The organism is Nocardia sp. NPDC004604 (assembly GCF_040609795.1).
GTDB lineage: Bacteria > Actinomycetota > Actinomycetes > Mycobacteriales > Mycobacteriaceae > Nocardia.
Genome location: NZ_JBEXLC010000072.1, coordinates 1 through 44,235, shown reverse-complemented (window position 1 = coordinate 44,235; position 44,235 = coordinate 1). Strand labels below are relative to the sequence as shown.

43 protein-coding genes and 1 pseudogene are annotated in these 44,235 nt (G+C 65.5%); 25 read left to right on the top strand and 19 right to left on the bottom strand.

The window, feature by feature from the left end:
• Window positions 1-99: 99 nt before the first annotated feature.
• The 6 genes and pseudogenes from sufB to ABZW16_RS25040 all read left to right on the top strand — a co-directional run.
• Window positions 100-831: pseudogene (sufB, locus tag ABZW16_RS25065) on the top strand (Fe-S cluster assembly protein SufB); the annotation flags it as partial.
• Window positions 831-2,012: a Fe-S cluster assembly protein SufD gene (sufD, locus tag ABZW16_RS25060; protein WP_354958439.1), complete on the top strand. Its 1,182-nt coding sequence runs from the start codon at window positions 831-833 to the stop codon at window positions 2,010-2,012. The pseudogene sufB and the gene sufD, both read left to right, overlap by 1 nt.
• A gap of 37 nt (window positions 2,013-2,049) precedes the next feature.
• The gene (gene sufC, locus ABZW16_RS25055; RefSeq protein WP_354958438.1) at window positions 2,050-2,868 is read left to right on the top strand and encodes a Fe-S cluster assembly ATPase SufC; all 819 of its coding nucleotides are present in this window, start codon (window positions 2,050-2,052) and stop codon (window positions 2,866-2,868) included.
• A gap of 1 nt (window position 2,869) precedes the next feature.
• A complete protein-coding gene (locus ABZW16_RS25050; protein ID WP_354958437.1) occupies window positions 2,870-4,123 on the top strand; it encodes a cysteine desulfurase in 1,254 nt (417 codons plus the stop codon).
• Between the two features lie 3 nt (window positions 4,124-4,126).
• Window positions 4,127-4,621, top strand: a complete 495-nt coding sequence (sufU, locus tag ABZW16_RS25045) for a Fe-S cluster assembly sulfur transfer protein SufU (protein ID WP_354958436.1) — start codon at window positions 4,127-4,129, stop codon at window positions 4,619-4,621.
• On the top strand, window positions 4,618-4,989 hold the full coding sequence (locus ABZW16_RS25040) for a metal-sulfur cluster assembly factor (RefSeq protein ID WP_354958435.1): 372 nt from the start codon (window positions 4,618-4,620) through the stop codon (window positions 4,987-4,989). Before sufU ends, ABZW16_RS25040 begins: the two co-directional genes overlap by 4 nt.
• Before the next feature lie 72 nt (window positions 4,990-5,061).
• On the opposite strand, the gene ABZW16_RS25035 is transcribed toward ABZW16_RS25040, so the two are convergent.
• A complete protein-coding gene (locus ABZW16_RS25035) occupies window positions 5,062-6,612 on the bottom strand; it encodes an NERD domain-containing protein (RefSeq protein ID WP_354958432.1) in 1,551 nt (516 codons plus the stop codon).
• A gap of 411 nt (window positions 6,613-7,023) precedes the next feature.
• Here ABZW16_RS25035 and ABZW16_RS25030 point away from each other — a divergent pair, with 411 nt between their 5' ends.
• Complete coding sequence (locus ABZW16_RS25030; protein WP_354958431.1) at window positions 7,024-7,467, top strand: DUF4189 domain-containing protein; 444 nt, start codon at window positions 7,024-7,026, stop codon at window positions 7,465-7,467.
• A gap of 78 nt (window positions 7,468-7,545) precedes the next feature.
• Here ABZW16_RS25030 and ABZW16_RS25025 read toward each other — a convergent pair whose 3' ends face one another.
• Genes ABZW16_RS25025 through ABZW16_RS25015 form a run of 3 tightly spaced genes read right to left on the bottom strand, consistent with a single transcriptional unit; the run spans window position 7,546 to window position 10,085 of the window.
• Window positions 7,546-8,208, bottom strand: a complete 663-nt coding sequence (locus tag ABZW16_RS25025) for an ABC transporter permease subunit (protein WP_354958430.1) — start codon at window positions 8,206-8,208, stop codon at window positions 7,546-7,548.
• 51 nt (window positions 8,209-8,259) lie between these two features.
• Window positions 8,260-9,270 (bottom strand): methionine ABC transporter ATP-binding protein, encoded by a 1,011-nt coding sequence (locus tag ABZW16_RS25020; RefSeq protein ID WP_354958429.1) that lies wholly within the window; start codon window positions 9,268-9,270, stop codon window positions 8,260-8,262.
• Entirely contained in the window at window positions 9,267-10,085 is an 819-nt protein-coding gene (locus ABZW16_RS25015; RefSeq protein WP_354958441.1) for a MetQ/NlpA family ABC transporter substrate-binding protein, read from the bottom strand. Before ABZW16_RS25015 ends, ABZW16_RS25020 begins: the two co-directional genes overlap by 4 nt.
• Before the next feature lie 189 nt (window positions 10,086-10,274).
• On the opposite strand from ABZW16_RS25015, the gene ABZW16_RS25010 reads away from it, so the two are divergent.
• Window positions 10,275-11,141 (top strand): MetQ/NlpA family ABC transporter substrate-binding protein, encoded by an 867-nt coding sequence (locus ABZW16_RS25010; RefSeq protein ID WP_354958428.1) that lies wholly within the window; start codon window positions 10,275-10,277, stop codon window positions 11,139-11,141.
• A 4-nt stretch (window positions 11,142-11,145) separates the two neighbouring features.
• On the opposite strand, the gene ABZW16_RS25005 is transcribed toward ABZW16_RS25010, so the two are convergent.
• The 3 genes from ABZW16_RS25005 to ABZW16_RS24995 form a co-directional block, all read right to left on the bottom strand.
• On the bottom strand, window positions 11,146-11,673 hold the full coding sequence (locus ABZW16_RS25005) for an SRPBCC family protein (RefSeq protein WP_354958427.1): 528 nt from the start codon (window positions 11,671-11,673) through the stop codon (window positions 11,146-11,148).
• Entirely contained in the window at window positions 11,670-12,002 is a 333-nt protein-coding gene (locus tag ABZW16_RS25000; protein ID WP_354958426.1) for a metalloregulator ArsR/SmtB family transcription factor, read from the bottom strand. Before ABZW16_RS25000 ends, ABZW16_RS25005 begins: the two co-directional genes overlap by 4 nt.
• 69 nt (window positions 12,003-12,071) lie before the next feature.
• Entirely contained in the window at window positions 12,072-13,127 is a 1,056-nt protein-coding gene (locus tag ABZW16_RS24995; RefSeq protein ID WP_354958425.1) for a 2-oxoglutarate and iron-dependent oxygenase domain-containing protein, read from the bottom strand.
• A gap of 138 nt (window positions 13,128-13,265) precedes the next feature.
• Between ABZW16_RS24995 and ABZW16_RS24990 the strand changes: the two genes are divergently transcribed.
• Window positions 13,266-13,886, top strand: a complete 621-nt coding sequence (locus tag ABZW16_RS24990) for a hypothetical protein (protein WP_354958424.1) — start codon at window positions 13,266-13,268, stop codon at window positions 13,884-13,886.
• 11 nt (window positions 13,887-13,897) lie between these two features.
• Here ABZW16_RS24990 and ABZW16_RS24985 read toward each other — a convergent pair whose 3' ends face one another.
• The gene (locus ABZW16_RS24985; protein WP_354958423.1) at window positions 13,898-14,713 is read right to left on the bottom strand and encodes a helix-turn-helix transcriptional regulator; all 816 of its coding nucleotides are present in this window, start codon (window positions 14,711-14,713) and stop codon (window positions 13,898-13,900) included.
• A 51-nt stretch (window positions 14,714-14,764) separates the two neighbouring features.
• On the opposite strand from ABZW16_RS24985, the gene ABZW16_RS24980 reads away from it, so the two are divergent.
• On the top strand, window positions 14,765-15,142 hold the full coding sequence (locus ABZW16_RS24980) for a nuclear transport factor 2 family protein (protein WP_354958421.1): 378 nt from the start codon (window positions 14,765-14,767) through the stop codon (window positions 15,140-15,142).
• A gap of 16 nt (window positions 15,143-15,158) precedes the next feature.
• Window positions 15,159-15,305 carry a hypothetical protein gene (locus tag ABZW16_RS24975; protein ID WP_354958420.1) on the top strand — a complete coding sequence of 49 codons (147 nt, stop codon included), beginning with the start codon at window positions 15,159-15,161 and terminating at the stop codon, window positions 15,303-15,305.
• 3 nt (window positions 15,306-15,308) lie between these two features.
• On the opposite strand, the gene ABZW16_RS24970 is transcribed toward ABZW16_RS24975, so the two are convergent.
• The 3 genes from ABZW16_RS24970 to ABZW16_RS24960 are packed head-to-tail and all read right to left on the bottom strand — an operon-like array spanning window position 15,309 to window position 17,943.
• The gene (locus ABZW16_RS24970) at window positions 15,309-15,866 is read right to left on the bottom strand and encodes a GNAT family N-acetyltransferase (RefSeq protein ID WP_354958419.1); all 558 of its coding nucleotides are present in this window, start codon (window positions 15,864-15,866) and stop codon (window positions 15,309-15,311) included.
• A gap of 35 nt (window positions 15,867-15,901) precedes the next feature.
• Complete coding sequence (locus ABZW16_RS24965; RefSeq protein ID WP_354958418.1) at window positions 15,902-16,837, bottom strand: Ku protein; 936 nt, start codon at window positions 16,835-16,837, stop codon at window positions 15,902-15,904.
• Window positions 16,837-17,943 (bottom strand): lycopene cyclase family protein, encoded by a 1,107-nt coding sequence (locus ABZW16_RS24960; protein ID WP_354958417.1) that lies wholly within the window; start codon window positions 17,941-17,943, stop codon window positions 16,837-16,839. The genes ABZW16_RS24965 and ABZW16_RS24960 overlap by 1 nt, the downstream gene beginning before the upstream one ends.
• A gap of 457 nt (window positions 17,944-18,400) precedes the next feature.
• On the opposite strand from ABZW16_RS24960, the gene ABZW16_RS24955 reads away from it, so the two are divergent.
• Genes ABZW16_RS24955 through ABZW16_RS24930 form a run of 6 tightly spaced genes read left to right on the top strand, consistent with a single transcriptional unit; the run spans window position 18,401 to window position 26,761 of the window.
• Window positions 18,401-19,438 (top strand): 3-oxoacyl-[acyl-carrier-protein] synthase III C-terminal domain-containing protein, encoded by a 1,038-nt coding sequence (locus tag ABZW16_RS24955; RefSeq protein WP_354958416.1) that lies wholly within the window; start codon window positions 18,401-18,403, stop codon window positions 19,436-19,438.
• A gap of 1 nt (window position 19,439) precedes the next feature.
• A complete protein-coding gene (locus ABZW16_RS24950) occupies window positions 19,440-20,348 on the top strand; it encodes a hypothetical protein (RefSeq protein WP_354958415.1) in 909 nt (302 codons plus the stop codon).
• The gene (locus tag ABZW16_RS24945; protein ID WP_354958414.1) at window positions 20,345-22,036 is read left to right on the top strand and encodes a fatty acid CoA ligase family protein; all 1,692 of its coding nucleotides are present in this window, start codon (window positions 20,345-20,347) and stop codon (window positions 22,034-22,036) included. Before ABZW16_RS24950 ends, ABZW16_RS24945 begins: the two co-directional genes overlap by 4 nt.
• On the top strand, window positions 22,009-23,061 hold the full coding sequence (locus ABZW16_RS24940; RefSeq protein ID WP_354958413.1) for an NAD-dependent epimerase/dehydratase family protein: 1,053 nt from the start codon (window positions 22,009-22,011) through the stop codon (window positions 23,059-23,061). The genes ABZW16_RS24945 and ABZW16_RS24940 overlap by 28 nt, the downstream gene beginning before the upstream one ends.
• Before the next feature lie 56 nt (window positions 23,062-23,117).
• Window positions 23,118-24,536 (top strand): cytochrome P450, encoded by a 1,419-nt coding sequence (locus tag ABZW16_RS24935; protein ID WP_354958412.1) that lies wholly within the window; start codon window positions 23,118-23,120, stop codon window positions 24,534-24,536.
• 20 nt (window positions 24,537-24,556) lie between these two features.
• Window positions 24,557-26,761: an MMPL family transporter gene (locus tag ABZW16_RS24930; RefSeq protein WP_354958411.1), complete on the top strand. Its 2,205-nt coding sequence runs from the start codon at window positions 24,557-24,559 to the stop codon at window positions 26,759-26,761.
• Between the two features lie 127 nt (window positions 26,762-26,888).
• Here the strand turns inward: ABZW16_RS24930 and ABZW16_RS24925 are convergent, their stop codons facing one another.
• The gene (locus ABZW16_RS24925; RefSeq protein WP_354958410.1) at window positions 26,889-27,653 is read right to left on the bottom strand and encodes an SDR family oxidoreductase; all 765 of its coding nucleotides are present in this window, start codon (window positions 27,651-27,653) and stop codon (window positions 26,889-26,891) included.
• Between the two features lie 161 nt (window positions 27,654-27,814).
• Here ABZW16_RS24925 and ABZW16_RS24920 point away from each other — a divergent pair, with 161 nt between their 5' ends.
• The 3 genes from ABZW16_RS24920 (at window position 27,815) to ABZW16_RS24910 (ending at window position 31,054) form a co-directional block, all read left to right on the top strand.
• Window positions 27,815-28,891 carry a phage tail tip lysozyme gene (locus tag ABZW16_RS24920; protein WP_354958408.1) on the top strand — a complete coding sequence of 359 codons (1,077 nt, stop codon included), beginning with the start codon at window positions 27,815-27,817 and terminating at the stop codon, window positions 28,889-28,891.
• Window positions 28,892-29,037: 146 nt separating this feature from the next.
• Entirely contained in the window at window positions 29,038-30,669 is a 1,632-nt protein-coding gene (locus ABZW16_RS24915; RefSeq protein WP_354958407.1) for an ABC-F family ATP-binding cassette domain-containing protein, read from the top strand.
• A 151-nt stretch (window positions 30,670-30,820) separates the two neighbouring features.
• Entirely contained in the window at window positions 30,821-31,054 is a 234-nt protein-coding gene (locus ABZW16_RS24910) for a helix-turn-helix domain-containing protein (protein ID WP_062991895.1), read from the top strand.
• Window positions 31,055-31,119: 65 nt separating this feature from the next.
• On the opposite strand, the gene ABZW16_RS24905 is transcribed toward ABZW16_RS24910, so the two are convergent.
• From ABZW16_RS24905 to ABZW16_RS24895, 3 genes are all read right to left on the bottom strand, one after another.
• Window positions 31,120-32,082 carry a hypothetical protein gene (locus tag ABZW16_RS24905; RefSeq protein ID WP_354958405.1) on the bottom strand — a complete coding sequence of 321 codons (963 nt, stop codon included), beginning with the start codon at window positions 32,080-32,082 and terminating at the stop codon, window positions 31,120-31,122.
• Window positions 32,083-32,094: 12 nt separating this feature from the next.
• Window positions 32,095-32,553, bottom strand: a complete 459-nt coding sequence (locus ABZW16_RS24900; protein ID WP_354958404.1) for a hypothetical protein — start codon at window positions 32,551-32,553, stop codon at window positions 32,095-32,097.
• Between the two features lie 324 nt (window positions 32,554-32,877).
• On the bottom strand, window positions 32,878-33,303 hold the full coding sequence (locus tag ABZW16_RS24895) for a cupin domain-containing protein (protein ID WP_354958440.1): 426 nt from the start codon (window positions 33,301-33,303) through the stop codon (window positions 32,878-32,880).
• Window positions 33,304-33,452: 149 nt separating this feature from the next.
• Between ABZW16_RS24895 and ABZW16_RS24890 the strand changes: the two genes are divergently transcribed.
• Window positions 33,453-33,962, top strand: a complete 510-nt coding sequence (locus ABZW16_RS24890; RefSeq protein ID WP_354958403.1) for a MarR family transcriptional regulator — start codon at window positions 33,453-33,455, stop codon at window positions 33,960-33,962.
• A gap of 85 nt (window positions 33,963-34,047) precedes the next feature.
• On the top strand, window positions 34,048-34,839 hold the full coding sequence (locus tag ABZW16_RS24885) for a hypothetical protein (protein WP_354958402.1): 792 nt from the start codon (window positions 34,048-34,050) through the stop codon (window positions 34,837-34,839).
• 368 nt (window positions 34,840-35,207) lie between these two features.
• Here ABZW16_RS24885 and ABZW16_RS24880 read toward each other — a convergent pair whose 3' ends face one another.
• Both ABZW16_RS24880 and ABZW16_RS24875 read right to left on the bottom strand, forming a co-directional pair.
• Window positions 35,208-36,026: an SDR family oxidoreductase gene (locus ABZW16_RS24880; RefSeq protein WP_354958401.1), complete on the bottom strand. Its 819-nt coding sequence runs from the start codon at window positions 36,024-36,026 to the stop codon at window positions 35,208-35,210.
• Between the two features lie 43 nt (window positions 36,027-36,069).
• A complete protein-coding gene (locus ABZW16_RS24875) occupies window positions 36,070-38,655 on the bottom strand; it encodes a cytochrome P450 (RefSeq protein ID WP_354958400.1) in 2,586 nt (861 codons plus the stop codon).
• 79 nt (window positions 38,656-38,734) lie between these two features.
• Between ABZW16_RS24875 and ABZW16_RS24870 the strand changes: the two genes are divergently transcribed.
• Together ABZW16_RS24870 and ABZW16_RS24865 are read left to right on the top strand one after the other, a co-directional pair.
• Window positions 38,735-40,012, top strand: a complete 1,278-nt coding sequence (locus ABZW16_RS24870) for a glycosyltransferase (protein ID WP_354958399.1) — start codon at window positions 38,735-38,737, stop codon at window positions 40,010-40,012.
• The gene (locus ABZW16_RS24865) at window positions 40,009-40,770 is read left to right on the top strand and encodes an ABC transporter permease (protein ID WP_354958398.1); all 762 of its coding nucleotides are present in this window, start codon (window positions 40,009-40,011) and stop codon (window positions 40,768-40,770) included. The genes ABZW16_RS24870 and ABZW16_RS24865 overlap by 4 nt, the downstream gene beginning before the upstream one ends.
• A gap of 161 nt (window positions 40,771-40,931) precedes the next feature.
• On the opposite strand, the gene ABZW16_RS24860 is transcribed toward ABZW16_RS24865, so the two are convergent.
• A complete protein-coding gene (locus ABZW16_RS24860; protein WP_354958397.1) occupies window positions 40,932-41,723 on the bottom strand; it encodes an SDR family NAD(P)-dependent oxidoreductase in 792 nt (263 codons plus the stop codon).
• 318 nt (window positions 41,724-42,041) lie between these two features.
• Between ABZW16_RS24860 and ABZW16_RS24855 the strand changes: the two genes are divergently transcribed.
• On the top strand, window positions 42,042-43,529 hold the full coding sequence (locus ABZW16_RS24855) for an amidohydrolase family protein (protein ID WP_354958396.1): 1,488 nt from the start codon (window positions 42,042-42,044) through the stop codon (window positions 43,527-43,529).
• Between the two features lies 1 nt (window position 43,530).
• Here ABZW16_RS24855 and ABZW16_RS24850 read toward each other — a convergent pair whose 3' ends face one another.
• Complete coding sequence (locus ABZW16_RS24850) at window positions 43,531-44,097, bottom strand: helix-turn-helix domain-containing protein (protein WP_354958395.1); 567 nt, start codon at window positions 44,095-44,097, stop codon at window positions 43,531-43,533.
• Window positions 44,098-44,235 lie beyond the last annotated feature (138 nt).

Genomic DNA, 44,235 nt, shown 5'->3' with positions numbered 1-44,235 from the left:
CCAAATTTCCAAATAAGTGTAGAAATAAGCCATGTAATTAAGAATAAAGATACCAAGATGTAGCCTAAATAATCAAATTGAATCGACTGAATCATGGGCGCGTACGTGCACTACGTCGAGGGCTGCACCGCACCGATCTACAAGTCGGATTCGCTGCACTCCGCGGTGGTCGAGATCATCGTGAAGAAGGGCGGCCGCTGCCGCTACACCACCATTCAGAACTGGTCGAACAACGTCTACAACCTGGTCACCAAGCGGGCCAAGGCGGAGGCGGGCGCGACCATGGAGTGGATCGACGGCAATATCGGCTCCAAGGTCACCATGAAGTACCCGTCCGTGTGGATGATGGGTGAGTACGCCAAGGGCGAGGTGCTCTCGGTCGCATTCGCTGGCGAGGGCCAGCACCAGGACACCGGCGCGAAGATGCTGCACCTGGCGCCGCACACCTCGTCGACCATCGTGTCCAAGTCGGTGGCGCGCGGCGGCGGCCGGGCCTCCTACCGCGGCCTGGTCCAGGTCAACAAGGGGGCGCACGGTTCCAAGTCGACCGTGAAATGTGATGCGCTGCTTGTCGATACGATCAGCCGCTCCGACACCTACCCCTACGTCGATATCCGCGAGGACGACGTGACGATGGGCCATGAGGCCACCGTCTCGAAGGTGTCCGAGGATCAGCTGTTCTACCTGATGAGCCGCGGCCTCACCGAGGACGAGGCGATGGCGATGGTCGTGCGCGGCTTCGTCGAGCCGATCGCCAAGGAACTCCCGATGGAGTACGCGCTCGAGCTGAACCGCCTGATCGAACTGCAGATGGAAGGAGCCGTCGGCTGATGGCAGCCCTGGACAACGTTGCCGCGGCCGCTGAGGCTCGCATCCCGGCAGTCAACAAGGGGGAGGTATTCACTTCCTTCGACGTCAACGCCTTCGAAGTGCCCTCGGCCAAGGATGAGGCGTGGCGGTTCACCCCGCTGCGCCGCCTGCGCGGCCTGCAGGACGGCACCGCCGTCCGGGACGGCGCGGTCACCGTCGAGGTGGCTCCGGTCGCCGGTGTGACGGTGGAAACGGTGGCGCGCACCGACTCTCGTCTCGGTGCGGCCGGTGTGCCGTCGGATCGGGTTGCGGCCCAGGCGTATTCGGGTTTCGAGCAGGCGACCGTGATCTCGGTCGGCGCGGAAGTCGAAGTCGCCGAACCGGTTACCGTTACCGTCACCGGTCCGGGCGAGGGTAAGACCGCATACGGCCACCTGCAGGTCCGGCTCGGCAACTTCGCGGTCGCCACCGTGGTCATCGACCAGCGGGGCAGCGGAACCTACGCCGAGAATATCGAATTCGTGCTGGGCGACAGCGCCAAGCTGATCGTGGTCGCGATCCAGGACTGGGCCGACGACGCCGTGCACGCCACCGCGCACCACGCCCAGCTCGGACGCGACGCCACTCTGCGGCACACCTCGGTCACCCTCGGCGGTGATCTGGTGCGCCTCACCGGCAATGTCCGCTACGCGGGTCCCGGCGGCGATGCCGAACTGCTCGGCCTCTACTTCGCCGACGCCGGTCAGCATTTCGAGCAGCGCCTGCTCGTCGACCACGCGGTCCCGCACTGCAAGTCCAATGTGCTGTACAAGGGTGCGCTGCAAGGTGATCCGCATTCCCCCAAGGGCGATGCCCGCACGGTATGGGTCGGCGACGTGCTCATCCGCGCGGCCGCCGAGGGCACCGACACCTTCGAGGTGAACCGCAACCTGGTGCTCACCGATGGCGCGCGCGCCGATTCGGTGCCGAATCTGGAAATCGAGACCGGCGAGATCGTCGGCGCCGGCCATGCGAGCGCCACCGGTCGTTTCGATGACGAGCAGCTGTTCTACCTGCGCGCCCGCGGTATCCCGGAGGACGCCGCTCGCCGTCTGGTGGTGCGCGGTTTCTTCCACGAGATCATCCAGAAGATCGCGGTCCCCGAGGTCCGGGAGCGGCTGGAGTCGGCCATCGAGGCCGAACTCGCCGCAATCGGCGCATGACCAACCAACCCCTTTGTCAGTAAGGAATCCGAATTCGATGACCACCCTGGAAATCAAGGACCTGCACGTCGAGGTCGCCAACCCGGACGAGACCGCCGAGCCCATCAAGATCCTCAAGGGCGTGAACCTCACCATCAAATCCGGTGAGACACACGCGATCATGGGCCCCAACGGTTCCGGCAAGTCGACGCTGTCCTACGCGATCGCCGGACACCCGAAGTACACGGTGACCTCCGGTTCGATCACCCTCGACGGCGAGGACGTCCTGGCGATGTCCGTCGACGAGCGTGCGCGTGCGGGTCTGTTCCTGGCCATGCAGTACCCGGTCGAGGTTCCCGGTGTCTCGATGTCGAACTTCCTGCGCACTGCCGCCACCGCGGTCCGCGGCGAGGCCCCCAAGCTGCGCACCTGGGTCAAGGAGGTGAAGGAGTCGATGAACGAACTGGAGATCGACGCGGCCTTCGCCGAGCGCAGCGTGAACGAGGGCTTCTCCGGCGGTGAGAAGAAGCGCCACGAGATTCTGCAGCTGGGTCTGCTCAAGCCCAAGATCGCAATCCTGGACGAGACCGACTCCGGCCTGGACGTCGATGCGCTGCGCATCGTTTCCGAGGGCGTGAACCGGTACATGGACCGCGAGCACGGTGGCGTGCTGCTGATCACGCACTACACCCGCATCCTGCGCTACATCCAGCCCGAATTCGTGCACGTATTCGTCGGCGGCCGCATCGTCGCCGAGGGCGGCGCCGAGCTCGCCGAAGAACTCGATGCGAACGGCTACGTCCGTTTCACTCAGGGCTCACCCACCCCGTCGGCTTCGCCGACTGCCATCCCCCAGTCCGCTACCGCTGGAGCCTGATATGACCGCCACGGTCCGTACCCTCGACGTCGCCCGGATCCGGGCCGACTTCCCGATCCTGAGCCGCACGGTTCGGGACGGGAAACCGTTGGTGTACCTGGACTCCGGCGCGACCTCGCAGCGTCCCCTCGCGGTGCTCGACGCCGAACGCGAATTCCTCACCGAGCGCAATTCGGCCGTGCACCGTGGTGCGCACCAACTGGCCGAGGAGGCCACCGACGCCTATGAGGGCGCGCGGGCCGATATCGCTCGGTTCGTCGGTGTGGACGCCGATGAGATCGTGTTCACCAAGAATGCGACCGAATCGCTGAATCTGGTGACCTACGCGTTCTCCGACAACCGCTTCCCGTACCACGTGGGTCCGGGCGACGAGATCGTCATCACCGAGCTCGAACATCACGCGAATCTCGTGCCGTGGCAGGAACTCGCCCGCCGTACCGGTGCGACCCTGAAGTGGTACGGCATCACCGATGATGGCCGCATCGATCTCGATTCGCTCGAATTGTCGCCCGCCACCAAGGTTGTCGCGTTCACGCACCAGTCGAATGTGACCGGCGCGGTCACCGATGTCGCCGAAATGGTCCGCCGGGCAAAGGAAGTCGGCGCGCTGACGGTGCTCGACGCCTGCCAGTCGGTGCCGCATATGCCGGTGAACTTCCGTGAACTCGGTGTCGACTTCGCCGCGTTCTCCGGGCACAAGATGCTCGGACCGTCCGGTGTCGGCGTGCTCTACGGGCGGCGGGCCGTGCTCGCGGAGACTCCGCCGTTCATCACCGGCGGTTCGATGATCGAGACCGTCACCATGGAGGGCAGCACCTACGCGCCGCCACCGCAGCGTTTCGAGGCCGGTGTGCCGATGACCTCGCAGGTGGTCGGATTGGGCGCGGCCGTGCGGTATCTCGAAGCGATCGACATGGAAGCCGTTGCGGCACACGAACATGTGCTCACCGGTGCGGCGCTGGACGGACTCGCCGCGATCGCGGGCGTGCAAATCATCGGCCCGGTCGAGAATATCGACCGCGGCGGCGCGGTGTCGTTCGTGGTCGAGGGCATTCACGCCCATGACGTCGGGCAGATCCTGGACGACGAGGGCGTCGCGGTGCGCGTGGGCCACCACTGCGCGTGGCCGCTGATGCGCCGCCTCGGCGTGCCGGCGACGGCCCGTGCCTCGTTCGCGGTTTACAACACCCTGGACGAGGTGGACCAGCTGGTAGCCGCCGTGCGGAAGGCCCAGAGCTTCTTCGGAGTTGCATAAGACATGCGCATGGAGCAGATGTACCAGGAAGTGATCCTGGATCACTACAAGCACCCGCATCACCGCGGGCTGCGGGAGCCGTTCGGGGCCGAGGTGCACCACGTCAACCCGACCTGTGGTGACGAGGTGACCTTGCGCGTCCAGCTCGACGACAACGGTGATGTCGCCGATGTGTCCTACGACGGGCAGGGCTGCTCGATCAGTCAGGCCGCCACCTCGATCCTCACCGACCAGGTCATCGGACTGCCGGTGCAGCAGGCGCTGAAGGTCGTCGACTCCTACAACGCGATGATCTCCAGCCGCGGCACCGTCGAGGGCGATGAGGACATGATCGGCGACGGCATCGCGCTCGGTGGAGTGTCGAAGTATCCAGCGCGGGTCAAGTGCGCGCTGCTGGGTTGGCTGGCGTTCAAGGATGCGGTGATTCGGATAACCTCCGCCGAAGAGGCCAAGCGGACTATGGGCAGCGATATCTCCACGAATGGAAAGCCGGCATGAGTGAGACACCAGTGACCGAAACGACCGAGCAGATAGAACTTTCGGCCGAGGCCATCAAGCAGCTCGAGGATATCGAGGAGGCGATGCGCGACGTCGTCGACCCCGAACTCGGCATCAATGTCGTCGACCTCGGACTGGTCTACGGTATGAGTGTCGACCAGGACAATATCGTCACCCTCGACATGACCCTCACTTCGGCGGCCTGCCCGCTGACCGATGTCATCGAGGATCAGTCCCGCAATGCCCTCGTGCGCTCCGGACTGGCCGAAGATCTCAAGATCAACTGGGTCTGGATGCCCCCGTGGGGCCCGGACAAGATCACCGAAGACGGCCGCGAACAACTGCGCGCCTTGGGTTTCACGGTCTAGACCGCGAATACGCTGCCGCGACGAACCCGCGGCGCGGACCGTGACGAGACGGCCCTGAGAGCAGCGCGCGGGTCAGCACTGCTGTTGGAATGGGAAGCACGGTGCCGCAGGTGGCGCGGATGGGGGTGCGGGTTCCGGCGGCCCAGTCGGCTCGGTGCTCGATCCCGGGCGTTGCTCGACGACGGTGGTAGGGGTCGGGTCCATACCTTCGGAAATAAGCAACCAGGTCGTGCCGGCTATTGCCCCGACCACCACCACCGTCGCGAGCAGTTGCGGCAGGCCCGAGATGAGCTTCATCCCTTTGGCGCACACAGTGGCGACACCGATGCGCACCGCGGAAGCCAGCCGAGGAGTCGAAACCCGGTGCGTTGGTTCGGCGGCGGGTGCGCTATCCGGCCACACCAATGGCATAGGTTGCGGCTCGGCCCTTGTCGGCTGCGGTTCCAACGCAACCGCCGATGAAGGCAGTGGCTCCGAAATAGGCTGCGCCCCAACCATTGCCGAAGGGTGGGCCGGTGCTGTCGCCAATGTCTGCGGCTGAATCTCCGACAGCGACTCCGCCGCGTCCTCGGTCCACCGCTGGCGCGTTTCCACCGATGGACTTCGATGGTCGAGGTCACGGCGGAACGGAAGCTCTTCCGACGACCTATCGGGCTCGATCCACGACGACCATTGGCCAGTGAATGCCGACGACAACTGCGGAGCCGACCGAGTCGACTGCGGCCGTAGCGCATCCGGACGGTCCACCGGCTGCGGCTCCGGCGTCGCCGCGGATACCTGGGTATGCACCCCCGTATCGGCACCGACTTCGGACCGCGAGTGTGCCACGCCTGTCAACGGCTCCTCGTCGATGTCGGTCGGGAGCCATGGCGGGTGTGGAGTACTGGAATGTGACAGCTCCGACGACAGGCGACCGTCGTCGGGAAGTTCGATGGTGCCGAGCGCGGCCGACGCATGCGCTTGCACCAGCACCTTCGATGCGGGGCGCGCGGGTCGTCTGGTTTGCGACGGAAATCCCTCGGCCACAAGCTCTTCGATCGTGACCACATGTGCAAGGCTGAGCTCGCCGAGCAGTTCGTAGGCCTGCTCCGCGGTCCAGATCAGCTTCCGGTTCGCCGTTCGAAGGAACCAGGCCCGCAACCCCGCCGACGAGTCGAGGACCACGGTGCCGCCGGGCTTTCGCGATTCGGTGTCCAGTGTGATGGTCGCTTCTCGGGGCGGTACGACCACGATCAACCTGTCCACGTGTGCGTCCGGTTGTCGCCTGCGCACCATCTGGCTCAGGAGGTTCGCATTGCTCGCCACCTTGCCGAATGGGTCACTGTCGTGGAGGGGAACCGGCTCCCCATCGATTCCGGAAAGCTGCCAGCGCCCGTCGGCCCCCATCGACAGCACCCCGCCGGTCATCTCGGCAGCGATCTCCTGCACTTCGATCACGACCACAGCGCGCGGAGTAATGACCACCAGGTCCATCTGCCGCGTCGCACCACCTGGGTCGCTGTCGGGGATGGGATACCCCGAAACAGCAAGCCCCACAATGACATATTGGCCGTGCCAAGTCCGTAGCCAATCGAGCACACACTGTTCGGATCGTTGCGCCGACCCTTCATAGACAACCAGCATCGAGTCACTCTTCCGTCTCGCCCGCACAGTCGACTCCACAACGGTATTCATCGCAGACGCCCTGTGAGAATGCGAAAGGCATACAAAGAGCAGGGTTTTGGCGACAAAAGGTGTGACTACATCGGTGCGTCGGCAGATGGGAGTGTCACGGCGGCCAGCGTACCGATCCCGCCATGAGGTGAGCACGGCGGCGTGTGAGAAGATGACCCTGCGCTCATCGCCCACCTGCGAGATCAATGAAGGCCCCCGCGGCGGCGCCACAGGGTCGCATCCGAGACGGGACGCGCTGTGGCGCTGCGGGATCGCTGATTCCCGTTATGTCGGATCGCGGTGCTAGAAAGATTTGGACAATTCGGATCGGACCGGTCCGGATCTCGATCCGAAGCGACTTTCAGAACGGGGAGATATCACATGTCACTGTCGTCCAAGGCTGCGATGGGTCTGGTGGCCGCATCTGCTGGTGCCTGCATCGCCGCCGGTGTCGGTGTTGGTGCCGCACAGGCGGATGAGAGCCTCTACGGCTCGCTGGCGATCTCGACCTCGTCGCGGGGCGATGCGACCCTCGGCTGGGCGTACAACTACTCGAACCGGGCCGATTCGGATCGCGCCGCGGTGCAGCAGTGCGGCCTGTCCAGCTGTCATGTCATCGTGCAGTTCGCCAATGCGTGCGCGGCCGTGGCCCGCAACGGCGATGACCACCTGGGCTGGGCCTGGGCGCCGACCCGGGCCGAGGCCGAACAGCAGGCGATTGCCAATGCCGGGCCGACCGCACCGCCGCCGCTGCTGAACTTCGGCAGCTCGGCGCCGCGCGGACCGCGCATCGTCGATTCGCAGTGCACTGCGAACGCGGGCTGACGTCCTGACCGACCGAGTGCGCTCTCGACGCAATTCGCGTCGAGAGCGCACTCGGTCGCGAAGCCAAAGGCCGAACACTCAGCGGCGCAGCACCTTTCGTGCAACGAAATTGCCGAGGAACTGAATCCCCTGCACCCCGACGATAATGATCAGCGTGGCCACCAGCGTCACCTGCCAGTCGAAGCGCTGATATCCGTAGACCAGCGCGAAATCGCCGAGCCCGCCGCCGCCGACCGTGCCCGCCATGGCGGACATATCGACAATGGCGATCACCACGAAGGTATAGCCGAGGACCAAGGGCCCCAACGCTTCCGGGATCAACAGCGTCAGAATGATCCGCAGCGGACCGGCCCCGACGGCCCGGGCCGCCTCGATAACGCCCGGATCCACCGTGACCAGATTCTGTTCCACAATGCGGGCGATGCCGAAGGATGCCGCCACGATCATGACGAAGGCCGCGGCCTCCGTGCCGATCGTCGTCCCGACCACTTCGAGGGTGACCGGACCGAGTGCCGCGAGCAGGATGATGAACGGGATCGGCCGGACCACATTCACCAGCACGTTCAGCAGCAGGTTGAGCGGCGCGTTCGCGAGCAGTCCGCCCTTGCGGGTGGTGTACAGGGCGGTGCCGAGGAGCAGCCCGATCAATCCGCCCACCACAAAGGTGAGCAGCACCAAATAGATTGTGGTGCCGATGGCCTCGGTCAGTACCGGCCGGAGTTTGTCCCAATCCGTATGCACGGCTAGTCCTTTCAGTCGACGCAGATCGTTTTCTATCGACCAGCGAGCAGGCTAGCGGCGATCGAGTGCGTCGATCACCTTGTCCACGTCGTCATCCGAACCGTGCAGGGCCAGCGTCACACTGCCGAAGGTCCGGTCCTGCAACGTGCTCACCCCGCCGTACACCACCTCGAATTCGACACCCGCGTGCGTGGCGGTGGCCAGTGCCGCGCCGATTCCACGCTGGTCATCGATATCCACCGTGACCAACCGGCCGCCGTGTAGCTCGTCGAGTCGCCGCAATTGCTCGGCGTCGGGCCGATTGTGCAGCACGGTCTCCACGAACGATTGTGTCGGCGGCGCCTGCGGGCTCGCGAAAACCTCGAAGGTGCTGGCGAGTTCGACGATCTTCCCCTCGGCGAGCACCGCGACCCGATCGGCCACCGCACGGATGACATCCATTTCGTGTGTGATCACGACAATGGTGACGCCGAGTTCACGATTGATCTTCTTCAGCAGCCGCAGCACCTCACCGGTGGTCTCCGGATCCAGTGCCGAGGTCGATTCGTCCGCGAGCAGCAGTGACGGTGAGGTCGCCAGCGCCCGCGCGATGCCGACCCGCTGCTTCTGACCGCCCGAGAGCTGATCGGGATAGCTGCGGGCCTTATCGGCGAGACCGACAAAGTCCAACAACTGTGACACTCGTGCCTTGCGCTCGGCGCGCTTCCAGCCGGCGACCTTCAGCGGATATTCGATATTCCCCGCGGCCGTGCGCGATCGGAACAGGTTGAACTGCTGGAACACCATGCCGATATCCCGGCGGATGCGCCGCACCTCGGCCTCCCGCACACCGGTAATGGGTGTGCCGGACACCTCGATGGTGCCGGTCGTCGGCCGCTCCAACGCATTGATCAGCCGGACCAGGGTGCTCTTGCCCGCGCCGGAATAGCCGATCACACCGAAGATCTCGCCCTGTTCGATGCGCAGGTCGATGGCGTCCAGCGCGATATGCCTATCCGGGCCCTTGCCGAAAACCTTGGTGACCGATCGGAATTCGACCGCGGGAACCGATATCTGGCTCATTTGCCGTCTTTGATGGTCTGCTGCACCCTGGCCAGAATCTGCTCCAGCTCGGGACCGGTGCGCTTTACCTCGACCGCGGTGTTCTTGGTGACCTGGGCATGCGCCTGCTGCACATCGGGGTCGTGCCAGAGCTGGGCCACCTTCTGGTAGAGCTCATTGTTCTTGTCCCCGGCCCTGGACACCACGACATTGATATACGGTTCGGCCGCCGGATTCTTCGGATCATCCTTGTAGAGCGCCGAATTGGGGTCGATGCCGGAACGGTCGAGGAAGGTGTTGTTGATGATCGACCCGTCGACCGAGGCGAGTGAGAGCGCGGTCTGCGCCGCGTCGACCGGGGTCACCTTGACCTTGGACGCGCCCTTATCGATATCGGCAGGCGTCGGCGCCTTGGCGTCACCGGAAAGCTTCAGCAAACCGGCAGCCTGCAATACGAACAGCGCCCGCGCCTGATTGGTCGGATCGTTCGGGATCGCGATCTCGGCGCCCTGCGGCAGGTCCGCGAGCGACTTGTGCTTCTTGGAGTAGAGCCCTAGCGGCACGATATAGGTCGAGGCGATGGGGGTCAGGGTGTCGTTGTTGGCGACATTGTAGGCGCCGAGGAACTGCAGATGCTGGAACAGATTCAGATCGATCTGCTTTTGCGACAGTGCGAGATTCGGCTGCTTGTAGTCGGAGAAGTTGGTGATCCGCAGGGTGATGCCCTGTGCTTTCGCCTTCTCCTCGAAGACGTCCCAGGCGTGATCCTTATCGGTGGTGCCGATGCGCACTACGTTGTCGGCGGAAGCCTTGTCAACGCTGCCGCACGCCGTCAGGGTGAGGGCCGCGGTGGCTACCAGGACCGGGATCGCCAGTACCCGATGGAATTTCACTCGTGCTCCCGAAATGCTTGTCGCAATATGAACCTGGTAATCCAAGCGATGTCCCCGGCTGTCGGACAACGGTTTGGATTGAACTGAGCGAAACTCTGGCAACTAGTTGGACGAACGTCTAGGTTGCCTGCAATGCGATTGCTGCGCCGTGTTCTGGTGATTCCCCTGCTTCTTGCCCTGACCGCTGGCGGGGTCGCGTGTGGTCGGGAGCACCACGACGACGTGGTGCGCATCGGCGTGAACGATATCTCGCTGCCGCATTGGGACGTCTATCAGAAGAAGGCCGCCGAACAGGGCATTGCCGTCGAGTTCGTCAATTTCACCGACTACAACCAGCCGAATCCGGCACTGGCACAGCGCCGGATCGACCTCAACAAATTCCAGCACGTGCGCTACCTGGCCAATTACAACGTCCGCAATAACGACACCCTGGTGCCGATCGGTGCGACCGAGATCTTCCCGCTGACCCTGTACTCGCGTAAGCACAAGTCGGTGGCCGAGATCCCCAAGGGTGGTCAGATCACGCTGAGCAACAATCCGGCCAATCAGGTTCGACCGCTGCTCGGCCTGGCCGCCGCCGGGTTGATCGTGCTGAAGGGCGGCGCGAGCTGGGATTCGAAGATCGAGGATGTGGACACTGCGGCCTCCAGGGTGAGCCTGAAGACCATCGATCCGACGCTGACCGCGCAATCCCTGGACAGCGTCGATGCCGCATTCGTCGACGACACCTTCGCGCGCCCGGCCGGTCTCACCAAGAACGAGACCATCTTCACCGACGATCCCGAGCGCCCGGAGCTCAGGCAGTACATCAATGTCTTCGCCGCCAGAGCCGAAGACAAGGACAACCCGAAGCTGCTCGCGCTGGCCAAGCTCTACCACGATCCGGAGGTCGAGGCGGCGGTGCGGGCCGAGTCCGGATATCAGGGCATCTTCAAGACCAACGATCCGGCGGATCTACAGGCCACGCTGGCCGAACTGCAGACCAAGTTCCGCAAGTAGGCGCTCACTCCGGAATGCGTTCGGCGTAATCGGTGGCCAGCCGTGCGAACTTGGGCCAGAACGGTTCCGGCGTGCGGTTCGCCAGCCGTGCGGCGAGCAGATCGAGGTGGCTGTGCCAGCCGCCGGAGACATTCAGTACCCGGGAGCGGTCGGGGAGTTTGCGGTGGGTGAGCTCGAGGCGCACCTTGTCCTCGACGCTGGTCAACTCGAAGGTCACTTCGGAACCGTCGGACCAGGTGAAGGTGAGCAGCTTCGGTGGATCGCAGGCGAGGATCACGCCGGGCTCGCGGTGCTCTCCGGCGTACTGCGCGGGTGCCGGATCGTCGGCGCCGGTGAGTTCGGAATTGCGGAATACCAATTCGACAGCACCGCCCTCGTGCAACTCCATATCGCCTGCGGCGAGCCAGGTTCGGCGCAACTCGGCATCGGTGATGTAGCGCCAAACCCGTTCGATCGGTCCGGGCAGTAGCCGCTCCAGCCGCACCGTCCCCGGTTCCACCAGCGTCCCGTAATCGTCTTCGCGCATCGTCATGATTCGTCCTCCTGTCGCAGGATTTCTTCGAGTCGATCCAGTCGTTCGGTCCAGAAGTGCTCGTAGAAGCGCATCCACTCGACGCCACCGCGAATCGGGCGCGCGTCGAGGCGGCACATATGAACCCGCCCGCGCACCATGCGCTCGACCAGTCCGGCCCGCTCCAGCACCTGGATATGCTTGGAAGCCCCCGCCAGCGACATCGCATACGGCTCGGCCAACTCGCCGACACTGTGCTCGCCATCGGCCAGTTGCCGCAGCATCGCGCGCCGCGTGGGGTGGGACAGCGCATGGAACAACGTATCCAGCTCGGCTTCCTGCTCAACCACATGGTTGAGTCTGCCCTCGCCATGCCCGACAGTCAACCGATTGGTTTAATAAATCGGGAGCCGACGCTATTACTCGACCGGGGACCCATCGCCGGATGTTGCCGCGAGGACGCGGGCGGCCTCGCGGGCCGCGTTCGCATTCGGTTGCAGCGCACGGGAACCCGCGAGTTTCGCGCGCAGGTGGTCGGCGATGGTGATCGGCTCGTACTTGCTGCCGTCACCGATGCAGCAGGGCAGGGTTTCGATGCGGGCGTCGGGGTTGCCGTCGTGGAAGAAGGCCGCGCTGCGGCGTCGCTGGATGGTGCCGTTGGTGATGGGCGGCATGACGCGGTGCAGGGTGGACAGCCAGCGCTCGTTGGTCCAGCGCGCCATCAGATCGCCGAGGTTGACCAAGAGGGCGTCATCGGCGGGCTGCACATCGTGCCAGCGGGTGTCGGCGCCGAGGATCTGCAGACCGGGGGCCTGGTCCGCCCACAGGACGGTGACAATGCCGTAATCGGTGTGTTCGCCCATGCCGGTGAGCTCGCCGTCGAGATCGATGCTGCCCGGTGGCAGTGCGTAGTTGTTCATCCGCAGGACGTCGAGGGAGTGGTCGGTGAACCGGGTGAAATAGCCGGGCGGCAGTTCGAGAGCGTCCGCGAAGGCGGTGGTGAGGGTTCTGGCAATGCGGGCGGCGTGTGCGAAGTACGCCTCCACCGGTGCGCGGAAACCGGGAACCTGTGTCGGCCAGAGGTTTTCGGCGTAGTCGTAGGCCGAGAACTCGATGTGCGGGTAGGCGGCCGCGGAAACGCCGACATTGAAGGCCTCGAAGAAGTCGTTCATGCGAGTCGCGGATTCGACGCCGAGGCTGAGGCTGAGGCTTTCGCTCTTGGGCGGGGAGTAGCCGCGGTTGATCTCCGGTGGGGTGCGGTAGTCCTGTTTCGTCGCCGGATCGAGGTCGAAGAACGAGTCGACGGCGTCCGCGAAGTCGTCGAGCACCTGCCGCGGGATCGCGTGACCGGTGATCTGCATGAAGCCGACGGTGCTCGCGGCCGCATCGATCGCACCGGCCACCGCCCGGCGCTCGGTCTCGGAACCGCCGTCGACATAGGGCGAAATATCGATGACGGGCACATGGAATTCCATCGCTGGTGTCCTCCCTCTTCGACACCTCGATGATAAGCGCTGTTTGCCCAGGTGCTGCTGGTCATCGCACGTGCCCTGACATCGGGGTATATCCGGCGGGGTATGGCGCGCGCCGCCTGTGGGGGCCATGATGCTGGAGTGGACGACACAACGTATCGGCACACCCGGCTCGCCCTGCACGCGGCGGGGGAGTTGTTGATCGCCGGACCGCAGTTTCGGCGGTTCGGGACCATCCGCATGCGCGTCGTCCACGGTGGCTTCGGCGGTGCCCAATGGCCGGTTTCGGTAATCGGTGCCGATCTGGTGTGGCCGGAGGGGCGCACGCCGTTGGCTGGGAGCTACGACAAGGTGGCGGCCAGGGCGGGATTCGAGGCGCAGGCCCCGGAGGGGGTCTATGCCGGCATCACCGGAACCGATCCCGGGGATGCGATTCGGGTCGATCCGGAGGCGGCGAGGCTGATTGCGGACTGGTTCGCACTCGGCGATTCGGCGTTGCGCTGTGCGGCCCCCGATGTCATTCCGGTGCTCTGGCCGGAGCATTTCGACCTGTCGAGCACGGTGCACGAAGTGAATTACGGTGTGTCGCCAGGCGATTCCGCACATCCGGGGCCCTACGCCTATGTCGGCCCGTGGACACCCCGCGCCGGTGATTTTTGGAATGCCCCCTTCGGTGCACTGCGCCCGCGCGAAGAGGTCGACACGGTTGCGAGTCTGCTCGACTTCTTCGCGGAGGGAAAGGCGCGGGCCGCGGAGGGGTGAACCCGCTGCCGCTACCTGGCGAGCGAGTGGAGGTAGGCGGCGGTGGTGGGGTCGGCCGGAAAGTAGGACTCGATCGCGATCTCGTCGAGCGTCACATCGAAGGCCGCGCCGAACCGCATGATCGTATTGAACAGCGACAGTTCGGTGCCGCGATGGCGGATGTGGATGGGCAGGGCGATATCCGCGGGATCGATCCGCGGGGGTCCGTCATCGGGTGCGAACGCCCTCAATTCCCCATGTAGCGCGGCCAATTCGGGATCCCCCGTCTGTGCCGCCTGCCTGGCGAGGCGCGGCAGCAGAAATCCGCGCACCTGATCGATATTGCGCACACGGGGCGCGAAGCCCTTGGGGTGCAGCCCGATTCGCATCATATTGATCGGCGGTTCGAGCAGCGCGGGATCGACCTCGTCGAAGAATACCTCGGTCGCCGCGTTGGCGAAGAGCAGATTCCAGCGGCTGTCGATGGTCAAGGCCGGGAACGGCTCATGTGCTCGAAGCACTCGCTGCACCGCTGCTCGCGCCTCGGCGAGATCGGGATCGTCCAGGGTCCGGTGCCGATATGTCGGCGCGTGACCGGCCGCCAGCAGCAGCTGGTTGCGTTCCCGTAGCGGAATATTCAGGTGCTCGGCGAATCGTTCGATCATCGCCGGACTCGGCACGGTCCGCCCGGTTTCGACGAAACTGATATGCCGGGTGGAGATTCCGGATTGCACCGACAGCTCGAGCTGGCTGATCCTGCGTCGCGTCCGCCACTCGCGCAACAGCACACCCGCGTGCCGACCCCGGTCCACACGCACCAGTATCGTCGCGATGCCGCGCCACGCCATTACATGCCTGGTAATCGACAGGCTTACCGACCTGCTGGGACGGTTACCCGCATGACGAACAATCTGGCAATCCGCAATAAGGAACTCATCCTGCGCAGCCTCGCCGAGTTCACCGGTGGCAATATCGAGGTGCTGCGAAACCTGCTGCACGAGAACTTCATCGAACACAGTCCCGGGAACCCGTCCGGCCGCGAGGCCTTCATCGAATTCACCGCGAGTTCGCCGGTGGCCAAGGCTCGACTGGAGATCAAGCGAGTCATTGCCGACGACGATTACGCCGTCGTGCACTACCACATGGTCGCTCCCGACGATGCGCGCGGCATCGCGGTGGTGGACATCTGGCGACTGGTCGACGGTGTGATCACCGAACACTGGGATGTCGTACAACCGGTGCCCGACGACGATCAGATCCCGCACGGAATGTTCTGATCTGGACCAGCCCCCGTTGCGGGAGCTCGCGCTGCTGCAGGCGCTGTTCGCCGAGCGTGAGAGCGGCAAGACCACCTCGACGATGCCGCCGGAGATCGATGCCGAGGTGACCCGGCTCGGTCGTTCGCTCAGTGCTCGGGCGCAGGCGCTCGGCGAGGACTAGGGGCTAGCGGGCGGCGCGTCCCTCACCGGCCAGTCGGCCGTGGCGGATCAGCGCCCGTTTGGCCCCCGGCGGTATCGCGGGCAGGGCCTCGTCGGCGGAATCCGGTTCGGGCTCATCCGGATTCGGCCGGACGAATAGCGTCACGGTTGCCGCGGGCCGGAATCCGTTGCGCGTCATGAGTGTCGCGGAGGCGGTATTGCGCTGCTCGACATCGGTGACGATGCGTCGCGCGCCGCGTGCGAACAGCGCCTTGGAGCACATGTCGACGAGGCGGCGGGCGATGCCGAGACCCTGCATATCGGGTGCGACGGCGATCCATTCGAGATAGGCCCAGTCGTCACGATGTTCGAATTCCATCGAGCCGAGGACGAATCCGACCACCCGATCGGAGTCGAGGGCGACCCAGCACGCGTTATCCGGGCTGTCCAGATGTTCGGCCACCGAGGTCAGCGACCATGAGGTGTACGGCTTGACGGTGGTGTCGAATACCTCATGTCCCAGATCCAGCACCTGGCGCAGATGGCCGAGGCCCATCGGGACGATCGCTATGGCGGGGTCCATGCCGCCCAGTTTGCCAGGGGTGTGCGGGTGACCGGTTACGCGCCCTTGCGGGCGGCGGTCTTCTTCGCGGCCTTCTTGGCCGGCTTGGCGGCGGTCTTCTTTGCAGCTGCCTTGGTGGCCTTCTGCGCCGGTGCCGCCTTGGCCTTCGGCTTCGTGGCCGCGCTCGCGGAGCTTTCCGCGGCCCGCCGCCCGCTGGCCTCCAGGCTGCGCTGTAATGCCGCCACCAGATCGACGACCTCGGCATCGATCTCGGCGGGCACGGCCTCGGGCTGGCTGGCGATCTTTCCGGTACCGCTGGCTATTGCGTCGTCGAGCACCTTCTTGAGCTCGATCTGGTATTCGTCGGTGTACTGGTCGGGATCGAAATCGTCGGACATGGTCTCGACGAGCGTCTCGGCCATCTTGATCTCCTGCGGCTTCGGTTCGGCGACGCCGTCGAGGGATTCGAAGTCGACCGCGCGCACCTCATCGGGCCACAGCAGCGTCTGCAGCACCAGCACGCCGTCGCGCACACGCAGCGCGGAGAGCCGGGTCTTCTGCCGAAGGGTGAAGTGCACGAGAGCGGTCCGATCGATGCGCTCCAACGTGGTCGCCAGCAGCACGTAGGCCTTGGGGGTATTCGAATCGGGCTCCAGGTAGTAGCTCTTCTCGAACAGGATCGGGTCGATCTGATCGGACGGCACGAACTGCAGCACCGGAATCTCGTGCTTCTCCGCCGCGGGCAGTTTGCCGAAGTCCTCGTCGGTCAGGATGACCTTGTCACCTTCGGGGGATTCGTAGGCCTTGTCGATATCGGCATACTGCACGGACTTGCCGCAGACCGTGCAGACCCGGTCGTACTTGATCCGACCGCCGTCCTTGGCATGCACTTGGTGGAACCGGATATCGTGGTCCTCGGTGGCGGTGTACACCTTGACAGGGACGTTTACCAGCCCGAATGCGATCGAGCCCTTCCAGATAGCTCGTGCCATCACTCCATCATGGACGAACCCATTCGAATGCGCGAGCGAATCGGTATCCCGAGTGTCGCGGTCGCGACGCGCCGACGCAGGGGAGTCGGCAGGGCGGCAAAGAGGGTGCGCATGGCCGCGACAGTGCCGCCGAGGTCGGTGCGTCCCGACAGATACGCCCGTTGCAATTCCGACGGCATCGTGAAGAAGGCATCGAAGAAGATCGGTATGTCTGCGGGCGGCAGTGCGAGCAGCGCCCGCAGACCGGCGGCCCGCAGCGCATGTACCGCGCGTGCCTGCACCGGCCATACCGTGGCTCCGAGCGCGACGGTGTCGGCGGCGGCGAGCGCGGCGGTGACGCTGTAACCCGTTGCGGGATGGGTGAAGCCGCCCGCCGCGCCGAACCGGCGCCGTCCCGGTCGACCGCCCTGCACCGGGAAGCGTACGCGCTCGATCGGTTCGGTTCCGGTGAGTTCGATGCCGCGCCCCCGCAACCGGTGATGCAGCCGGTCGCGCAAGACCGCAGTGCCGAGCGCGGGACGTCCGGCGAGGCAGGTCTCCTCCAGCAGCATGGTCCGCGCACCCAACGGCACCGCATACAGAAACGACGGGGGCGCATCGGATTCCGCGCCGTTGTCCCGGCGCCAGTCCATGAACAGCGGTTCGATCTCGGTATCCCGTTGGACGACAACGCCGTACGCGGTTTGCTCGGCCAGCGCAGGCGAGCGGGCAATTCCTCGTGCGTCGATAACACGATTCGCGGTATATATTGTGCCCGAAGCCAAAGTCACTGTGTTGTGCCGAATTTCGACAACGCGATCCGCCGATAGGTGGGCGCCGTCGAGATCGAGCGAATCTCGCAGCCGCTCGGAATCGAAGACGACATAGGTCCGGTCGAGTCGATGTATCCGGGTGCCCCAGGCTGCGGGGCGGTCGACGGCGGCGGCGACGACCTGCGGATCCAGCCACCGCGGCAACTCGTCGTACCACCCCGCATACGTTGCTGACCAGCGGCGATCCGGTAGCGGATCGACGGCGGTGACCGACATTCCATGTGTCAGGCAGCGGTGCGCGAGCGCGCGACCGGCGGGGCCGAGGCCGCAGACGATGATGTCGGCGGCGGTCATCGCGCGGCCGAGCCGGAATGCGGATGCCGGTGTGGCACAGCGAGTTCGGCGGTGTGCAGGGCGGATCCTTCCGGTCGCGGATCGATTCGTCGTTCGTGCGGAGCCTACTGCGGGGCGGATCGGGCGCCGTTGCGTGGTGATAGTTCACATATATCGACGGTGACATTCTTCATAATATGATCATGTTGGATCTGGATTTTCCAGCGCCGATGTGACCCGCGAGTAGCTTGGCGTGGCAATCGGACTGGTCACTTTGTGCTGTGCGTCGTATGCTCGGCGTTGTCGGATGGATTGCCCAGGGTCGGGCAATCCGGACGTGATTGCCGAAATCAGTGTGGATTTCGTCGCTCGCTGTTCCCCAATTCTGTGGAACGGAATTCCTGCACCCCTGCCCGAGGCCATTGTCGCGCCAAATGGGTAGTTCGTGCTGCCTGTCTCTGTCGAAAGGACCGCTACGGTGAATTCTTCCCGATTACGCGCCCTTGGAGCCGTCCTTCCGGCTGGCGAATACACCACCTCCGAAGTACTCGGTCGGATGACGAGCGGCGGCGATTTCGACGTCGAGCGAATTACCGGCATCACGCACCGCTATATGGTGGACCGCACCATCGAGGACACCCTGACCCTGGGTGCCAGCGCCGCGCAGGACGCACTGGCCAAATCCGGTCTGGACGCCGCCGAACTGGACATCATCATCTGCGGCGGCACCACCGTGCACGACGGCTTCCACATGGTCTTCGAGCCGTCGGCAGCGCAGGAGATCGGCCGGCGCATCGGTGCGGTCAACGCCTCAGGCTATGATGTGGCGAATGCCTGTGGCGGCACCATGACCGGAATCTATCTGCTCGACAACATGATTCGTGCCGGTGTCGTGCGCAACGGCATGGTGGTCACGCCCGAGGTGATCTCGCCGGTGACCGAGGGTGCGCTCGCCGAGGCGATCGATGTGCGCGATCGGCAGTTCGCCGCGCTCACCCTCGCGGACGCGGCGGTGGCGGTCATTCTCGACCCGGCGGTCGACGAAGACGATGTGCTGCACTATGTCGATCTGACCACCTGCGCCGAGTACTCGCCGTTATGCATCGCCAAACCGAGCGATGCCAGCGAGAACATGATCATGTTGACCGACAATCTCACCATGCAGGCCGCGCCGCGCCGTGAAACCTGGGCGAAATTCCACAGCGATATTCTCGCAAAACGCGGCACCACATTCGCCGACGAGAAGTTCGACTTCATCGTGTTCCATCAGCTCGGTGTCGGATTCACCGAGAAGCTCGCCGAGTCCGGTAGCAAGATTCACGGCACCGAAATGCCGCCGCGCCTGGCGACCGTCGAGAAATACGGCAACACCGGGGCAAGCACGCATTTCCTGGTACTGCACGACTATATTTCCCGTGGCGAGATCCCGAAGGGCGCGAAGATCTGTTTCGTACCGACCGCGTCCGGAATGGTCTTCGGCGTCTTGTCGGCAACTATCAGTGCATTGGTGGGATGAAATGACGTTTATTGTTCGCCGGTCCGCCGTCAGCGCCGACCCGACCCTCGGTTCCATTGATCACGCGGTGCGGGCGGGCGAGGAGTGCCTCTCGGGGGCGGGCGTGGCGCCCAACGATATCGACGTGCTGATCAATGTGGGCGTCTACCGCGACAGCAATATCGTCGAGCCGTCCAATGCGGCGTTGATCCAGAAGGAACTGGGGATGCACCTGGACTACCAGGTCGGCTCCGCACGGGCGGGGTTCTCGCTCGATCTGCGCAACGGGTCCTGCGGCGTGCTAAACGCACTGCAGGCCGCGGGCGCGCTGCTGCAGAACGGCACGGTCGAGCGGGTCCTGATCGTCGCCAGTGACGCCCATCCGGGCGGCGCCGGGCACGCACCTGCCGACTTCCGCTATGCCGCGGTCGGTGCGGCGCTGCTGGTGACCAAGGGTATCGATGAGGGCACCGGTTTCGATCGGGTGCACATCCCGGCGCCGCTGCCGCGCGCGGTCGGCACCCATCCCGGTGTCGCCGGATACCTCGATCTGAAGGCGATGGGCAACGACGGACAGCGCTCGATCACCGTCGATGTCGCCGACGACTACGCCGAACTGGTCACCGGCGCGGCCTTTGCCGCGGTCCGCTCCTACCTCGCCGAGCGGCCGGAGGCGCGGCGCGTGCTGATCACCAATAACCCGGTGCCCGACTTCGCGGCCACCATGGCGGGCGAATTCGGTTTCGCCCGAATACATCAGGCCGCGACCGGCGATCTGGACGCGGGCAGTTCGGGTCTGATCATCGGCTATCACCAACTGTTGGAAACCGGTGAGCTGTCGGCCGGTGACGAATTGCTTTTGGTGGCCGCGGGATCCGGTCCGATCGCCGGATGCGTGAGCTACACCGTCCCCGCCGGTGGTGCGGGGTGAGCCAGGAGCTTACCGATCTGAGCGCGCTGCTGGATCACCAGATCCGGCAGCGCGCCGATCTCCCCGCCATCAGCTATCCGACGGTCGCCCGCCCCGAACGTGCCGGGCGCGCGGCGGATCTCGGATTCGCGGTGCTGACCTTCGCCGAACTCGGCGCGCGGGTCGAGGCGTATGCGGCGGCATTCGAACGGATCGGGATCACCAAGGGCGTCAAGACCATTGTCATGGTCAAGCCCGATCCCGATCTGTTCGCGGTGATCTTCGCGCTGTTCCGGGTCGGCGCCGTGCCCGTGGTGGTGGATCCGGGCATGGGTGTGCGCCGCATGCTGCACTGCTTCCGCAGCGTCGGCGCGGCGGCGTTCATCGGGATCCCGCTGGCACATCTGGTGCGGCTCGCGGCGCGGCGGACCTTCCGTTCGGTGCGGGTGCACGTGACCGCGGGACGTTCGTACTGGGGCGGGCATACGCTGCTCGCCATGCGGCAGACGCCCGGCGCGGTCGCACCCCAGGTCGCCCACGCACCCGACGATCTGCTGATGATCGCCTTCACCACCGGCAGCACCGGACCGGCGAAGGGCGTCGAATTCAGCAGAGCCGGATTCGCCGCCTCGCTGCGGGTGATCGAGCGATTGCATGGCCGCCCAACGGGTTTCGTCTCGCTGACCTCGGTACCGCTGTTCGGCATCTTCGATCTGCTGCAGGGGGCGCATGTGGTGCTCGGACCGGTGGATCCGGTGCGGGTGTCGAAGGCGGATCCGGCATTGCTCGCCGATGTGGTGCGGTCTTTCGATGCCACCGACGTCACGGCATCGCCCGCATTGCTCGGGCCACTTGGCGAATATCTGACGCGGACCGGCACCGCACTGCCGAGCCTGGTCCGGGTGATCTCCATGGGCGCACCCGCGAATCTGGACGCACTGGCCCACGTTCGGGCCGCGCTCGGCGAGACCGCACAGGTCTTCACCACCTACGGCGCGACCGAGGCGCTGCCGCTGACCACCCTCGAATGGTCCGAGCTCGACGAAACCCGCAAGCAGACCGCCGCGGGCGCTGGCACCTGTGTCGGACGCCCGATCGCGGAATCGGAGAGTGACACTCGGGTTCGCATCATCGCCATCTCCGACAACGAAATCCCGACCTGGCACGACGATCTGGTGCTGCCACCGGGCCGGATCGGCGAAATCGTCGCCACCGGTGCACAGGTCAGCACCGCATACCATCGCAACGCGACCGCCGATGCCCGCAACAAGATCGATGAGATCCGCCCGGACGGCACCGTGCGCCGCTGGCACCGCGTCGGGGACCTGGCCTGGCAGGACGAGTCCGGACGACTGTGGTTCTGCGGCCGCGCGGCCCAGCGGGTCCGCACGGCCGCCGGTGATCTGTTCACCGTCCAGTGCGAGCAGATCTTCAACACCCATCCGGATGTGCATCGCACCGCACTCGTCGGAGTCGGCGAGCCGGGCGCGCAGATCCCGGTGCTGTGCTTCGAATTGCGCTCCGGCGTCGCCACCTCGGAGATCCCGCGGGTGCAGCGGGAACTGTGGTCCATCGCGCGTGAACGCGAAGTAACCAGGTCCATCAAGGTATTCCGCGCCCATCCCGGATTCCCTGTCGATATCCGGCATAACGCCAAGATCGGGCGCGAGGAATTGGCCGAATGGGCCGGAAAGGGTATGCGGCCATGAAGGCATTGGTCACCGGGGCAACCGGATTCCTGGGCAGCCATATCGTCGACGGCGCGGTCGCCGCGGGCGATGAGGTGCGCGCGATCGTCCGGCCGTCGAGCGATCTCGGGTACCTGTCGACGGTGCCCGGACTCGAAACGGTGGCAGGCGATCTCGGCGACTACGAATCGCTGGTCACCGCCTGTAAGGACGTCGATGTGGTCTACCACAGCGCCGGACTGGTCGCCGAGGTCGGCAGCCGGGCCCAGTTCTGGGCGGCCAATGTCGAAGGCACCCGGCGGCTGATGCGGGCCGCGCGGGAGGCCGGTGTCGGCCGGTTCGTCTTCGTCAGCAGTCCCTCGGTCGCGACCTCCTATGACACCGACCGCTTCGGCATCGACGAGTCCGAGCCGTATGTGACCGATCCGAAGAGCCTGTACGTGGCGACCAAGGCCGCCGCCGAACAGCTCGTCCTGGCCAGCAACACCCCCGATTTCGTCACCTGCGCGCTGCGGCCGCGGATGATCTGGGGGCCGCGCTCATCGGGCTGGATGACGCTGCTGCTGCGCAAACTGAAGTCCGGCAAACTGCCCGACCTCTCCGGTGGCAAGAGCGTGATGGTGTCGATCACCTATTGCGAACACGCCGCCCGGGCCTGCCTGCAGGCGGCGCGCTCGGATCAGGTCGCGGGCAATGCCTACTTCCTCGCCGATCCCGAGGATGTCGACCTGTGGAAGTTCGTCAAGGACCTCGCCGTCGCTCTGGATCTGACGCCACCGACCCGGACCATCCCGAAACCGGTATTCGAGGCCGCCATAGCGGTTTTCGACACCATCTGGCGGGTGCCAGCGATCAAGGAACGCTACGCGCCGCCGCTGTCGAGCTGGACCACTGCGGCACTGACCGTATCCAACACCTACGACACCAGCGCCGCCACACGGGATTTCGGCTACGCGCCGACGGTATCGCTGGCCGACGGGCTGGCCGCCTACATCGACTGGGTCGAACAGGTCGGTGGCGTCGATGCCGTGATCGCCCGCGGATGACTTACGGCCGCCGCTCCGCCCCGGAGCGGAAGTCGATCCACGCCTAGGAGGCTCGCATGATGACCACCCGGCTGACCAGCCGCCCGACCCGCACCGTCGAGGTGCCGACCGCACCGGGCGCCCTCCCCCTCATCGGACATTCACACCGCCTGGCCCGCAGGCCCTACCGCTTCCTGCAGACACTCTCGGAGCTCGGCCCCGTGGTGCGGGTGAAGATTCCCGGTTATGACACCTACGTGGTCACCGAACCGGATCTGATCCGCGAGGCCTTCGTCGGTCTCTCCGATCAGGGTTCGATGATCGATCGGGCCGAGGCGCTGCTCGGCGCTGGCGTCACCGTGCTGTCCGGTCCACAGCACAAGCGGGAACGCCGAATGATCGCCCCGGCCTTCGCGCGCGGCCGCATCGCGCAGTACGCCACCGTGATGACCCGCCTCGGTGCCGAGCAGGCCGATGCCTGGCGCGATGGCCAAATGGTCGTCGTCAATACCGAGATGCACGACCTCGCGCTGCGCACCGTCGCCGGAGCGCTGTTCTCCGGGGACCTCGGCGCGGAGACCGGCGCCGAAATCCACGAGATGCTCACGCCGGTGATGACGTTGCTCGCCCGCCGGGTCACCCGCCCGGCCTGGATCGACCGGCTGCCGCTGCCGAGCAACCGTCGCTTCGAAGGTCTTGTCGCCGGGATGAAGTCGGCCACCAGCAAGATCATCGCGGCCTATCGAGCCGATCTCGCCGCCGATCCGACCCTCGACCACGGCGACCTGCTCGACACCCTGATCAAGGCCCGCGATGAGGACGGTGTCGCGCTCACCGACGCCCAGGTGCACGATGAGCTGATCAACTTCCTGGTCGGCGGCACCGAAGCCACCGGTATGACGCTGTCCTGGGTCTTCCACGAACTGGGCCGAAATCCCGAGCTGGAGGCCGCTTTCCATGCGGAGATCGACGCCGTGCTCGGCGGTCGCCCTGCCGAATTCGCCGATCTCGCCCAGCTCGAGCTGACCAAGCGGATCGTCATGGAGACGCTGCGCGTGTACTCGCCCTGGCTCACCGTGCGCGACGTGCCGGCGAACTATGAACTCGGCGGCCGGGCGCTGCCCAAGGGGGCCATGCTGCTGGTGTGTCCGGTTGCGGTGCACCGGGATCCGGCGGTGTTCCCGGATCCGGACCGGTTCGACCCGGACCGCTGGCTGCCCGCGGCCATGGAGTCCCGGCCAAAGGGCGCCTACCTGCCCTTTGGCATGGGCACCCGGCAATGTCCGGGAAATGTGTTCTCGCTCACCGAGGTTGCGCTACAGGTTGCTACGATTTGCGGGCGCTGGCGCCTGCGCCCGATGCCCGGTATCGCGGTGCAAGAGACGGTGATCGGCGCCCTGGTGCACCCGAAGCATCTGCCGATGCGGGTGGTGGCCAGGCAGGTGCAATCCGGGCACGTCGCGGATTCGTCAGGGAGCGAACGCGGCGCGGCTTAACGAGTGATGAGGGTGTGGCGGTGTTCGAACTGACCAAGCGGCGAAGCAAGTGGATACTCGGCGTCTTCGTCGTGCTCGCGCTGGCAATGGGGATGCTCAGCTCGACGTTGTTCGACAAGGTACAGGGTGGCGGCTACAGCGATCCCGGTGGCGAAGCCAGCCGGGCCACCGAGATTTTGCGCGATACGTTCGGTCAGGCGCCGCCGAACCTGGTGCTGCTGGTGCACAGCGGCACCTCGGTAGACGATCCGGACGCCGCCACCGCCGCGGTCAAATTGGCGCTGAAGCTCAAAGACGAACCGGGCGTCGCGGGTGTCATGTCCTACTGGATGGACAAATCACCCGCCCTGCGCAGCGACGACGGCAAATCCGGCCTGATCGTCGCCAGCATCCTCGGTGCGGAGGGCGAAGTCGACCAGAAGGTCGGCGGGCTCGCGGATCGCTACGGCGGCACCCACGGCCCGGTCGAGGTGCGGGTCGGCGGCTACGCGATGCTGTTGCACGAGACCGTGAAACAGAGCGAGAAGGACGCCGCCCTCGGCGAATCCATCGCCTTCCCGATCACGCTGGTGGCGCTGCTGTTCGTGTTCGGCGGTTTGGTGGCGGCCAGCCTGCCGCTGGTCGTTGCCGCGGTGACGGTGATGATCACCATGGGTGCGCTCTGGCTCATCACACTGGTCACCGATCTCGCCGCGACCGCGACCAATGTCGCCACGCTGCTCGGCCTCGGCCTGGCGATCGATTACAGCTTGCTGATCATCAGCCGCTATCGCGATGAACTGGCCGCCGGTGCGCCGACCGGACCGGCCGTGGCCGCGACCATGCGTTCGGCCGGACGCACCGTGGCCTTCTCTGCCATCACCGTCGCGGTGGCGCTGTCGGGTCTGCTTTTCTTCCCGCTGCTGGCGGTGCGTTCCATGGGTTACGCGGGTCTGGCGGTCGCTGTCATCGCCGCGACAGTCTCGCTGACGGTGCTGCCCGCGATTCTGCTGCTGCTCGGCAGCCGCATCGATCGCGGCCAGCTCGGCTGGTTCTTCCGTCCGCAGCGGCCCGCACCGGGCGAGGGCTTCTGGCACCGGCTCGCGGTCTTCGTCATGCGCAAGCCGATGCCCATCGGTCTGGCGGTCACGGCCTTCCTACTGCTGCTCGGTACCCCGTTCCTCGGGGTGAAGCTCGGCTTCCCGGATCAGCGGGCCCTGCCGGAGTCGATGAACAACCGGCAGATCACCGAGATCATCCAGCGCGATTTCACGGCGACAGAGACCAATGGGCTGTTCGTGGTGCTGCCCGACGGCAAATCTGGACTTGATGCCTACGCGCGCAAACTCTCCGAGGTCGACAATGTCCGCCGCGTCGACACCGCCACCGGTAGCTACGCGCACGGCGGTCAGCTCGTCGCGGGCACGGCGCAGCACGCGCATTTCGAGACCAAGGATGCCGCGTACCTCTCGGTGACACCGGATACCAGCGATCCGGGTCTGCTGGACCGGGTCGCGAAGGATCTGCGCGCGGTGCCGGCACCGTCGCAGCGTTTGGTCGGCGGTATCGCGGCTGCCAGCGCCGATTCACTCGACGCGGTGACCTCGGCGCTGCCGGTGGCCCTGGCCTACGTCGTGATCATCATGCTGATCGTGCTGTTCCTGCTGACCGGCAGTGTGGTGCTGCCGCTGGTGGCGATCGTGCTCAGCGCGCTCAGCCTCACCGCGACCTTCGGCGCGCTGGTCTGGATCTTCCAGGACGGTCACCTGTCGGGCCTGCTCGATTTCACCGTGACCGGCGATCTGCCGCCGACGGTGCCGGTCATGCTCTTCGGTGTCGCATTCGGTCTGGCCATGGACTACCAGGTGTTCCTGCTGTCACGGATCCTCGAAGAATACGAACGCACCGGCAAGAACGATTCCGCCGTCGCACACGGACTGGAGAAGATCGGCCGGATCGTCACCGCCGCCGCGGTCCTGATCTCCCTGGTGTTCCTGGGATTCCTGGCCTCCGACATCACCTTCATGAAGTCCTTCGGTATCGGTCTGCCGCTGGCGGTGCTGGTGGACGCAACCCTGGTGCGCGGCTTCCTACTGCCCGCGGTCATGAAATTGCTCGGCGACTGGAACTGGTGGGCACCGGGTCCGCTCGAAAAGCTGCACGAGCGTTTCGGATTCGACGAGGGACCGTCCGTGCCGGCGGTACTGCCCGACCCGGACGATCTGCGCCAGCCCACGCGGGTGTAGATCACGAGAACGCTGATGGCCGCGCGGTATTCGCCGCGCGGCCATCGGTCTCAGTGGAGAGTTGATATCGGATTGCCCTCGGTCGTATCAGGTTCCATCGGTCGATAGTGGATTGTCCTGATACGACTCAGATTCCACCGGTCGAGAGCAACCCACCGTCGACGCGGATCGTCTCTCCGGTGATCCATGCGGCCTCATCCGAGGCCAGGAATCCGATCAGCCGCGCAACATCCTCCGGCGTGCCGAGCCGCTTCATCGGATACACACTCGCCGCCTGCTCCTCGTCGGCCGAGTACAGCGCGTCGGCGAACTTGGTCTTCACAACACCCGGTGCAACCGCGTTCACCCGGATATTCGGACCCAACTGCCAGGCCAATTCATCGGTGAGCCGGATCAGCGCGGCCTTGGACGCACCGTACGCCGCGATCACACCGGTCGAGCGCAGGCCAGCGACGCTGGCCACATTGACCACCGCGCCGCCGTGCTCGCGCATCCAGGCCTTGTACGCCTCCTGCACGTAGCCGAGGGCGGCGACCACATTGACGTCGAAGATCTTGCGCACCGCCTCCAGATCGGCGTCCATCAGCGAGCCGTAGACCGGATTGATGCCGGTGTTGTTGATCAGGATGTCCAGCGAGCCGAATTCCGAGACCACCCGGCCCACCGCCGCGGCCCGGCTATCGGCATCACCCGAATTGCCCGCCAGCGCGCTGACCTCGCCCCGATGGCCGAGCGCCCGCAGTTCGGCGGCCGTCTCCTCGAGCGGCTCCGGCTTACGCGCGGTGATCACCACATTGGCCCCACGGCGCAACAGTTCCGCCGCGACGGCCTTACCGATGCCACGGCTGGCTCCGGTAACGAGTGCGCTCTTGCCCAACAGATCGGTCGTCATGTGATGGCACGCTACCGCTGTTGAAATCCGCCGAGCGGACCCGGTCGGGGTTGCGCGATATCGACCCGGCGCGACTGTTCCCACAGGCGGGGACCCGATGGTCGGGGCAAGGCGCCTAGCTGCGATTAAGCTGCCGGAGAGGTATCGACGGAAGGTGAGATATGGCTGTCGACACATCGCTGCCGTCGCGCCCGGATGCACCTATCCTCAATGCCTGCGCCAGTCACATAGAGGCGGCGTTGACGAAGTTGGTAAAGCCGGTGGGCGACGGTTCGGCGAAGTCGATTACGGTCGATGGTCTGAGTGGCCTCGGAGAGTCGCAGCTGAAGGAAGGCGATCTCGTCGCGAAATACCATGCCAAACAGAGCGACGACACGAAATATAAAGACGATCTGAACTCGCTGGACAGCAATATCGCCCAGATCGCGGCGAAATCGGCCGATGTGTCCAACACCGTGACCAAGGAGGTCACGAAACTGGTGGGCGACATCAAGGACATTATGGCTGGTGTGCCGAATCTGACCGATGTGGCACTGCCGCGCAGCATCGAGTTGCAGATTGCCGCCATCGACAAGATCAGTGAGAAGTTCGGTAAAACGGCGCAGGCAGTCTCGGACGCATACAACGCATTGGACGACCACGCCGGAGAGGTCACCGACCCGGAGTCGGACCACAGCGGTAGTGCCCCGAATTCGATCGGGAGCGGCAACAGCTTTCCGACTTACACCGGCAGCGGTGGCAACCGCCGCAGCGGTACCGGACCAGCAGGTCTCGGCAATTACGCCACTGCCGAACCCATCAGCGGCGGTCAGCAGGCAACGGCCAGCGAGATCTATCAGTACCTGCGCAAGAAGGGCTTCACACCGGAGCAAGCGGCGGGCATCTTGGGCAATATGCAGGTCGAATCGGATTTCGATACCGGTGCCTACAACCCCAACGAAGGCGCCATCGGTCTGTGCCAGTGGGAAGGCGGGCGACGACACGCTCTCGAGGCTTTCGCCGCCAGTGACCCCCAGCACCGGTCTGTCACCGACTGGAGTCTCCAAGTCGATTTCATGATCCACGAACTGAAGGGCAGCGAGTCGGGCGCGTACGGCCATCTCACGTCGGCGACCTCGGCCGGTGCCGCCGCGGCGGCGTTCGATCAGTACTACGAACGCAGCTCCGGTGAGGCACGCGGCAAGCGCGTCGCGAATGCCAACAGCATCGCGTCGAGCATGGCCGCTATGGCGGTATAGCACCGAGCCGCGGAGTTAGTGCGGTCACACCTGGATCGCGGGTGTCAGTAGCACCTCTGGAGCCGGGTAAAATCAGTGGTTCTTGTGCGTGTACACGTCGCACAATCGAGCAACTGACCGCACCACGTACCCCGTAGGAGAAGTCTGTGATCACCGCGACGGACCTGGAGGTCCGGGCCGGAGTCCGCACCCTGCTGTCGGCCCCCGGGCCCGCGCTGCGGGTGCAGGCCGGCGACCGGATCGGACTGGTCGGACGCAATGGCGCGGGCAAGACCACCACGCTGCGCATTCTGGCGGGGGAGGGTGAGCCTTACGCCGGAAAGATTTTGCGCTCCAGCGACATCGGCTATCTCCCGCAGGATCCGCGCGAGGGCGATCTGAACGTGCTCGCCCGCGATCGCGTGCTCTCCGCCCGCGGCCTGGACACCCTGCTGCGTGATATGGAGAAGCAGCAGGCGCTGATGGCCGAGGTGGTCGATGATGCCGAACGCGAGAAGGCGGTGCGCAAATACGGTCGGCTGGAGGAGCGCTTCTCCGCGCTCGGCGGCTATGTGGCCGAGAGCGAAGCGGCCCGCATCTGCAATAGCCTCGGTCTGCCCGATCGGGTACTAGGCCAGGCGCTGCGGACGCTGTCCGGTGGTCAGCGTCGCCGAATCGAGTTGGCGCGCATCCTGTTTGCCGCCTCCGATGGCAGCGGGGGGCGCTCGGACACCATCCTGCTGCTCGACGAGCCGACCAACCACCTCGACGCCGATTCCATCACCTGGCTGCGCGGCTTCCTGCAGAACCACGATGGCGGTCTGATCGTGATCAGCCACGATGTCGAACTGCTCGGCGATGTGGTGAACAAGGTCTGGTTCCTGGACGCCGTGCGCGGGGAGGCCGACGTCTACAACATGGGTTGGCAGAAGTATCTGGACGCGCGCGCCACCGATGAACAGCGCCGCCGCCGGGAACGCGCCAATGCCGAGAAGAAGGCCAGCGCCCTGCGCGCGCAGGCGGCCAAGCTCGGCGCCAAGGCCACCAAGGCCACGGCGGCACAGAACATGGCCAAGCGCGCGGACCGCTTGATGGCCGAACTCGATGACGTCCGGGTGGCCGACAAGGTCGCGCGGATCAAATTCCCCGAACCCGCCGCCTGCGGCAAGACGCCGCTGATGGCGGAGAACCTGACCAAGGTCTACGGCTCGCTGGAGATCTTCACCGGCGTCGATCTGGCCATCGACCGCGGCAGCCGGGTTGTGGTGCTCGGCCTCAACGGTGCGGGCAAGACCACGCTGCTGCGCCTGCTCGCCGGGGTGGAGACGCCGACGGCGGGCGGTCTCGTCCCAGGTCACGGGCTCAAAGTCGGCTACTTCGCGCAGGAGCACGACACCCTCGACGACCAGGCCACGGTGTGGGAGAACATCCGTCACGCGGCACCGGACGCCGGTGAACAGGAGCTGCGCGGGCTGCTCGGCGCGTTCATGTTCTCCGGACCCCAGCTGGAACAGCCCGCTGGCACCCTCTCCGGCGGTGAGAAGACCCGGCTCGCGCTGGCCGGACTGGTCTCCTCGGCCGCCAATGTGCTGCTGCTCGACGAGCCGACCAATAACCTCGACCCGATCTCGCGCGAGCAGGTGCTCGACGCGCTGCGCACCTATGCCGGTGCCGTCGTGCTGGTCACCCACGATCCGGGCGCGGCCGAGGCGCTGTCCCCGGAACGGGTGATCTTGCTGCCGGACGGCCAGGAAGACCACTGGTCGGCGGAGTATTTGGAGCTGATTCAGCTGGCCTGATCGGGGCTGTCTCGACGGAGTTTCGTTGTGGGCGGTAGGTTTTCACTCCCTCAATTCGGGTGATCGGTGATATTCATCACAAAGACCCGTTGATCACAGCTTGCTGAGTGTTTAGCCTGGAAGGACGCGGCTCGGCGACTCGGAGGAAGCCATGAGCGACAGGCCCACACAAGTCAAGGCCACACTGGGTAAGGGCACACGCGTCACGGGGAAATCACGAGACCGTTTGCAAACCCAGCTGAAGAAGCAGTACGAGGCGGGTGCCAGCATTCGATCGCTGGCCCGGTCCACCGGCCGCTCCTACGGTTTCATCCACAACGTGCTGGTGGAGTCGCATGTGCAGCTCCGCAGCCGCGGCGGTGCCAACCGCCGCAAGGGCCAGTAGCGTTAGGGATCTGAATCCCGGTTTCGGCGAATGGATTTCGCCGACACCGAGGTCAGTCGAGCGCGCTAGTAGCCCGGCACCGCGCCGTCGCCGTTGACCAGCAGGTTGGCGAGGCTGCGGAATATCGGCAGGCCCGTCTTGATCTCCAGATACGCGAACTGGCCCTGTGGGTTGACCTCGAGAAAGTAGTACTCGCCGTCGAGGCCGAGGCGCAGATCGAGCACGCCGAAGCTCAGGCCGAGTGCTCCCATGAGTGTGGCCAGCGACTTGCTGACCGACGCGGGCAGATGTTCGGGAGCGAAGTCGACGGTGGTATCCAGCCGCGAGTCGACCCGACCGACGCCGGACTGCGAGTCGATCCGGACCGCCCATTCGACGCCGTCCATCCACACCACCCGCACATCGCAGGTGGCCTCGACGTAGTCCTGGAAGGTGGTCGGCGCGGAGCGGATGCCCGCGAGTCGGCCGAAATCGGCCTTGGTGATAATTCTGGTCTCGGCGAATTCGGCGCGCCCGGTGCCGGTGCGCTTGTAAACGACCGGGCCGGAACGTGATTCGACGAAGCTGCGCGCCTCGTCCGGATCATTGGTGATCAGCGTCTCCGGAACCGCGAATCCGGCCCGCTGTGCGGTCTCCAACTGCACGATCTTGCGGCTCGCGGTCCGATCGGCGCCGGGATCGTTGACCCAGTATGCGGGTATCGACCACAGCAATCCCTGGATGAAGCCATCGCATTCGGCCTGACGGTAGGCGTCATCCGAGGCGCGCACACCGGCGGGCACCTGTGCCGGATGCGCTCTTCGCCACCAGACCGACCGGACGTCATCGAGGCCGATCACATGCGATAGCGAACGCGCGGTGCCGTGCCGATCGAGCCGGAAACTTCCGGATTCGCGCGGGAAGTCGCGCAGGTCGAGCTGAATCGGGCTGAGCCCGTGGTGTTCTCGCAACGTCGCCGCCATCGCGGTGCCGTGCAGATCATCGGATTCGGAGACGATGAGGACCGAACCCGTCCGGCGCGCCGCCATGCGCAGTCCTGCTCAGTCGAGACTGTCGCAGTTGATGCCGTCGTCGCTGGTCGCGAGCGATTTGGTTTGGCAGTAGGTGAAGGTTGCCCCGCTGGTGCCCGGGTAGTCGGCGAGCTGGAGGCGGTCGGCCCAGGATGCGGTGAGTTGTTGCAGCGCTTCATCTCCCAGCGCCGCGGAGGGTTCCGCGGCCAAAGTCATCGGCCGGTCGACGAGGTCGATGCGCAGGCGCCGGGTGAAATCGGCGGTGGCGCCGGGACGGATATCCATCAGCACCGGGCGGCCATCGCGCTCGGTGGCCGCGCCATCGGTCCAGTCCACTACCCGAAGTACGTCGTCCCGGCGGAAGGTCCATGTTCCTTCGGTCACTCTGACGGTGAAATCTCGTTCCGACTCGGCCACCAACAGTCCCTGCAACGCGGGGACGCGGTCACCCGTCGGTGCGGTACCGGGGAGGTGGATTGCGTCGGTCATAGTGAACTCTCCGATCTGCTCGCGATTTGCCAGGACTCCCGAGCGGGAACTGGATCATAACGCGCGAGGTGTCCCGCACGGTCCGGATCGAGAGATTTCACCGCCGCTGGCAAACCGGATTCAGGCTCGGGATGCGCTAGCGCCGAAAGATTTTCGGTAAGATGGCAAACCGGTTCCCGCAATCACCGAGCTACTTCCGGACGGTTATCGTTCGGTCGGTATTGCCCGGGATTGGCGGCTGTGCATCCGCGGGTGCGGATGCGGCCGTTGCGTCGTCCCACTCGAATTCGCGCTCGATCGCGACCGTATCGCCGCTGCAGGTGATCAGCCGCGGCGATTTGCATTGCGCTCGGCCCACCACTGCGGCGAGTCCACGAACCAGTTGTCGAACTCCTCCTGGGAGGCCGCCAGTTCCTCGAAGGTGGCCTCGCCCTTGACGAGACGGTCGAGCAGGCGGAAGTAGCCGAAGCGTTCGACGGCGGGCATGAGGGCGATCAGGATTCGGGCCGAGCTGTCCGGGGTGGCGCCGAAGGCGTGCGGCATGAGTTTGGGCACCACGATCGATCCGCCCGCGGCGACGGTAACGATCTCGTCTCCGGCCAGGACCTGCAGTTCGCCGTCGGCGACGTAGAACAGTTCGTCCGACTTGGTGTGGTAGTGCGGCGCTGCGCCGTCGGCGCCCTGATCCATGTTGACCTCCAGGTGGCTGACCGCGCCGCCCGCCTCGTTCGAGTCGATGAGCAGGCGCATGGTGACCGAAGGGGTCACCAGGGTCTCGGCATCCTGCGGCTGGCGGATGGCGAACTTGCGGTCGGTGGTGGCGTTCATGACGTTCTCCAGTTGATTCGCTTGTTGATAATTCGCTACCGAACTATATCCCATCGAATAGAATCTTGTCCATGGGTGAGATGCAGTCGGATCCGGTGGACGCGATCGTCGGGCAGTGGCGTCGGGAACGGCCGGACCTCGAACTGGAGGCGATGGCCGTGATCGGACGGCTCGGCAGACTGTTCGTAATCGCGCAGCGGGATATCGAGGCGGTCTTCGCCGCGCACGGACTGCAGCGTGGGGAGTTCGATGTGCTTGCCGCGCTGCGTCGTTCGGGGGAGCCGTTCGAGTTGAATCCGTCAGTGCTCGCCGACACGCTGATGATGTCGCGTGCCGGAATGACCGGGCGGCTCGATCGCCTGGAGTCGGCGGGGTTGGTCCGGCGGATCGCCGATGCGGCGGATCGCCGTGCCGTCCGGGTTGCTTTGACCGATGCTGGTCGCGCGCTGATCGACAAGGTGGTCACCGCGCATACCGAGAATGAAACCCGCATCTTGTCGGTGCTTTCGGCGCGGGACCGCAAGGATCTGGACCGCATCGTCCGGGTACTGCTCGGCAGTCTCGAACACGACGCGAAATGAAGTAGCCCGATACTCGGGTGCCAGCGAGGTTATCGGTTCAACCTGGAGTTATCGCATCGAAGCGCGGTACACAAGGAGGCTACCGATGATCGACATCATTACCCTCCGCGGCACGGGCGAGCCGCGGAACAGCAATGGAACACCGGCCGGGATGCTGCACGATGTCACCAAGCTGCTCGATACCGCTCGCTTTACCGCGTTCGAACCGGACTGGCCCGCCTCGGTCGGACCGAGCCCGGATGTGTGGGGTCCATCGCTGGACACCTCCATCCGCCTCGGTGTCGCCGCCGGTGTCAAGGCGATTCAGGACTCGCCGAATGTCTGTGGGCTGCTGAGCTATTCGCTCGGTGGCATCTGTGCCAGCAAGATTCTGGAAGGGGTGCGGTCGGGGAAATATAAGAACACCGACGGCTCGCCGCTCGAGATCGCGTTCGCGGTCAATATCGCCAACCCGCTGCGCAAGCGCGGTCAGTCGGTCGGCAATCTCTGCCCGGCATCGACCTATGGGCTGCACGGTGAACGCGGTGCCTGGCCTGCGCTCGATGTCAAGGAGTACGCGAATCCGGGTGACATCATCACCTCTTCACCCGGCGACTCCCCATTGCGCGTGATCGATGTCGGCATTTCGCCGTTTTCCTTCGTGGAAGGCGCCCGCATCGGCAATGTGACTCCGCTGATCTTCGCCGAACTGCTCCGCTTCCTGATGAGTAATCCGATCGCCGATCTCAACCGGTACGCCGCCGCGGTCGATGGTGTCATCGGCTATCTGACGCCGTGGCCGGACGGTCAGCACGTGCTCTACTCCGGGCACAACATGCCCGGCACCAATGTGCTGTGGACGACCCATGCCGCCAACTATCTCAATGCCACCTACTGAACGCCGTGTGCCGGGTGGTTTTCGTACCGGAAGTCGGCAATTGCCCGAGTACGGTGCGGATTCCGGTGATCATCAGCGCTCTTGCGCGGAGTTGCGTGCATCACACTCCCTAAATTGCTGCAAGGATGCTGTGCGGCGGGTGGTCGCGTCGTAGAGTCTGAATTCGCTGACGCGCCATTGGGTTTCGATGGAGGGGTCACGGAGGCGTCCGTGACTTCCAGATGGCGCGGCGGTGCCAGGCCGTACCCCTCGGCCAGTACCCGCGCCATCTGCCAGCGAGGGCGCGGTCTCGGATAGTGGCGCCGCCGGGGAGGGATCCACCAATATCCCGACTCTCCCCGGCGGCACTGCACTTGCTTCGATACCGCTCAATCACCCTGTGCCGCAGCGGAGATCGGCTGCCACTTGCGCCAGAGTTCCAGGCGGGATTCGTAGTCCGCGGTCGCGATCGCCAGGGGGACTTCGCCGAGGAAGATCCGCAGCGGCGGCTCCGGTGCGTCGACGACGGCCAGGATGGCGCCGCTGGTGGCGGCCGGATCGCCCCGGCGCACCGCGGAACGCTGCGCGGCCCTGGCTGCCCTGGCCGGATCGTAGGCCGGAATCGGGGTGGCGTGGTGCGCGGACGGACCGGCCCAGTCGGTATCGAAACCACCTGGCTCGATCAGGGTCACGTGGATGCCGAACGGTGCGACTTCCTGCGCGAGGGACTGGGAGAACCCTTCCAGCGCCCACTTCGACGCGTGGTACGCCCCGAGATTCTGGAAGGCCGAGATGCCGCCGATGCTGGAGACCTGGATGATGTGGCCGCTGCCCTGGGCTCGCAGAATCGGCAGTGCCGCCTGGGTGACCCACAGTGCGCCGAAGACATTGGTCTCCAACTGCGCTCGGAGTTCGTCCTCGCTGAGTTCCTCGATCATGCCGAACTGGCCGTAGCCCGCGTTGTTGATCACGATATCGAGCCGTCCGAACCGTTCGGCGGCCTGCTGGACGGCGGCGAAGTCGTCGGCGCGATCGGTGACATCCAACCGCAGGGGCAGGAAGGTATCCGGATATTTGGCGACCAGATCGTCCAGTGTGGTCAGGTCGCGGGCTGTCCCGGCTACCCGGTCGCCGCGCTCGAGTGCGGCGAGCGCCCATTCCCGGCCGAATCCTCGTGAGACTCCGGTGATGAACCAAACTTTGCTCATACGATCACACGGTAGTCACCTGGAGTGCACTCCAAGCAAGTGGTCAACGTGGACGCAGGGTGACCGGCAGTGCCGACGGCGAAAGGACGAAGTCCCGATTCGATGCGCGCACCACATAGTGCGGGTCGGGGATCGGCCGCCAGCGGGCCAGCAGGGCCGCGGCGGCCAGGCCGATTTCGATCGTGGCGAAATGGTCGCCCAGGCAGCGGCGACGGCCGACGCCGAAGGACAGGTTGGCCTTCTTATCGATATCGGCGGCGCGCTCGGGCGACCAGCGGTCCGGGTCGAAGGATTCCGGATCGGTGAAGTACCGCTTGTCGTGCTGAACCAGATAGGGGCTGAACATGATTGCCGTACCGTCCGGAATGGTCAGTCCGCCGATGGTGACATCGCCGTCGGCGGTGCCCGCGCTGATCCACGGGCCCCAGAAGCGAAGTGTCTCCGCCACAACCTGTTTCAGATAGGGAAGTGCGCCGAGATGTTCGGGCCGGACCGGGCCCGATCCGACCACAGCGTCGAGTTCGGCGTACAGCCGCTCGGCGATATGTGGGCGGCGCATGACCTCGTGCCAGAGCCAGCCCGTCAGCGATGCCATCGAGCCGACGCCTCCGGCCAGCATGAGAATCGCCTCGTCGATAATGTGCTCATCGGACAGTTTCGCACCGGTCTCGCTGTCGGTATGTCGGATCAGCGCTGACACCACATCGTTGAAATCCTCATCGCGGCGGCGGTATTCGGCGATAACGTCGCCGATGGCGGCGCGCAGGTGATGTGCCTTCCTGCGCCAGCGCCAGTTCGCGATGAGCCGCAGGCGGCGCACCTGCGGCGGTAGCGCGGTGCGCAGGATGACCTGACTGAGCAGCCACGGCACACTGTCCCGGATCTCCCGGCGTGCGTCATCGCTGAAATCGGCCGTGAACAGTGTCGAAGAGACAGTGTCGAGGATCAGGCCATGGGCCTCGTCCATCAGATTCACGTGCCCATCCGAAGGTAGTCCCGCTGACCAGGTTTCGGCGATATCGGCCGCCGACCCCGTGTATTCGGCGAGGCGGCTCTGCCGCAGCGCGGGCGCGATCATCCGGCGCCGCAGTTTGTGTTCGTCGCCGCGCAGGACGTTCACCGATCCACCCGCGACGTCCTTGATCGCCTCACGCAGGTCATCGCGATTGAGTTCGGCATCGCCGAGTCCGACCTCGCGCACGAGATCCGGTGTGGTGAGCAGATATCCGGTCTTCTGGCCGAAGTGGATACGCACGATCGGCCCGAGGTCGGCCAATGAGGTGACGAATCCGGGCGCGTCGCGCAGCGCCCGCAGGCTGTGTCCCACCAGTGGTAGCGCGCCGGGCGCAGTCGGGACCTCTGAAAGAGATTGTGGCATGACCAATTCTGGACTCCGCGCGGACTCTTCGCGGGCCCGGCGATAGATTTCGAGCACCGTCCCGGTCTGCTGTGATTGCCGCACCGAGTCGCTGTGTGCGGCAAGGACCTCGCGCATGTGGTCGAATGCGGTGCGATCAGCGTTGAGTTTCGCGATGATATCGGCCATCGCGGCAGCCGACGGATCGGCGGTACACACGCCACCACCGGTCGGCACCGATTCGCCCAGATCGGGATCGCAGTAGATGATCGGCAGGCCCACCGCTACCGCCTCCAAGAGGACCATGCCCTGGGTGTCGAAACCGTGTGAGGGAAACAGCAGTGCGTCGCCGCTGGACATGGCCGCGAGGCATTCGGCCTGAGTGACCCTGCCGTGCACACGGATTCGGTCCTCCAGGCGGTGTTCGGCAATAGCGACCTCGGCCGCGGCGCGCAGGTCACCGTCACCGTAGATATCGAGGGTGCAGTCATCGACGAGCCGCACGGCGTCGATCGATTCGAGCAGCCGCTTCTCGGCGGACAACCGCCCGCACCAGATGAGCCGCAACGGAGCGTCCGGCGCGCGATCGGAAACCTTTGCGCCGCTGGCGCTTTTGATCAGATCATCGTCCACACCGTTGGATACCACCCGAATCGGACGGGTCAGACCGTGCGCGAGCAATAGATCGGCGAAGTGCTGCGTCGGCGCGATCACCCGATCGGCCGCCTGCGCTTGCCCGACGATGGTCCACCAGGCATGGCGGGCTGCTCGGCTTTCGGCGCGGTGCGGCATGTGCTGGCGATGCGGTACGAACCGGCCGTGCAGTGCGCGCAGCGCCAGGGCCGCCGGATACGGTGCGGGCGAGGTGTTCTCGATGAAGGCGTCGTCGCGACTCTGGGCGGTGTGGATCAGCGGAATCCGGTGTCGCCGCGCCGCCTTCATGCCCGCGATGGCGACACCGTAGGTGGTGTGGGTGTGCACCAGGTCGATCGGGCCGCGCGCGGCGAAGGCGGCGTCGATCAGTGCGGCATTGTGCTTGCTCGGCAGCACAACCGGGAAACCGTTGACCTCGAGACCGCCCACGGCGCGCAGCTCGACCACATCAGGGTCCGCGTGCGCCCCCGACAGCGGCGCGACGAAGAGGGTGACGCGGTGCCCCGCGCGTTCGAGTCCGCGGCACAGTGAGTCGACCGCGGTCTGGATCCCGCCCAGCGTGGTCGGGTGGTAGTCCATGAACATCGCGATGTGCACAATGGCACTGTACTGATACATGCCCCACGTCGAGAGCCCATAGTTCTGTGGACTATCCGCTCGGAGTCGGGTCAGGTGCCCAATACCCGAAAGAGCCGCCTTGAAAATAGCGATTCCGCTCACCGGAACTCGTGGAGATGTCCAGCCGGTCGTAGCGCTGGGACTGGAGTTGCGCCGCCGCGGCCACGACGTGTTGCTCGGGGCGCCGCCGAACCTTGTCGAATTCGCCACGGCCACCGGCCTCGCCGCCGTCGCCTGCGGACCCGATGTGCAGCAGCTCTACAGTTCGGATGCCGGACAGCGGGCACTCGCGGCCGGAAATACGCTGCGGCTGATGCAATTGGTGGCCCGTCAGATGGCCGATTACGCCCAGCAGATGAATCGCGAGGTCATCGATGTCTGCGCGGGGGCCGACCTGATCGTGGCCAGTACCGTCACCGAGGATCGGGCCAGTTCGGTTGCCGAGGCGATGGGCGTTCCGCTGGTCAGCCTGCATTACTTCCCGTGCCGCAGCAATGGCGCATATCCGTTTCCCGGTGCGCTGCCGACGCACTGGAATCCGCCCGCCGCCGTGAATCGGGCGACCTGGACGATCGCGGAGAATCTGCGCCGCGTGGTGTTCATGCGCTACCTCAATGATCTGCGGGCAACGCTCGGGCTGCCGAAATCGCGGGCGAGTACGGCCGCCGTGCTGGCCCGCGCGCACGTCCCCGAGGTACAGATCTACGATCCGGCGCTGGTTCCGGGACTGCCGCAGGAGTGGGATGAGCGCAGGCCGTTCACCGGATTTCTGACCCTCGATCACGCCGCCCGCGAGGCCGTCGGCGAATTAGCTGGCGACCATGCGGGGATCCTGTCCTGGATCGAGTCAGGCGAGGCGCCGGTATTCTTCGGTTTCGGCAGTATGCCGATCCGGGATACCGCGGCGGTGCTGGCAATGGTGTCCGAGGTGTCGGCTCGGCTGGGGGTGCGCGCCCTGGTGAGCGCGGGGTGGAGTGATCTGGATATCGCCGATGCGCAGGCGGGCCCGAACGTCAAGGTCGTCGGTCCGTTCGCACACGACCTGGTCTTTCCGCACTGTGTCGCCGCGGTGCATCACGGTGGTATCGGGACGCTGTTCGAGAGCCTGCGCGCCGGATTGCCGACGCTCGTCTGCTCGGTATCGTTCGAGCAGCCGATGTGGGGTGGGCAGGTCGAGCGCCTCGGTGTCGGTGCGCATCTGCCGTTCACCCGGCTCACCGAGGCGCGGCTCGAGCAGGGGGTCGCGTCACTGTTGACGCCCGAACGTTGCACCCGCGCAGCGGAATTCGCCAAGACGCTGGGTACCGAGGATGCCGCCGCGCGCACCGCGGACATCGTAGAGGCCGCCGCCCGGTGACGATCGACGTCTTCGCCGACACCCTCGTCATGTTCCGGCGCTGCGTCCGGCATACGCTGCGCAGCCGCGACACCCTGATCATTTCGCTGCTCATGCCGATTCTGGTGATGCTGCTGTTCACCTATGTCTTCGGCGGGGCCATCGATGTCGGCGGCCCCTACCTGGACTACGTCGTGCCCGGAATCATGTTGCTGTGCACGGGTTTCGGTTCATCGATCACCGCCACCGCCGTGTCGACCGATATGACAAGGGGCAGTATCGACCGGTTCCGCACCTTGCCGATGTTCCGGCAGGCCGTCCTGGCCGGGCATGTCGCAGAGGGGGTGCTGCGCAATCTCGCGGCCATTATGATCGCGGTTTCGGTGGCGCTCGCGCTCGGCTACCGTCCCCAGGCGGGTCTACTCGGCTGGCTGGCGGCCCTCGCGATGATCACCCTGTTCGTGACGGCCATCTCGTGGATCGCGGTTGCCCTGGGGCTGATCGCCAAGAACCCGGAAGCCGCGGGCGGCCTCACCTACGCCATCATGTTCATCCCGTACATCAGCAGCGCCTTCGTCCAAACCACCACCATGCCGCACTGGCTGCGCGGCTTCGCCGACTACCAGCCCGCCACCCCCATCATCGAAACGGTGCGCGGCCTCCTCAACTCCACCGGCACCGGACACCACGCCCCGCTGGCCATCCTCTGGTGCGTCGTCCTCGGTCTCCTCGGATTCGCCGGCGCCAGTGTCGTCTTCAGCCGCCTGTCCCACCACTGACCTCAGGCGGCCGGGTTGCCCGCGCGCAAAGAACGCCGCGGCGCCCGAATCGGGTGTCGCGGCGTGCTCGGTGCTATATGGCGAGCGAACGGGTTGTTCGTCATTCGATGCGGCGGGCGGGATATCCGGCGTCGAAGCCGCGTCGCATCCTGTTGTAGGACTCAGCGCATGTCGCGTTGACCGGCGGCTAGTTCGGTTATGACCTTGTCGGCGCCGAGTAGGCCCTGGACACGGTTCGCGAGATTGGGGGCGATCAGAGCGAAGCTTGCGCCCAGGCGGACGGGCAGCGGGGCTACGTCTGTTTCGGCGATATTCCGTTCGATGGCTCGGACCACGGCGTTGGCGACGTCTTCCGGGCTTCGGGTGCCGACGCCCGGTGGTAATGCCGCGCCGGATTTGGCGAACATACCCGCGTCCCTGACGAATCCGGGGTAGATCGACGAGACGCCGACGCCGCGCTCTTGCATATCAGCGCGCAATGCCAGGGCGAAGCCGCGGAGTCCGAATTTTGTCGCGTTGTACATCGCCGCCTTACCGGATGCGGCCTTGCCGGACAGGGAGTTGATGAACACCAGGTGGCCCTTGCCGCGCTCGGCCATTCGCGCACCGGCGAGGCGGGCCAGCACGATCGGGGCGCGCAGATTGACCTCCAGTGCGCGATCGATCTCCGGCAGCGAAAAGTCGAGCAGATCGCCCGACCCGGGCAGCGCGGCATTGGCGATGACGACATCGAGGTCACCGGCCTCTTCGACCAGCTTCTCGGCACCGCCGGGCACGGCGAGGTCCGCGACGACCGCTCGTGCGCCGAACCGGGTCGCGACCTTGTCGAGTTCCTCGGCTCGGCGTCCGGACAGCACCACACTCGCGCCTCGCGCGGCCACCGCGGCGGCGATCGCGACCCCGATTCCGCCGGTCGCGCCGGTGATCAGTACGCGTGCTCCGTTCAGGTCCATGCCGACGATTATTGTCGAGATTCCGCATTTCGCGAGACATTCGCAGTCCCCGGTGTCGTCGTGCGCGGCGGCTGCCGTCAGTCCTGGAATCGGTCGCACTTGCCCGTGCTGATCCGGTGCGCATCGATACCAGGTGCCAGCGACGAGGACAGGTTCGGCTCGATGAGCGCCGAAACCGGCCGAATTATCGGCTACCGTCGGGTAGGCAGACCTTCGGTGTCGGTCCGATGCTCGAAAGGCTCTGCCTGCCAACGCATCATGCGTATCGATCGGCGGGCTGTGTCGTAGCATCGGTCCGGGTATCAGGGAGGAGTCGTGGTGCGGGAGATCAGTCGGGCCGAGTTTCTCGCGGTGCTGACCGGCGCAGCTGCCGGAGCTATTGCGAGTGGTGTGGTCGGCGGTGCGCCCGCCGGTGCGGATCCGGTTGCGGCCGAGCCGATTTCGGTGTTGTCCGGTGCCACGCTGACCGACGGGACCGGCGCGGCGCCGCGCCCGGATACGACCATTGTGCTCGCGGGGGACCGGATCGTGGCTGTGGGCGGGTTCGCGGACCTGCCGTTGCCGCCGCAGGTGCGGGTGGTGGATCTGACGGGCAAGTTCGTGATTCCGGGGCTGTGGGATATGCATACCCACGTGCCGTCGGCGGAGCAGTTCTTTCCGCCGCTGCATGTGGTCAACGGCGTCACCGGGGTTCGCGAGATGTGGGGTGACCCGCAAACCCACGACCTGCGCAAGCGCATCGAACTGGGACAGGCGTTCGGTCCGCGGATCGTGATCGCGAGCAATATCATCGACGGCCCGCCCGGTATCTGGCCGGGCTCCGAGGTGGTGTCCACCGGTACCGAGGCCAGAGCCGCGGTACGGCGAGCCGCGCAGGGCGGCGCGGACTTCATCAAGGTCTACTCGCTGCTGTCACGTGCAGCCCTCACGGCCATCGCGGATGAGGCGAACAAGATCGGGCTGCGCTTTGCCGGACATGTGCCCAACCTGATCCCGGTCCAGGAGGCGGTCGACCTCGGTCAGTACACGATCGAGCATATGTACGGGATGCTGCTGTCCACGTCGTCGCGCGCGGACGAACTGTACGCGGAGATCGAAGCTGATCCGGATGGGTGGCGGGCGAACCGGATTCGACTCGAACAGGCCGCCGCGGAAACGCACAGCCCCGAACGAGCGGCGGCCCTGATCGACCAGATGATCCGGCACAATTGCTGGCAGTCACCGACTTTGGTGGTCCAGCAGCGTCTGATGACCGGTCGACCGCCGGGCGATCCCAATGACGAGCGACTGCGCTATCTGCCCGCCTACTTCCAGCAGATGTGGCAGGGCCAGGCCGCAGCACTGCCGGCCGAGCAGAGTGCGGTGTTGCAGCGGAACTATGCGGCCCGCCTGCGTCTGCTCGCGACAATGTACGAGGCCGGTGTCGGCATCGTGGCGGGCACCGATGCGGGCAACCCGTTCGTCTTTCCCGGTTTCGCGCTGCACGAGGAGCTGGAACTGCTGGTGCAGGCCGGTCTTTCGCCGATGCGAACATTGCAGGCGGCGACCCGCGACGCCGCGCGATGCCTGGGCATGGCACACCTCACCGGCACCGTCGAGCCCGGAAAATTCGCGGATCTGGTTGTGCTGGACGGTGATCCGCTCGTCTCGATCGGCAATACCCGGCGCATCCATGCCGTGGTGTGCCGGGGACAGTACCTGGCGCCCGAAGACCGAGACCGCATCCTGCGCGAGGTCGAAACGGCCGCGGAACAGGTGAATTCCGCGCCGCCGCCGGACGGTCCGCGCGGAGGATGCTGCGGCTGACTCAGTCCTTGCGGCGCACCGAGGCTTCGACCAGATCCAGTACCGCGGAAAGGTTTTCGTTGGTGTGCCCGGACGCGATGCGGGCGATGAGCCCGTCGAGTACCAGGTCCAGATAGCCGAGTAGGACGTCGGTGGGTACATCGTCGCGTAGGGCGCCAGCGGCCTTGCGCCGTTCGAGCCGGGCGAGGGTCGCGGCGGTCAGCTCGGCCGAGCGCTGCGACCAGCCCGCGCGGAACTCCGGATCGGTGCGCAACCGGCGCGCGATCTCCAAACGCGTTCCGAGCCAATTGAATTGCTCGGGATGGGCCAGCATATCGCGCATGACCTGCACTAGGCCCTGATTGGCCGCGACATCGGCCATGCGATTGGCATCTTCCTGTGCCAGTGCGAGGAACAGGGCGTCCTTATCGCGGAAGTGATGGAAGATCGCGCCACGGGACAGGCCGATGGCTTCCTCCAAGCGGCGCACGGTGGCGCCGTCGTACCCGTATTCGGCGAAACAGGCCCGCGCCCCGTCGAGTATCTGACTACGCCGGGCGGCGAGGTGATCGTCACTGACCTTGGGCATCTGGCGGGCTCCTCCGAGCGAAGCGGGCAAGCAATGTGAAGAGGTGCGGGGGCCCCCCCCGGGGGGGGGGGGGGGCCCCCCCCACGACTCGGGGTGCCGTGGGTTGAGCTGTCGCCGCATCCGCTGTATCTTCCGTCG

Excerpts from the sequence above, each read along its gene's own strand:
- sufD (WP_354958439.1), top strand. The coding sequence starts at position 831 with ATGGCAGCCCTGGACAACGTTGCCGCGGCCGCTGAGGCTCGCATCCCG.
- sufC (WP_354958438.1), top strand. The coding sequence starts at position 2,050 with ATGACCACCCTGGAAATCAAGGACCTGCACGTCGAGGTCGCCAACCCG.
- ABZW16_RS25050 (WP_354958437.1), top strand. The coding sequence starts at position 2,870 with ATGACCGCCACGGTCCGTACCCTCGACGTCGCCCGGATCCGGGCCGAC.
- sufU (WP_354958436.1), top strand. The coding sequence starts at position 4,127 with ATGCGCATGGAGCAGATGTACCAGGAAGTGATCCTGGATCACTACAAG.
- ABZW16_RS25040 (WP_354958435.1), top strand. The coding sequence starts at position 4,618 with ATGAGTGAGACACCAGTGACCGAAACGACCGAGCAGATAGAACTTTCG.
- ABZW16_RS25035 (WP_354958432.1), bottom strand. The coding sequence starts at position 6,612 with ATGCTGGTTGTCTATGAAGGGTCGGCGCAACGATCCGAACAGTGTGTG.
- ABZW16_RS25030 (WP_354958431.1), top strand. The coding sequence starts at position 7,024 with ATGTCACTGTCGTCCAAGGCTGCGATGGGTCTGGTGGCCGCATCTGCT.
- ABZW16_RS25020 (WP_354958429.1), bottom strand. The coding sequence starts at position 9,270 with ATGAGCCAGATATCGGTTCCCGCGGTCGAATTCCGATCGGTCACCAAG.
- ABZW16_RS25010 (WP_354958428.1), top strand. The coding sequence starts at position 10,275 with ATGCGATTGCTGCGCCGTGTTCTGGTGATTCCCCTGCTTCTTGCCCTG.
- ABZW16_RS25005 (WP_354958427.1), bottom strand. The coding sequence starts at position 11,673 with ATGACGATGCGCGAAGACGATTACGGGACGCTGGTGGAACCGGGGACG.
- ABZW16_RS24995 (WP_354958425.1), bottom strand. The coding sequence starts at position 13,127 with ATGGAATTCCATGTGCCCGTCATCGATATTTCGCCCTATGTCGACGGC.
- ABZW16_RS24985 (WP_354958423.1), bottom strand. The coding sequence starts at position 14,713 with ATGGCGTGGCGCGGCATCGCGACGATACTGGTGCGTGTGGACCGGGGT.
- ABZW16_RS24980 (WP_354958421.1), top strand. The coding sequence starts at position 14,765 with ATGACGAACAATCTGGCAATCCGCAATAAGGAACTCATCCTGCGCAGC.
- ABZW16_RS24970 (WP_354958419.1), bottom strand. The coding sequence starts at position 15,866 with ATGGACCCCGCCATAGCGATCGTCCCGATGGGCCTCGGCCATCTGCGC.
- ABZW16_RS24965 (WP_354958418.1), bottom strand. The coding sequence starts at position 16,837 with ATGGCACGAGCTATCTGGAAGGGCTCGATCGCATTCGGGCTGGTAAAC.
- ABZW16_RS24960 (WP_354958417.1), bottom strand. The coding sequence starts at position 17,943 with ATGACCGCCGCCGACATCATCGTCTGCGGCCTCGGCCCCGCCGGTCGC.
- ABZW16_RS24950 (WP_354958415.1), top strand. The coding sequence starts at position 19,440 with ATGACGTTTATTGTTCGCCGGTCCGCCGTCAGCGCCGACCCGACCCTC.
- ABZW16_RS24940 (WP_354958413.1), top strand. The coding sequence starts at position 22,009 with ATGGGCCGGAAAGGGTATGCGGCCATGAAGGCATTGGTCACCGGGGCA.
- ABZW16_RS24935 (WP_354958412.1), top strand. The coding sequence starts at position 23,118 with ATGATGACCACCCGGCTGACCAGCCGCCCGACCCGCACCGTCGAGGTG.
- ABZW16_RS24925 (WP_354958410.1), bottom strand. The coding sequence starts at position 27,653 with ATGACGACCGATCTGTTGGGCAAGAGCGCACTCGTTACCGGAGCCAGC.
- ABZW16_RS24920 (WP_354958408.1), top strand. The coding sequence starts at position 27,815 with ATGGCTGTCGACACATCGCTGCCGTCGCGCCCGGATGCACCTATCCTC.
- ABZW16_RS24910 (WP_062991895.1), top strand. The coding sequence starts at position 30,821 with ATGAGCGACAGGCCCACACAAGTCAAGGCCACACTGGGTAAGGGCACA.
- ABZW16_RS24905 (WP_354958405.1), bottom strand. The coding sequence starts at position 32,082 with ATGGCGGCGCGCCGGACGGGTTCGGTCCTCATCGTCTCCGAATCCGAT.
- ABZW16_RS24900 (WP_354958404.1), bottom strand. The coding sequence starts at position 32,553 with ATGACCGACGCAATCCACCTCCCCGGTACCGCACCGACGGGTGACCGC.
- ABZW16_RS24895 (WP_354958440.1), bottom strand. The coding sequence starts at position 33,303 with ATGCGCCTGCTCATCGACTCGAACGAGGCGGGCGGCGCGGTCAGCCAC.
- ABZW16_RS24890 (WP_354958403.1), top strand. The coding sequence starts at position 33,453 with ATGGGTGAGATGCAGTCGGATCCGGTGGACGCGATCGTCGGGCAGTGG.
- ABZW16_RS24885 (WP_354958402.1), top strand. The coding sequence starts at position 34,048 with ATGATCGACATCATTACCCTCCGCGGCACGGGCGAGCCGCGGAACAGC.
- ABZW16_RS24880 (WP_354958401.1), bottom strand. The coding sequence starts at position 36,026 with ATGAGCAAAGTTTGGTTCATCACCGGAGTCTCACGAGGATTCGGCCGG.
- ABZW16_RS24875 (WP_354958400.1), bottom strand. The coding sequence starts at position 38,655 with ATGTATCAGTACAGTGCCATTGTGCACATCGCGATGTTCATGGACTAC.
- ABZW16_RS24860 (WP_354958397.1), bottom strand. The coding sequence starts at position 41,723 with ATGGACCTGAACGGAGCACGCGTACTGATCACCGGCGCGACCGGCGGA.
- ABZW16_RS24850 (WP_354958395.1), bottom strand. The coding sequence starts at position 44,097 with ATGCCCAAGGTCAGTGACGATCACCTCGCCGCCCGGCGTAGTCAGATA.